Below are 54,785 nucleotides of genomic sequence, written 5' to 3'. Positions count from 1 at the left end.
TCATGGCCTCCGCGAACTCGTGCTGGTAGGTCGTCATGGAGCGCACGGTCCGCCGGTCCATCCGCGTCAGCACGATCTGCAGGGTGAACAGACCACCGGAGGCGGCCTCGTCCTCGTCGAACTCCGCGGAACTCAGGTAGCTGCGCATCGCCATGCCCTTGACCGGGTTGCGGTCGATCTGGCGCTCCAGCAGCCGCCGCTGGGACCGGGGCAGCTCCGCCAGCGACCGCTTGCGCAGGGCCGTGGCCTGCCGGCCGGACAGCTCGGTGTCCGAGCCGAACTCGTCCAGGTCCGGGCCCCGCCCGTACTGGTCGTCGCCGTAGGGCAGCAGCATGGCGCTCAGCCCCGTGTCCCCGGCCTTGGCCGGCTTGCCCGCGGAGGGCTTCGGCAGACGCCAGGTGGCCGCGCCCGGGTCCCGGTCGGCGCCGTGCACGGTGACCGCCGTCCAGCCGACGCCCGCGACGACGGCGAGCAGCAGCGCGGCACCACCGGCGACCAGGGCGGGACGGCGGCGGGCACGGCGCGGACGGGCCGGGAGAGGGGGCTCCGGCCCGTCCTGGGCCGCCGGCGTCTCGCATGCCGTCGTCTCGGACGCGGCAGTCACGGATGCTGCCGTCTCGGAGACCGCCGTCTCGGAGACCGCCGTCTCGGATGCTGCCGTCACGGATGCTCCCGTCACGGATGCTCCCGTCTCGGAGACCGCCGTCACGGATGCTGCCGTCACGGATGCTGCTGTCTCTGCCTCCGAGTGCTCCGGGTGCTCCGGGTGCTCGGTTCTTTCGGTCGTCACAGCCGCTCCATCTGCCGCTTCGCCAGGTCCAGGATCGTCTTCTTCCGGACCGGCCTGGTGTCGGTCACCCAGATCTCCATGGCCACGTCCCCGCGCCACGCGTGTGCCTCCGCCGTGTACATGGTCCTGCCGTACGCGGTCACGGGCGTGCGGTGCACGTAGGCCATGCCGTCGCCCGTGCCGGGAATCGCCCAGCTGTCGGCTTCGCCGTCGTCCGCGGCGTAGAAGTAGGCGTCCTCGGTCACGTGCTGGGCGCCGAGATACTCCTCCTGCCGGTACTGGATCAGCTGGATCCCGACGGTGCGGGTGCCGTCCTCGCGCCAGCCGACGGCGGCGGAGCGGCGGAACTCCGAAGCGAGCTGCCAGGCGTAGCCGCGGGCCGGGTCGTTGTAGCCCTCCGCCACCTGCTCCAGGCTCGCCCAGCCGTCCTTTCCGGAGCGGGTCGGTGTCTCGCGCGCGTCGCCCGGCTTCTTCAGCAGGAGCCTGCGCAGGTCGCCGTCGAACTTGACCTTGCGGTCCTGCGCGGCGGACAGCGGTTCCGGTGCCTTGCCGCCGGCCTGTGCCAGTTTCGGCTGCGACAGCGGGGGCAGCGCGGTGGGCTCGCGGTCGGCCTGCACGAGGTAACCGGCGCAGGTGCCGGAGATCAGGCCGAGCAGGGCGGCGCCGGCCAGGAGCACGGGCATACGGACCCGCCGCCGCACCGGCTCGGGCATCTCCTGGTCCGGCTCAGGTATCTCCTGGTCCGGCTCGGTCTTCTGCTCCGGCTCGGTTCTCTCCGGCTCCGGCTCGGTTCTCTCGGACGCTTCCAAGGGTCTCCTTCCAGGGAAGAGGAATCACGTCTTCCTCATTCGCGCTTTCACAGGAGACTCGTGGCATGTGCATGGAGTTGTGGGCAAGCGGATTACGATTCGGTCATGGCGAAAAAGCTCGTGATCAAGGTGACGGCCGGGGCGGACGCCCCCGAACGCTGTTCGCAGGCGTTCACGGTGGCGGCGGTGGCCGTGGCCAGCGGGGTCGAGGTCTCTTTGTGGCTCACCGGGGAGTCGTCCTGGTTCGCGCTGCCGGGGCGGGCCGCCGAGTTCGAGCTGCCGCACGCGGCCCCGCTGCCGGACCTGGTCGAGTCGGTCCTCGCCGCGGGCCGGATCACGCTGTGCACGCAGTGCGCGGCCCGCCGGGAGATCACCGAGAAGGACGTCATCGAGGGCGTACGGATCGCCGGCGCGCAGGTCTTCGTGCAGGAGGCCCTGGCGGACGACACGCAGGCCCTCGTCTACTGAGCCCCTGGCTCTACGGCCGCGGGCGCCGCTTCCCGTCCAGCTCGTCCCACCACTCGTCGGACTGCGGGTCCCCGGAGGGGTCGTCCCACCAACGGTCGTCCGGGCCCCGGCGGTTGGCGATCATCGCCGCGACCGGCGGGATGACCATGGCCACGACACACATGCCGACGGCCGCCGGCACGGACCACAGGCGCACGACCCCCCACGCCAGGACGAAGAGGCCGATGCAGGTCCCCATCATGGCGAAGTAGACGTGCCGCCGACGGGCGTACATACGTCAAGAGTAGGACGGCGGGCCCTGTCACAACTGATCCACAATTCACCTCCGGCCGGCCGCGGCAGAGTTACCGTGGCGTAGACGCACCGCATTCCGAACATCGCCACCCCCGGGGGAACCACCACATGCGCGCCCTGCGAATACTCCTGATCGTCGTCGTGATCCTGGGCGGGCTCTTCGTGATCGCGGACCGGGTCGCCGTGCACTTCGCGGAGGGCGAGGCCGCGGACAAGCTCAAGGCGACGGAGAACCTGGCCTCCACCCCGGACGTGGACATCAAGGGCTTCCCGTTCCTGACCCAGGTCGCGGGCGGCTCCCTGGACGACGTCGAGGTCGGCATCGAGGACTACGAGGCGGCCACCGGCAAGCCCGGCCAGACCATCCGGATCGACGACCTGAAGGCCGACATGAAGGGCGTCGAGTTCTCCGGCGACTACAGCTCCGCCACCGCGGCCAGCGCGACCGGCACCGCGACGGTCTCCTACGCCGAGCTGCTGAAGACCGCCAAGTCGGAGCCGACCGAGGTGGCCCCCGGGGTCACCGCCCGGGTCGTCGGCCTCTCCGACGGCGGCAACGGGAAGATCAAGGTGAAGGTGGAGGGCACCGTCTCGTCCCTCGGGATCAAGCAGACGGTGAACGTGCTCAGCTCGGTGACCGTGGTGAACAACAAGGTCGAGGTGCACGCGGACTCGCTGCCCAAGCTGGGCGCCGCCGCGATCGCCGAGAACCGCATCCGTCAGATCACCGACTTCCAGCAGGCCATCGACCAGCTGCCGGGCGGCATCAAGCTGGACAAGGTGCAGGCCGCACCGGACGGCGTGGAGATCTCGGTGAAGGGTTCGGACGTCAGGCTGGCGGGGTGAGGGAGCACCGGCCCGCCGACGGACACGGGAGTCCGACAGGCGAGACGGTGGAGTCCGCAGCGTAGAAACACCGACCTGCACAAGCGCCCGGAGGCCGCACGGCGGCCTCCGGGCGCTTCTCGTGTCCCGCCATGCGGACGATCGCGTCTCGTCATATGACACGCCGGTGACACGCCCGCCCGGACGTCCCTACGATCGACGTCATGAAGCGACAGGCGGATCTCACGAAGCGGCGGGCAGTGGACCTGTGCCGCGTTGCCGCCATGCTCTGTCGCCCCTTCTGAGCGAAAGTCCCCGACTTCCGCATCTCACCCCCGCCCTGCTGGAAGGGCACCCGTGCGCCGCTCGGCCGACGAGCGCGCACCCCTCTCTACTCGCACGCCCCGCCGCGACTGCCCCGGAGGAATGAGCATGAGCCGCAGCGACGTCCTGGTCGACGCCGACTGGCTCCAGGAGCACCTGGACGACCCGACCATCGCGATCGTCGAGGTGGACGAGGACACGTCCGCCTACGAGAAGAACCACATCAAGAACGCGATCCGCATCGACTGGACCAAGGACCTCCAGGACCCGGTCCGCCGTGACTTCATCGACCAGGAGGGCTTCGAGAAGCTCCTGTCGAAGAAGGGCATCGCCAACGACACGCTGGTGATCCTCTACGGCGGCAACAACAACTGGTTCGCGTCGTACGCCTACTGGTACTTCAAGCTGTACGGCCACGAGAACGTCAAGCTCCTCGACGGCGGCCGCAAGAAGTGGGAGCTGGACGCCCGCGAGCTGGTCGCCGGCGACGAGGTCCCCGAGCGCCCGGCCACCGACTACAAGGCCAAGGCGCAGGACACCACGATCCGCGCCTTCCGCGACGACGTCGTGGCCGCGATCGGCGCGCAGAACCTGGTCGACGTCCGCTCGCCCGACGAGTTCTCCGGCAAGCTGCTCGCCCCGGCCCACCTCCCGCAGGAGCAGTCGCAGCGCCCGGGCCACGTCCCGACCGCCCGCAACATCCCGTGGTCGAAGAACGCCAACGACGACGGCACGTTCAAGTCGGACGAGGAGCTGAAGGCCCTCTACGCCGAGGAGAGCGTCGACCTCGCCAAGGACACGATCGCCTACTGCCGCATCGGTGAGCGCTCGGCCCTGACCTGGTTCGTGCTGCACGAGCTGCTCGGCGTGGAGAACGTCAAGAACTACGACGGCTCCTGGACCGAGTACGGCTCCCTCGTCGGCGTGCCGATCGAGCTCGGCGCCAACAAGTAATCCATCCCGACCGACCTTCTGGTCAGACCCCTCTGGAGAGACAGCATGTGCGGAGCGAAGGCCGGCGGCCCGGACGCCTCGACGATCAAGCCCGGTGAGACCACGATCCAGGGCCAGGTGACCCGCGACGGCGAGCCGGTGACGGGCTACGTCCGACTCCTCGACTCGACCGGCGAGTTCACGGCGGAGGTCCCCACCTCCGCGACCGGTCAGTTCCGTTTCTACGCGGCCGAGGGCACGTGGACCGTCCGGGCGCTGGTGCCGGGCGGCACGGCCGACCGCACGGTCGTCGCCCAGCAGGGCGGCCTGGCCGAGGTCGCCATCGCGGTCTGACCGGACCGCATGAGCCACGAGGGCTCGGTGACGAGCTGAAGGGCCGTATCCCCTGGGTTGGACGCCAGTGGGGATGCGGCCCTTCGGCTGTTCGGTCGCCCGTGGGGACTGCCGGAGTCTTCCTTCCTCGACGGCACAGCCGGGGACCGGACGCAGCGGCCGGCTGTCCCTGCCACTCCACTCCACCGCCGACGGGACGCAGCATCACTTAGGGGCCGGCTCGGTCCCGGTACTCGCCGACCTTGCCCGTGGCGGAGTGAACTGGTCGAGGAAATCAGTTCAGTTGAGCTACTGCAACCGTGCGTACGGTGCAATGTGCGACTTGGCCCTGAACCCGGCCGAGTCCCGGAAGTTCGTCTTGCGGACGGTGGAGGAAGTGCCGTGCGAGCCATCGACGTCAGGGGTTGAGATCCAGTACGCGGACCGGTTCACCGATCCATCGGTCCGGTACGACGCTCACCGGGCTGCCGCTATGGCGGCGCGCCGGTCCCGGGCTTCCTCGGGGATACGGACGTCGGCGTCAGGCATTGTCGGGTTCCCCTCCGCACCTGAGGGTACGGGTACGTACCCGTACCCCGTCCGGATCCGTGAAATCGCCTCCGTGCTCCGTGTATCGCACCGCGGCTGGCCGACGGGAGCCCTAGCCCAGCGCCCGGCCCAGTACCCACACCACCGGTGCCGCCGCCGACAGGGGCAGGGCCACGCCGGCCGTGAAGTGGACGAAGCGGGACGGGTAGTCGTAGCTCGCCACCCGGTGGCCGATCAGGGCGCACGCCGCGGCGCCCGCGCCCAGGGCGGCGCCCTTGGCGCCGAGGCCGGTCATGCCGCCCACGGCGATGCCCGCGCCGGCGGCGGCCAGCAGCGCGACCACGACCGACGCCGGGGTCGGCAGGGGCAGGGCCCGGGCCAGGACCGCCACCGCGACCGCCGCGGCGCCGACGGAGACCGCGTGCGGGTCGGCGGCCAGGTACCCGGTGGCGAGGACCGCGAGCGCCGCCGAGGCGACCGTCGCCATCAGGCCGTACATCCGCTCGTCCGGCGAGGCGTGCGAGCGCAGCTGGAGGACGAGGGAGAGCAGGACCCAGATGCCGAGCGCGCCGAGGATGGCCACCAGGGCGTGGTCGCGGCCGGCGGCCAGGACCGCGGCATCGGCCGTCAGCGCGCCCGCGAAGGCCAGCGCGATGCCCTGCCGGGCGGGCCACATGCCGTTCAGCCGGAACCAGCCCGCGGCCGTCACGGCCTGGAGCAGCACCAGCGGCCCGGCGAGGGCGTACGAGGCGACGGGGGCTGTCGCGGCCAGCAGCAGGCCCAGCAGCGCGGTGAGCGCCGCCGGCTGCATGCCGGGCTCGATGATCGGCGAACGGCCCTCCAGACGGGCCCGCTGGGCGTCGGTGATACGCGCGTTGCCGCTGAGGGTCGCGGGACCGTAGGCCGGGCCGGCCTCGTCTTCAGCCGCCGCTTCCGGCGCCGCCGGTGCCGTTGTTGCCCCGGGTGCCGGTGCCGCTCCCGTCGTCCGTGCCGGTGCCGCCGTCTGTGCCGGTGCCGGTTCGGGCTGCGGTGCGGACGCGTACGGCTCCTCGAACTGCTGGCGCTGCTGGGGCTGCTGCTGGTACGACGCCGCCGCCTGCTGGTACTGCGACTCCTGGTACTGCGACTCCTGATACCGGGACTCGGGGTACGAGGAATCGGGGTACCGGGGCTCCGGGTACTGGGCTTCCCGGTAGTGAGACTCCTGATACACCGGCTGCTGATACGGCTGCTGCTGCTCCTGCCGGGGCAGGTACGCCGTCTCCGCCGCCTGCACCGGCGCGTGCGTCTGCGTCTCCCAGGTCTGGCCCTGCCACTGCTGGGTGAGCTGCGGGTCCTGGCCGGGCTGCTGCCCGTACTGCGGCTCGTGCCCGGGCCACTGCTGCTGGTAGGGGTCGTAGCCCTCGTAGGGGCCGCCCTGGTACGGCTGATCGGTCATCGCTCACCCTCCTGCGAACGGCGGGAGCACCTCGACCGTGCCGCCCTCGGCCAGCCGTACCGTCTCATGCGCGCGGGTCCCGACGGGGTCGCCGTCGACGAGGAAAGAGCATCGCAGCAGCACGCGCGTCAGCTCACCGGGGTGTCGCGCACGCACGGAGGCCAGCGCGTCGGCCAGCGTGTCCGCCTCGTACGGCTCCTCGGCGACCTGGGCCGCGGCCTTGGCGGCGGCCCAGTAGCGCACCGTGACCTTGGGCATCTGGATCCTCAATCGACGGCAGGAAACAAGAAAAGACTAAAGACAGTGTGAGTCAGGCTAGCCCGCCGCCGACACCGCCCAGTCCCCGATCCGGGCCACCAGGGCGTCGTCCGCCGCGTGCTCGGCGTGGCCCATGCCCGGTTCCACCCAGAGTTCGGCGTGTCCGCCGGCCGCCGCGGCGAGCATCCGGGGGTGGTCGAGCGGGAAGTAGCCGTCGCGGTCGCCGTGCACGATCAGCAGCGGAGTGGGCGCGATCTTCGGCACCGCTTCCGTCGGCGAGAGCGGGACCGGATCCCACTCGCGGTGGTGAATGCGGGTACGCAGGCCGTAGCGGCCGACCAGGCGGCCCTCGGGACGGGTGACCAGCCAGTGCAGGCGGCGCATGGGGGCGGTGCCCCGGTAGTACCAGCGGGCCGGGGCACTGACCGAGACCACCGCACAGGCCGTGCCGGGGTGCAGCGCCGCGTGCCGCAGCACCACCGAGCCGCCCATGGAGAAGCCGACGGTCACCACACGCGCGTGCCCGAAGCCGCGGGCCCACTCCACTGCCGCGGCGAGATCGAGCACCTCCTTGTCGCCGACCGTGGACCGGCCGCCGGAGCGTCCGTGACCGCGGAAGGAGAAGGTGACGACGGCGCCGTGACCGCGCAGGACGCCGGCCACCCGTCGTACGTGCGGCCGGTCGACGTCCCCGGTGAAGCCGTGTGCGATCACGAACACCAGGTCACGCGAGGGAGAAGAAGAGGCGTCCGGGAATGTTTCGTATACAGCCGGGCCCGGGTCGTATACAGACTCGACCGGAATTCCGTCGGCCGTGCGCAGAAACGTCCGGATAGGGCCCCGTCTGCCTGTCTCGGAATGCGGACGAACGATGGAACCTGCCACATGACCCGACGGACGGTTGCTCATGTGGGCTATTCTGCTGGGTAGAGGACTCGGGCAGCGTAGCCCCCGGGTCCTTTTGTGCTTTCGGAAGCGTTGTATACAAAGCGTGGAAGCCTCAGGTGACCGCGGGTGTACGGGGCCTTTCGGGATCGCAGAGCAGTTCCGTACCGCACACGTCCTCGCAGGGACCGAGGAGGAACCAGACGTATGAGTTCTCTGCTGCTCCTGACCAACGCCCTCCAGCCCTCCGCGGAGGTGCTGCCCGCCCTCGGCCTGCTCCTGCACAACGTGCGGGTGGCCCCGGCCGAGGGACCCGCTCTGGTCGACACCCCGGGTGCCGACGTCATCCTGGTCGACGGCCGCCGCGACCTGCCCCAGGTACGCAGCCTCTGCCAGCTGCTCCGCTCCACCGGCCCCGGCTGCCCCCTGCTCCTCGTCGTCACCGAGGGAGGCCTCGCCGCCGTCACCGCCGACTGGGGCATCGACGACGTCCTCCTCGACACCGCCGGTCCCGCGGAGGTCGAGGCCCGGCTGCGGCTCGCCATGGGCCGGCAGCAGATCGTGGCCGACGACTCGCCGATGGAGATCCGCAACGGCGACCTGTCGGTCGACGAGGCCACCTACTCCGCCAAGCTCAAGGGCCGGGTCCTGGACCTGACCTTCAAGGAGTTCGAGCTGCTCAAATACCTCGCGCAGCACCCGGGCCGGGTCTTCACCCGCGCCCAGCTGCTGCAGGAGGTGTGGGGCTACGACTACTTCGGCGGCACCCGGACGGTCGACGTGCACGTACGGCGGCTGCGGGCCAAGCTCGGCCCGGAGCACGAGTCGCTGATCGGAACCGTCCGGAACGTCGGTTATCGATTCGTTACGCCCGAGAAGGGCGAGCGGCCGGGCGAAGAAGCCAAGGCGAAGGCGGGCCGGGCAAAGCCGGAAGATGCGGACGCAACCGCCGCCCTGGACGGCACAGAGGTGCACGCCGACGCATAGCCGGTGCGCGAGGGGCGCCCGGCCGAAGCATTGCTGTTGCACAGCCGGCATGCGATACGCCCTGCCCGGAGAGGGTCAATCCGCGTAGACTCCGCGCGTGGCCAAGGTGACTCGGGACGATGTGGCACGGCTGGCGGGGACCTCCACCGCCGTCGTGAGCTATGTCATCAACAACGGACCCCGGCCGGTCGCCCCGGCCACGCGCGAGCGTGTCCTCGCCGCGATCAAGGAACTGGGGTACCGGCCCGACCGGGTCGCCCAGGCGATGGCCTCCCGGCGCACCGACCTGATAGGCCTCATCATCCCGGACGCCCGTCAGCCCTTCTTCGGCGAGATGGCGCATGCGGTCGAGCAGGCCGCCTCGGAGCGCGGAAAGATGGTCCTCGTCGGAAACACCGATTACATCGGTGAACGCGAGGTTCACTATCTGCGCGCCTTCCTCGGCATGCGGGTCTCCGGCCTGATCCTCGTCTCGCACGCCCTGAACGACTCGGCCGCCGCCGAGATCGACGCCTGGGACGCCCGGGTGGTGCTGCTGCACGAGCGCCCGGAGGCCATCGACGACGTGGCCGTGGTGACGGACGACCTGGGCGGCGCCCAGCTCGCCGTACGCCACCTGCTGGAGCACGGCTACGACTACGTCGCCTGTATGGGCGGCACGGCGGACACGCCGGCCGTCGGCGACCCGGTCTCCGACCACGTCGAGGGCTGGAAGCGGGCCATGGCCGAGGCGGGCCTGACCACCGAGGGCCGGCTGTTCGAGGCGCCGTACAACCGCTACGACGCCTACCGCGTGGCCCTGGACGTCCTGTCCGGCCCGCACCGGCCGCCCGCGATCTTCTGCTCCACCGACGACCAGGCGATCGGCTTGCTGCGGGCCGCGCGCGAGCTGCGCATCGACGTGCCCGGACAGCTGGCGGTGGCCGGGTTCGACGACATCAAGGAGGCCGCGCTCGCCGACCCGCCGCTGACCACGGTCGCCTCGGACCGCTCGGCGATGGCCCGGGCGGCGGTCGACCTGGTGCTGGACGACGGGCTGCGGGTTGCCGGGTCCCGGCGCGAGCGGCTGAAGACGTTCCCGTCACGGCTGGTACTGCGGACGAGCTGCGGCTGCGTGGGCTGACCACCCCGGCAGGGCCTTCCCTGCCGGGCTTTCCCGGCAGGGGCTTCCCGGCAGGGGCTCCGGTGGATGCTTCCCGGCAGGGCTTTCCCGGCAGGGGCTTCCCGGCAGGGGCTCCGGTGGATGCTTCCCGGCAGGGCTTTCCCGGTAGGGGCTTCCCGGTAGGGCTTTATATCGGGCAAACAAGGTTCTGCCGGGCTTCTCAGGGAGCCCTCAGGAAGCTCTCATGGTCGCGGGGAACTCTTCTTGTCATGACCGAGAGCCAGGGCACATACGAGCAGCCGCACTCCTACTCTGCCCCCGTGAACCCGGAGTGGCCGCCCCCGCCGCCGTACCAGCCGGCCGTGGAGCCCACCGCGCACAAGAAGAAGCGCACCAGCCGTCCCGTCGCCCTGCTCGCGGCGGTCGCGATCGTCGCGGCGGCGGTCGGCGGTGGCACGGCCTACGCCTTCCAGGAGCTGGCCGGCAAGGACACCGTCGCCAGTGCCGGCACCGGCACCCCGGTGGTGCCGGCCGGCAAGAAGGGCGACGTCGCCGCCATCGCCGCCGCAGTCACCCCGAGCGTGGTGGAGATCAACGCGACGCTCGCGACCGGATCCTCCACCGGCTCCGGCGTGATCATCACGTCCGACGGCGAGATCGTCACCAACAACCACGTCGTCTCGGGCGCCGACTCGATCAAGGTGCGCACGAGTGACGGCAAGAGCTACACCGCCGAGGTCGTCGGCACCGACAGCTCCAAGGACCTCGCCCTGATCAAGCTCACGGGTGCCTCCGGTCTGAAGCCGGCGGCCCTCGGTGACTCCGACAGCGTCCAGGTCGGGGACACGGTCGTCGCCATCGGCTCCCCCGAGGGCCTGACCGGCACCGTCACCAGCGGCATCGTCTCCGCCCTGGCCCGGGACGTCACCGTCTCCACCGACGAGGGCCAGGCGCAGGGCCGGGGCGGCGACGGGCAGTGGCCGTTCCAGTTCGGCGGCCGTGAGTTCAACGGCGACACCGGCTCGTCCACGACCACGTACAAGGCCATCCAGACCGACGCGTCCCTGAACCCCGGCAACTCCGGCGGAGCCCTGATCGACTCGAGCGGTCGCATCATCGGCATCAACTCCGCGATGTACTCGTCGGCCTCCCAGTCCTCCTCGTCCTCGGACGCGGGCAGCATCGGCCTCGGCTTCGCCATCCCCGTCGACACCGTCAAGTCCGACCTGGCCAAGCTCCGGGCGGGCTCCGGCAGCTAGCGGCCGGGAGCGGGACGGCACCCGGGCAGCGCCGAAGAGACAGACAGCACGGAAAGCACACCCACCCACCACACAGGCACAGCGCCGCAACACATGCAGCACAGACAGCAAGGAGCAGGTCATGATCAAGCACATCCCCCACCGCATGACCGAGCGCGGTCCGGCCGGTCTCACCCTGGCCCTGTCCATCGTGTCCGAGCTGCACGTGCCAGTGCCGGCGCCCCGTGCCCCCCGGCCGGCCGTAACACCGGTCCCCCAGCTGATGGGCCTGCGCACCTCCGCCGCCCGCCCGCACCGCCGCAAGGTGCCGCTGCACCGCCTGAACACGGTCCAGGCCTGACCGGGGTGCACACGGGCCAGGCCCGACCATGGTGAACACGGCCAGGCCCGACCGAGGTGAACACGGTCAGGGCCTGACCGGGGTGCACACGGGCCAGGCCCGACCATGGTGAACACGGCCAGGCCCGACCGAGGTGAACACGGTCAGGGCCTGACCGGGGTGACGGGACGGGGAGAGGGACGGCGGTCCGGGCCGCACCGGGCCGCGTGCCCCTCTCCGGCCGCGGGACGTGGCACGCTGAGAGGCGCCCCGACACCACCCCGCCCGCCCGTTCACCGCCCACCGACCGCCCCACACCGACCACCGACCACCGCACCCGACCACCGCACCCGACCACCGCCCACCGCACACCGAGGAATCGCGAGCGATGAGTCCCGCCGAAGGCGACCGTGACACCCAGCGCATCCTGATCGTCGACGACGAGCCGGCCGTACGCGAGGCACTGCAGCGCAGCCTCGCCTTCGAGGGGTACGACACCGAGGTCGCCGTCGACGGCGCGGACGCACTGGAGAAGGCCGCCGCCTATCAGCCGGACCTGGTCGTGCTGGACATCCAGATGCCGCGCATGGACGGCCTGACGGCGGCCCGCCGCATCCGGGGGGCGGGTGACACCCTCCCGATCCTCATGCTCACCGCGCGCGACACCGTCGGCGACCGGGTCACCGGTCTGGACGCGGGCGCCGACGACTATCTGGTCAAGCCCTTCGAACTCGATGAACTCTTCGCCCGCATCCGTGCGCTGCTGCGCCGCAGCTCCTACGCGGCGGCCGTGTCACCCGAGGCCCAGGAGGACGAGGCACTCACCTTCGCCGACCTGCGCATGGACCTCGCGACCCGCGAGGTCACCCGCGGCGGACGGCGGGTGGAGCTGACCCGCACGGAGTTCACCCTGCTGGAGATGTTCATGGCACATCCGCGCCAGGTGCTGACCCGCGAGCAGATCCTGAAGGCGGTGTGGGGCTTCGACTTCGAGCCGTCCTCCAACTCGCTGGACGTCTACGTCATGTACCTGCGCCGCAAGACCGAGGCCGGCGGGGAGCCGCGCCTGGTGCACACCGTGCGGGGCGTCGGGTACGTCCTGCGGCAGGGTGGCGCGGAGTGAAGAAGCTGGTGCGCCGGTACCGGGCGCTGCCGATCCGGGCGCGGCTGGCGGTGCTGGTGGCGGCCGCGGTGGCGTTCGCGGTCGCGGCGGTCTCGGTCACCTGCTGGTTCATCGTGGAACGGAAGCTGTACGACCAGGTCGACAAGGATCTGGAGAAGACGACGCAGCCGCAGCGGGAGGTGAACGTGTCGTCCGCGCTCGCCACCTGCCCGCAGGAGCCCAACGGGGCCGTCCTCGGCGGCCTGCACGCCCACGGCACCTACTATTACCTCCAGTTGGTGAAGCTGGACGGCACCGCCTGTGTGTCGGCCGACTCCGCGGGCCGGGTCAGGACCACCCCTTCCGACATCGCGGTCATCACCCGGGCGAACGCGAGCGACGAGCTGACGATCGACGGCATCCTGCGCGACGGCGTCGACTCCGAGGGCAACAGCGTGCGGGTGCTGACCCAGCCCCTGACCATCACCCAGGGCCCGGGCGTCCGGCCCCAGCTCTACCCGGACACGGCCCTGCAGGTCGCCATACCGCTGAAGGCCACGCACGACACCCTCAAGGACCTCGCCCTGATCCTGCTTCTCGTGTCGGGCATCGGGGTGGTCGGCGCCGGAGCGGCGGGGCTGGCGGTGGCCCGCGCGGGACTGCGGCCGGTCGACAAGCTCACGGAGGCCGTCGAGCACGTGGCGCGGACCGAGGACCTGGGCATCCGCATCCCCGTCGAGGACAGCGAGGACGAGGTGGCTCGTCTCTCGCGGTCCTTCAACTCGATGACCACCGCACTCGCCAGCTCCCGCGAACTGCAACAACAGCTGATCGCGGATGCGGGCCACGAACTCCGCACCCCCCTCACCTCCCTGCGTACCAACATCGAACTCCTCACCCGCAGCGAGGAGACGGGCCGGCCGCTCCCGCCGGCGGACCGCAAGGCGCTGCTCGCCTCGGTGAAGGCGCAGATGACCGAACTGTCCTCGCTCATCGGCGATCTGCAGGAGCTGTCCCGCTCGGAGGGGCAGCGCGGCGAGCGGGTGCAGGTGGTGGCGTTCCACGACACCGCGGAGGCGGCCCTGCGGCGGGCGCGCCTGCGCGGACCGGAGCTGACCATCACGGCGGACCTGGGGCCCTGGTTCGTCCGTGCGGAGCCCTCCGCGCTGGAGCGGGCGATCGTCAACATCCTCGACAACGCGGTGAAGTTCAGCCCCGGGAGCGGCACGGTCGAGGTACGGCTGAGCGCGGGCGTGCTCACGGTCCGCGACCACGGCCCCGGCATCCCCGAGGACGAACTCCCGCACGTCTTCGACCGCTTCTGGCGCTCGCCCGGCGCACGTGCCCTGCCCGGCTCGGGCCTCGGCCTGTCGATCGTGGCGCGTACGGTCCAGCAGGCGGGCGGAGAGGTCACCGTGGCCCCCGCGGAGGAGGGCGGCACGGTGGTGACGGTACGGCTGCCGGGCGCACCGACACCCCCACCGGAAGCACCCACCGGCTGAACCCGCCCCCTCGGCCGAGCGTGCGCACGGGCCTGCCCCTCGGCCAGGCTGGAGCACGGTAACGGGCCGCCCTCGGCCGGGCTCTAGCGTTGCGCCTGGCCCTCGACCGGGCACGGACGTCGAGGCCCGGCCCTCAGTCGGGCTTGGGCATGGTGCGCAGGCGCTCGATCTGGGTGTGGCTGAGGGCGCTCGCCCGGCGCATGTGCCGGATGATCGTCCTCAGCTCGGCGTCCGTGTGGTCCTCCAGGATGGCCTGCCAGCCCTGTCCGAGTTCGTCCCACACCGCGGCGACCCGGGCGACCCGCTCCGGGACCGGGGTGACCAGCACCCGGCGGCGGTCCTGCCGGTCGGGCGTGCGGGCGACGTAGCCCCCGCGTTCCAGCCGGTCCACGAGCCTGGTGGCCGACCCGGTCGTGAGACCGGTCATCTCCGCGATCTGCTTGACGGTGAGCGGCTCCGGCTCGGCCGTGAGCAGGCTCAGGCACTGCACGTCCGTCGGGTGCAGTCCGAGATGGTCGGCGACGGCCTGGTTGAACAGCACGTACGCGGCCAGGTGGCGCCGGGACTCGACGCCCAGTTCCTCGTACAGCCGGGCCCGGTCGGTGTCGGTCACGGCCTCCCCTTCCAGAAAATTGCTGCGCGACGCAGCGATCTATGGGTACTCTGCTGTGCGACGCAGCAAATGCGTCACGCAGCAATACTATCGACCCCGGGGAGACCCATGCTCACCATCGCTGTCACCGGCGCCACCGGCGCCCAGGGCGGAGCCACCGCCCGTGCCGCCCTGGCCGCCGGCCACCACGTCCGTGCCCTCACCCGCCACCCCGGCTCACTCGCCGCCGACGTCCTGCGCGGCCTGGGAGCCGAGGTCCGCCACGCCGACTTCGACGACCGCGCCTCACTCGACACGGCACTCGCCGGCGCCGACGCGCTCTTCGCGGTCACCACACCCTTCGGCACCGACATCGCCACCGAGGTCCGGCAGGGCAAGACCCTCGTCGACGCGGCGGCCGACGCCCGCATCGGCCATCTCGTGTTCACCTCCGCCGCCCACGCCGACCGTGGCACGGGCATCCCGCACTACGAGAGCAAGTGGGCGGTCGAGCAGCACCTGTACGCGTCCGGCCTGCCGTGGACGGTGATCGCCCCGGCGGCCTTCATGGACAACTACGCGAGCGGCTGGACCCTCGACGGACTGCGCGACGGCACCTTCGCCTGGCCCATGCCGGCCGACTGCCCGCTCACCCTGATCCCCGCCGCCGACATCGGCGCCTTCGCCGCGCTGGCCCTGCAGCGCCGGGACGACTTCAGCGGCCTCCGCATCGACATCGCCTCCGACGAGTGCACCCCCGCGCAGCAGGCGTCCGCACTCACCGCCGCCCTCGGCCGCCCGGTCACCCACCAGCAGGTCCCGCTCGAATACGTCCGCAAGCACTCCACCGACCTGGCGGCGATGTTCGCGTACTTCTCCGCAACCGGCCTCGACGTCGACGTGGCCGGCCTGCGTCTGGCCTACCCCGAGGTCGGCTGGCACACCTTCGGCGAGTGGGCCGCCCAGCAGGACTGGTCCGGGCTGCTGAGCCGGGACGCCGAGCGCGGCAGCCTCTCCGGCCGGGGGTGACGACTCCCCGGCAGTCCGCCCCGCAGGAAGGCAGCACCCTCGGCCGCACCTTCCTGACCTGGGCCGGTTCCGTAGGGTGGGCGTCATGCCCGACGATTCCCCTCTGATACACAGCCTGCGTACGGCAGTTGCCGCCGCTCCCGCCGACGTGCCGCTCCGACTGCACCTGGCCGAGCTGCTTCTGAACGCCGGTCAGCCCGAGGCAGCGGTCGCCGAAGTGGCCGTCGCCCTGCAGCACGCACCCGGCGACGCGCAGGCGCGGCAGCTCATGGCCCGGTCCATGGGGATGCCCCAGCAGGCACCGGTCCAGGAGCAGACTCCGGTCCAGCAGGCACCGGCCGGGCAGCAGGCGGCAGCTGGACCGCAGGCTTCCGCCGGGCAGCAGGCACCGGCCGGACCGCAGGCGGCAGCTCCCGGCGGTCGGGCCCGATTCGACTGGCAGGCGGCCGAGCAGCAGGTCGGGGACGTCGTACCGCCGCGGTTCGTCGAGGCGCCGATGCGAGGCGACGGCGGTGACGATCCCGGCGGCGCCGATGCCTGGGACGTGGAGCGGCCCGGGGCGTTGCGGCTCGCCGACGTCGGGGGGATGCAGGAGGTCAAGGACCGGCTGGAGGCCGCGTTCCTCGCGCCGTTGCGCAATCCCGAGCTGCGCCGGCTGTACGGGAAGAGCCTGCGGGGCGGGCTGCTGCTGTACGGACCGCCCGGGTGCGGCAAGACGTTCATCGCGCGGGCCGTCGCCGGGGAACTCGGCGCCTCCTTCCTGTCGGTGTCGGTCAACGACGTGCTCGACATGTGGGTGGGCAACTCCGAGCGCAACATGCACGAGATCTTCCGGACCGCCCGCCGGCAGGCCCCCTGCGTGGTCTTCCTGGACGAGCTGGACGCGCTCGGCGCCAAGCGCAGCCGTACCGCGCACAGCGGGATGCGCAACACCGTCAACCAGCTGCTCACCGAGCTGGACGGGATCGACTCGGCCGCCAACGACGGCGTGTTCGTGCTCGCCGCGACCAACGTGCCCTGGGACGTGGACAACGCGCTGCGGCGGCCGGGGCGGCTGGACCGCACCCTGCTCGTGCTGCCTCCCGACGCGCCCGCACGGGAGGCGATCCTCCGGTACCACCTGCGGGAGCGGCCCATCGAGAACGTCGACGTGGCCAAGCTCGCCAAGGTCACCGACGGGCTCTCGGGGGCCGACCTGGCGCATCTGTGCGAGGCCGCCGCCGAGCGCGCCCTGCTCGAGTCCGCCCGGACCGGCACGGTGCGCATGATCGGCATGACGGACCTGCTGGCCGCGGCCAAAGAGGTCGTCCCCTCCGCCGAGCCGTGGTTCGCCGCCGCCCGGAACGTGGCGATGTTCGCCAACGAGGGCGGCATGTACGACGACCTGATCACCTATCTGAAGAAGCGGCGGAAGCTGTGAGCACCGGACTGCACCCCGCCCTGGAGCGGGCGGACGCCCTGTACGAACTCCGGCGGTACGACGAGGCGAAGGCCGTGCTCGGACAGCTGCTCGCCGAGGATCCGCAGGACGTGGGCGCCTGGGTGCGGCTCGCCCGCTGCCATCTGGCCGCGGAGAACGAGGCGGACCAGGCACTGGAGGCGACCGAGCGGGCGCTGGCCCTGGACCCCGAGCACATCGGCGCCCTCGTCCAGCACGCCCGGGCGCTGCAGGCCGTCGACGGCCGGTTCCTGGAGACCGAGGACGTCTTGCGGGAGGTCATCCGCCTTGCCCCCGAGTACTGGTACGGGTACGCGCTGCTCGGCAACTGGCTGTTCCGCATCCGCTTCCTGCGCCTCACCCGGTCCGGCGGTGAAGCCACCCGCGAGGCGTTCCTGTCCTTCCTGCGGGAGTCGGACGAACTGGCCCGGGAGGCCGTCCGGCTGGCGCCCGAGGAGGTCTTCCCGTACGAGGTGCGGTGGCTGATCGCCGACCTGGCCGGCGACCGGGCGGTGGCCGACCAGATGGACCACGCCATCCTCCGGCTCGATCCGCAGCACCCGGCCGCCCTGGCCCGGCACACCGAGAAGGCCGCCGGCACCCCCGGCGTGAAGGCCGCCGAGGCCGCCGCCCTCTACGCCGACGCCCTCGCCGCCACCCCGGACTCCCCGGCGCTTCAGCAGGGCCTGGACCACGCCTCGTACCGGCTGTTGCGCGGGGTGCGCTGGATCGCGCTGCTCTCGCTGCTGCTCGCCGCCGTGATGCTCGACCTGTGGCCCGAGGACGGTGAGGCCCCGCGCCCGCTGCCCGTCCCGCTCGGGCAACGGCTCTGGTACTTCGTGCCCGTGGGCGCCCTCTGGGCCGTCGGCGCCCTGCTGCGCTACCGCCGGCTGCGCAAGGGCGTCCAGTACAACCTCCGCTCCCTGATCCGGCGCCGCCACTGGCCCCGCATCGTGCTCGGCCAGGCCGCCTGGGCCATGCTGTGCGTGCTGCTGCTCACCCAGGTGCCGTGGACCGAACGTACGATTCCACAGATCGTCTTCTGGGCGGGGCTGGCACCGACGGCGGCCACGATCTGGTTCGACCGGCGGAAGAAGAGCTGACGGAGGGGCAGGACGCGGTGACGGGCGAGGGCGGGGTCGAGCGGGAGTACCGCAGACGCAGGAGTGTGCCCCGTGGCATGTCCTTCGGCATGGGGTTCGTCGTGCTGAGCGGTGTCGTCCAGACGCTCCTGCACCGGGACTCCCTGCCCTGGTGGCTCCCGGTGGCTCTGTCGGCCTGCTATCTCCTGGCCCTCGGGCGCATGGTGCTTCTCCTGCGGCGCGGCTGCACACACGTCGGCTCCCGGGGCGTCACCGTGCGCCGGGCCTGACCGGACGCAGCGTGGCCTGGTCCGCGATCTACGGCATCCGGGCCGAGCCGGTGCCGAACGCCCCTGCGCGGTTTCCTGCTGTGGGTGGTGCTGATGTTCACCATGGCGCATCCGCCCACGCTGCTGCTGTTCCTGTGGCTGCCGCTGGGCGTCTTCGCGCTGCTGGCCGGCCTGCTGCACCGGCACTGGGAGTCCCAGGTGCCGCCGGCCCTGCGGCAGCCCTGAGGCCGCCCGGCCCTGCTGCACCGGCGCCGGAAGCCGCCTCGATGAAATACCCCTGGGACAGACTCCCAGGGGTATTCCGGAACCATCGGGCCGGTCACGCGGGCTTCACCGCGTGACCGTCATCGCACGGATCACTTCACGACCGTGATCCGGTCGGCCTTCGGCGGGGCGATCGGGTCGGCGGCCGACGAGTTCGCCGTCAGGTACTTCTCCAGAGCGCTCAGGTCGTCCGCGCCCACCAGGTCGCCCGTGCCCTGGCCCAGCGTCGGGAAGCCGTCGCCGCCGCCCGCGAGGAAGCTGTTGGTGGCGACGCGGTAGGTGGCCGCGGGGTCGACCGGGGCACCGTTCAGCCGGATGGAGTCGGTGACCACGCGGTCCGCGCCGGACTTGGTGAGGTCCAGGGTGTAGGTGAGGTTCGCGGACGGCTGGAGGATCTTCGGGGCCGCCGCGTTGGCGCCGCTGACCTGCTCCTTGAGCACCTGGATCAGCTGGGCACCGGTGAAGTCCTGGAGGTTCACGGTGTTGGCGAACGGCTGGACCGTGAAGCCCTCGGCGTAGGTGACCACGCCGTCGCCCTCGGCACCCTTGGCCGTGTAGGTCAGGCCGGCCCGGACCCCGCCCGGGTTCATCAGGGCCACGCTGGTCTTCGGGTCCAGTTCACGGCCGTAGGCGAGCTGCGCGTCGGCGATCAGGTCGCCCATCGGGGACTCGGTGCCGGTGTTGTTGATGTCGGCGGAGATGTAGCCGATGGGGCGGTTGCCGATCGGGGCGGCCAGGGTGTTCCACCTGGCGATCAGGTCGGTGATGTCCTGCGCCTTGGGCACGTCCCGGGTGACCACGCGGTTCGCGGACTTCACGGCCGTACGGGCGATGTCGCCGGTGTAGCGGTCGTAGGTCAGCGTGGTGTCGGTGTAGAGGCGGCCGAAGGAGGCGGCCGAGGTGACCATGCGGGGGCGGCCGGACGGGTCCGGGATGTCACAGACGTACGCGCTGTGGGTGTGGCCGGTGACGAGGGCGTCGACGGCCGGCGTGACGTTCTTCGCGATGTCCACGATCGGGCCGGAGACGCCGGAGCCGGCGCCCGCGGAGTCGCAGTCGTAGTTGTAGGAGCCGGAGGCCGGGAAGCCGCCCTCGTGGATCAGGGCCACGATCGACTTGACGCCCTGGCGCTGCAGCACCTTGGCGTACTTGTCGATCGTCTCGACCTCGTCCTTGAACTGCAGGCCCTTGACGCCGTCGGCGGAGACGACGCCTGGGGTGCCCTCGAGCGTGACGCCGATGAAGCCGATCTTGACGTCCTTCTTCTTCCAGACCCAGTACGGCTTCAGGATCGGCTTTCCGGTCTTCTCGTTCAGGACGTTCGCCGCGAGGTACGGGAAGTCGGCGCCCTTGAACTCCTTGTCCGTGTAGCAGCCGTCCGTCGGGTGGCAGCCGCCGTTCTGCAGACGGGCCAGCTCCCGCGCGCCTTCGTCGAACTCGTGGTTGCCGACCGAGGTGACGTCCAGGTCCAGCTCGTTGAGCGCCTCGATGGTGGGCTCGTCGTGGAACAGACCCGACAGCAGCGGAGAGGCGCCGACCATGTCACCGCCGGCCGCGGTGATCGAGTACGGGTGGCCCTGGCGGGCCTGGCGCAGATGGGTGGCGAGGTACTCGGCACCGCCCGCGTCGATCGTCTTGGTCGTGCCGTCCGGCTGCAGTTCGGTGACCCGGCCGGAAGAACCGGACGGGGGCTCCAGGTTGCCGTGCAGGTCGTTGAAGGAGAGCAGCTGGACGTCCTGGTAGCGGCCCGGACGGTGGTGGTCGCTCTCGTGCGCGTCCGCCGGGAGCGCGCTGGTCAGCGCCGCCGCGGTGGCGAGACCGGCGGCGGCGGAGAGAAGGCCGTACGTACGGCGTCTGGTGCGCCGGGACGCGGCTGACATGGGAACCCCCCTGTGGTTCGGCTGTGGTGGCTCGGCGCAGCCTAAAGTCAACGCGCGTAGCGCGACAGGGGGTTCAGGGTTACATCCTGGTTTCCCTTTACCCGTTGCACCGCCGGGCCGGATGCGGACCTCTGCGGCCGGTATGCCGGGACTTCACCCTGGCCGCCCCGTACCCTCGTACGCATGAGCAGCGACGACACCGTACGGGGCTTCCCCGCCCGCTCCATCGAGACCCACTCCGCGCTCACCCCGGACCGGGCCGAGGCCGTGCTGGGCCTGCTCGCCGAGGCCGCCCTGGCCGACGGGCAGCAGCCGGTGTCCGAGCAGGGCCGGCTGCAGCTGCGCGGGGGCAGCCGCGAGGGCGTCTCGCATCTGCTGCTGACCGTCGACGGAGAACTCGTCGGCTACGCCCAGCTGGAGGACACCGACCCGGTGGAGGCGCCGGCCGCCGAACTGGTCGTGCATCCCGGTCACCGCGGGCACGGGCACGGCCGGGCGCTCGGCTCGGCCCTGCTCGCCGCCTCCGGCAAGCGGCTGCGGGTGTGGGCGCACGGCGGGCACCCCGCCGCCCGGCACCTCGCCCAGGTGCTCGGCCTGACCCTGTTCCGCGAACTGCGCCAGATGCGGCGCCCGTTGGCGGGTCTGAAGCAGGCCGAGCCGGTGCTGCCGGAGGGCGTGGGCGTGCGCTCCTTCGTGCCCGGCAAGGACGACACGGCCTGGCTCGCGGTGAACGCCGCCGCCTTCGCCCACCACCCCGAGCAGGGCTCGCTGACCCAGCGGGACCTGGACGACCGCAAGGCCGAGCCGTGGTTCGACCCGGCCGGGTTCTTCCTCGCCGAGCGGCGCGGGGAGCTGATCGGCTTCCACTGGACCAAGGTGCACGCCGCCGAGGGGCTCGGCGAGGTGTACGTCCTCGGGGTGCGGCCCGGTGAGCAGGGCAGCGGGCTCGGCAAGGCGCTCACCACCATCGGGCTGCGCCATCTGGCCGCCCAGCAGCTGCCGACCGCGATGCTCTACGTCGACGCCGACAACAAGGCCGCGGTGTCGGTGTACGAGCGGCTGGGCTTCACGGTCCACGAGACGGACCTGATGTACCGCACCGAAACCTGACATCTGCACACGTGAGGGGCGGCCGGCTTGACGGCCGCCCCTCTCTTGCACCACCCTTTCACTACTCAATTAGTGAAAGGGTGGTTGTTGCGATGGTCGAGTACCGCATCGACCGGCACAGCGGCGTGGCCACCTATGTACAGATCGTCCAGCAGACCAAACAGGCCCTGCGGATGGGCCTGTTGGAGCCGGGGGACCGGCTGCCCACGGCACGCGAGGTGGTGGAGGCCACCGCCATCAACCCGAACACGGTCCTGAAGGCGTACCGCGAGCTGGAACGCGAGGGCCTGGTGGAGGCGCGGCGCGGGCTGGGCACCTTCGTCCGGCAGTCCTTGAGCACCGCCTCCGCCGACTCCCCGCTGCGCACGGAGCTGGAGGAGTGGGCGCAGCGCGCCCGCACCGCCGGTCTCCAGCGCGACGACGTGGCCGCACTCTTCACTGCCGTACTCGACCAGCACTTCCAGGGAGACCCGTCATGAGCAGCGACACGGCGTTGAGGGCCGACGCTCTGGGGAAACGGTTCGGCCGCCGACGGGGGGCGGGCTGGGCCCTGCGGGACTGCTCGTTCCGGCTGCCCGCCGGGCGCGTGTGCGCGGTCGTCGGCCCCAACGGCGCCGGCAAGTCCACCCTGCTGGCCCTGGCCGCCGGGCTCACGGCCCCCACCGAGGGCAGCATGACCGTCCTCGGCACCACCCCGGCCGAGGCCCGCCCGCACGTCGGCTTCGTCGCCCAGGACAAGCCGCTGTACCCGCAGCTCACCATCGCCGACACGCTCCGCATGGGAGCCGACCTCAACCCCGGGCGCTGGGAACCGGCCGTCGCCGAGCAGGTCGTCGCGGGCGGTGACCTCGACCCGAAGGCCCGTGTCCGCTCCCTCTCCGGCGGCCAGCGCACCCGGGTCGCGCTCGCCCTCGCCCTCGGCAAGCGGCCCGAACTGCTGCTCCTGGACGAGCCGATGGCCGACCTCGACCCACTGGCCCGGCACGAGCTGATGGGCACGCTGATGGTCCAGGCCGCCCGGTACGGCACCACCATCGTGATGTCCTCGCACGTCGTCGCCGAGCTGGAGGACTCCTGCGACCACCTGCTGCTGGTCGGCGGCGGCCGGATCCGGCTGGCCGGGGAGATCGACGAGCTGCGCGCCGCCCATCTGCGGGTGACCACCGCCGCCGGCGCCGGCCTCGGCACGCACACGGTGGTGGAGTCCCGGGTCACCGGCCGCCAGGTCACCGCACTGATCCGCCCGGCCGCGCCGGTCCCGGCGGACTGGCGCACCTCCGTGCCCTCACTGGAGGAACTGGTCCTCGCCCACCTGCGCAACCCGGGCGCGCCGAGCCTGCCCGAGGAGAGCGCCGCGTGACCGCCACCCCGACCACCCCGACCACCCCGGCCGCCGGGACCGCCCCGGCCGCCGGCCGGCCCCGCACGGTCCGCTGGCTGCTGCGCGTGCACCGCCCCGCGCTGTACGGCTGGGCCGGCCTCGTCGTCGCCCTGGCCGCCACGCTGCTGTGGCTGCGCGGCCCGCTCACCGACGCCGCCGCCGCGGCCTGGCAGCAGTACGACGCGACCTGCGCACAGGGCGACCCGTGCCGGTACGACCAGGACGCGATCCTGCGCTACAAGGACGTCTACCAGTACACGACCCTCGCCGTCGTGGCGGTGCCGTTCCTGGCCGCCGGCTGGGCAGCGGCCGCCCTGACCGGCCGGGAGCTGGAGACCCGCACGGCATGGCTCGCCTGGTCCCAGGGGGTCTCGCCGCTGCGCCGGCTGGCCGCCCAGCTCACCGTGCCGGCCACCCTGATCGGCGCCGGTACGGGCCTGCTGGTGCTGCTGCACCGTCTGGCATGGTCGGCGGGCGACGGCCGCATCGACACCGCCAAGGACTGGTACGACCCCGCCACCTTCTACACCAACGGCCCGCTGCCCGTCGGTCTGGCGCTGGCCGGTCTCGCCCTCGGCGCCCTCATCGGGCTGCTCCTGGGCCGCTCGCTGCTCGCGCTGTGCACCGCCGTGGTCGCCGAGGCCGTGCTGTGGATCGCCGTCCACATGGCCCTGCCGCACCTGTGGCCGGTCGCCACCAGCGTCACCGGCCGCGAAGGCTTCCCGCACTACACCGGCATCAAGGTCGAGGAGGGCATCGTCACCTCCTACGGCGCCCACCTGCCCACCACGACATGCCTGAGCGACACCGGCGATCTCTGCCTGGCCCTCAACGACAGACGCGGCGCCGTGGGCTTCTACATCGACCACCACCCCCTCTCCCACTACTGGCCGCTCCAGCTGACCGCGACCGGCCTGCTCCTCGCCCTCGCCGCCCTGCTGTCCGCGTCGGCCTTCTGGCTGCTGCGGCACCGGACCACCACCGGGGCCCGTGTCCGCCCCAGGACCGCCGGCTCCCCGCCGGCCACGGCCCGCACCGGAGCCGCCGTATGACCGCCCTCGCCCCCGTCCGCCCGGCCACCCGCCGCACCCTGCTGCGGCTGCACCGCCCGGCCCTGCTCGTCTGGACCGCGTTCGTGCTCCTCGCCGTCGGCGAGCTGCTCTGGGTCCACTACTCCGGCGCACCCCGGGACCGGGCCTGCCTGCGGCCCGGCGGCTGGTGCACCTACACCGCGTTCACCGACACCAACAACGTCATGAACGCCCTCGGCGAGGCCCTCACCTACGCACCCGCCGCGGTGGCCGCCTGGGCCGGGGCCGCGCTGACCGGGCGCGAGCTGGAGTCCGGCACTGCCCGGCTGGCCTGGACCCAGGCCGTCAGCCCGGTCCGCTGGCTGACCGCGAAGCTGACCACGGCCGCGCTGCCACTGCTCACCGGCGGTGCGCTGCTCGCCCTCGTCCACGGCTGGGTCTGGTCCGCCGACCGGGACGTCCTGGTCACCCACTGGACCTGGGACCGCGTCTTCGTCCCGCGCGGCCCGCTGCTGCCCGCGCTCATGCTGTTCGCGCTGGTCACGGGCGCCCTCGCCGGCCTGGCCCTGCGCCGGGCGCTGCCCGCGCTCGCCGTCGCCTGCGCAGTAGCCCTGGCCGTGCGGCTGTGGCTGCGCGAGCTGTGGAAGCCGCTGCGCGGCCCGCTGACCGGCTTCTGGCCGCTGCACCTGGCCGCCACCGGCATGGTCCTCGCCCTGACCGCCCTCTGCGCGGTCGCCGCCTACGCGGTGCTGCGCCGCCGGGCCGCCTGAGGCCCGGACCCCGCCGGCCTGGTTCGTCCCTCCACGGGGGGAGGGACGAACCAGGCCGGCGTTCCCGCTTCCGGAAACCCCCTTCGGGCCGCTCCCCGCTATCCCATACGTCATGTCGCCGTAACCATTGATTCAGCCGGACTTGCGACGCTCACCCAATGAAGCCCGCCGTGCCAGAGCCTTCGCCGCCCCCCGAGGGGCCCGCGGGGAACGGGGCAGTGAAGCTCCCGCCCGCACGTTCCGACGCGCCTGTGTCGCCCGTGGCGCGGAAGAATGGGTTTATGAGTCAGCAAGACACCCAGGCCGAGGTTCAGCACCCCCAGCCCTCCGTGGGCTCCATAGCCGCGCACCGCACGCACACCGTGGCCGCCGCCGTCTCCGATCTCGAACCCGACCTCGACGCGGATCTCGACGCGTACGAGGAGTCCCGGGTCGACGGCATCCCGCTGCCCCAGGGCCGTTTCCTCGACCGGGAGCGCAGCTGGCTCGCCTTCAACGAGCGCGTCCTGGAGCTGGCCGAGGACCCCGACACGCCCCTCCTGGAGCGCGCCAACTTCCTGGCGATCTTCGCCAGCAACCTGGACGAGTTCTTCATGGTCCGGGTGGCCGGCCTGAAGCGCCGGATCGCCACCGGCGTGGCCACCCGCTCCGCCTCCGGCCTGCAGCCGCGCGAGGTCCTGGAGATGATCTGGGCCCGCTCCCGCGAGCTGATGGCCCGGCACGCCGCCTGCTACCACGAGGACGTCGCCCCCGCACTCGCGGAGGAGGGCATCCATCTGGTCCGCTGGAACGAGCTGGCCGAGAAGGAGCAGGCACGGCTCTTCACGCTCTTCCGGCACCAGATCTTCCCGGTCCTCACCCCGCTGGCCGTCGACCCCGCGCACCCCTTCCCGTACATCTCCGGCCTGTCCCTGAACCTGGCCGTCGTCGTACGCAACCCGGTCAGCGGTCACAAGCACTTCGCGCGCGTGAAGGTGCCGCCGCTGCTGTCCCGCTTCCTGGAGAGCAGCCCCGGCCGGTACGTCCCCGTCGAGGACGTCATCGCCGCGCACCTGGAAGAGCTGTTCCCGGGCATGGAGGTGCTCGAGCACCACGCCTTCCGGCTCACCCGCAACGAGGACCTGGAGGTCGAGGAGGACGACGCCGAGAACCTCCTGCAGGCCCTGGAGAAGGAACTCATGCGGCGCCGCTTCGGCCCGCCGGTGCGCCTGGAGGTCGAGGAGTCCATCGACCGCGAGGTGCTGGACCTGCTGGTCCGCGAGCTGAAGATCTCCGAGGCCGAGGTGTACCCGCTGCCGGGCCCGCTCGACCTCACCGGTCTCTTCCGCATCCACAGCCTCGACCGGCAGGAGCTGAAGTACCCGAAGTTCATCGCCGGCACCCACCGTGACCTCGCCGAGGTCGAGTCGGCGTCCGCCCCCGACATCTTCGCGGCCCTGCGCGCCCGGGACGTGCTGCTGCACCACCCGTACGACAGCTTCTCCACCTCCGTGCAGGCCTTCCTGGAGCAGGCGGCGGCCGACCCGGACGTCCTCGCGATCAAGCAGACCCTGTACCGCACCTCCGGCGACTCCCCCATAGTCGACGCGCTCATCGACGCCGCCGAGTCCGGCAAGCAGGTCCTCGTCCTGGTCGAGATCAAGGCCCGCTTCGACGAGCACGCCAACATCAAGTGGGCGCGCAAGCTGGAGGAGGCCGGCTGCCACGTCGTCTACGGCCTGGTCGGCCTGAAGACACACTGCAAGCTGTCCCTGGTGGTCCGCCAGGAGGGCGAGACCCTCCGCCGTTACAGCCACGTCGGCACCGGCAACTACCACCCGAAGACGGCCCGCCTGTACGAGGACCTCGGCCTGCTCACCGCCGACCCCCAGGTCGGCGCGGACCTCTCCGACCTGTTCAACCGCCTGTCCGGCTACTCGCGCCGCGAGACGTACCGCCGGCTGCTCGTCGCCCCCAAGTCCCTGCGGGACGGCCTGGTCGCGCGGATCAACAAGGAGGCCCAGCACCACCGTGCGGGCCGCCCGGCGTTCGTCCGCATCAAGGTCAACTCCATGGTGGACGAGGCGGTCATCGACGCGCTCTACCGGGCCTCCCAGGCCGGCGTGCCGGTCGACATCTGGGTGCGCGGCATCTGCGCCGTCCGCCCGGGGGTCGCGGGCCTGTCGGAGAACATCCGGGTCCGCTCCATCCTCGGCCGCTTCCTCGAGCACTCCCGGGTGTTCGCCTTCGGCAACGGCGGCGAGCCCGAGGTGTGGATCGGCAGTGCCGACATGATGCACCGCAACCTCGACCGACGGATAGAAGCCCTGGTCCGGGTCGTCGACCCAGGCCACCGCGCAGCCCTCAACCGGCTGCTGGACACCGGTATGTCCGACACCACCTCCTCCTGGCACCTCGGCCCCGACGGCGAGTGGACCCGGCACGCGACCGACACCGACGGACAGCCCCTGCGGAACGTCCAGGAGATGCTCATAGACGCCCGGAGGCGCCGGCGTGGCACAGCAACACCTTGACCCGACGGACCCGACGGCCCAGGAGGTGACCGGGGACGCTCTCGCGCGCTACCTGCGCACCCAGGCGACGGAGTTCCTGCGCGCCCTGCGCCTGCACCGGGAGACCGGCGGCAACGGCGGGGGCGCCGCCGCGCGCGGCTACGCGGGCGGCGCGGGGGACAACGGCGTGGAGGAGTCCCTCGACGCGGCCCGTGCCCTGCGCCGCTCGGCCCGCCGCATCAGCGGCAGCCTGCACACGTTCCGCCCCCTCCTCGACTCCGACTGGTCCGAGGAGATGCGCCCCGAACTGGCCTGGCTCTCCGGCACGCTGGGCCTGGAGCACGCGTACGAGGGGCGCCTGGAACGACTGCTGCTGGCGCTGTACCGGCTGTCCGGGGCCGCGGTGCTCCCGGCCCAGACGGTCGGTGCCGTGGCCGCGGGCAGCCGGGCCGGCGCAGCGGCGGCCGTCCCGGTGAAAGCGGCACCCGGGAACTCCGGTGGCCCGTCCCGCGCCGCGGCGACACCGGAACGCGGCAACCTCACCGTGGGCGCGGCCAAGGCAGGCGCCCTGCTCGAACGCCAGTTGACGCTGGCCCGGACCCGCGCCCACTCCACGGCGCTGCAGGCCCTCGGCTCCTCCCGCTTCCACGCCGTGGCCGACAAGGTCGCCGTACTCGCCAGCGAGGTGCCGCTCACCGCCGCCGCCTCCACGACCGCCCTCCGCCCGCTCGCCGGCGCGGCCGAGGAGCGCCTCACGGACGCCGTCGCCGCGCTGCCCCTGGTCGTCGCCGGCAGCCCCTACAACGCGGAGGCCCTGGTCCACGGCCTGTCCCCGGACCCGTCCCCGCACCCCCAGGACGGTCCCTGGCACCAGGTCCGCCTGCTGCTGCGCCTGCACCGGTACGCCCGGGAGGTGCTGCACGGTGAAACACCCGTGGACGCACGGCTGCTGACGGCGGGCCAGGCGCTGAACCGGCACCGGGACGCCTCCGAGGCGGCAGCGGCCGCGGCACAGGCGGCACGCACCCCCCGGATCGCCCCGGCGACGGCGTACGCGCTCGGCGTGCTCCACGCCGACCAGCGGCACGAGGTGGAGGCGGCCAGGTTCGCGTTCCAGCAGGCCTGGCAGAAGCAGACCGTCAACGCGCCCTGAACCCACGAGGAGGCCATGTGAACGACACCGTGGTCCAGGCGGCCGGCTGCGTGCTGTGGCGCCGCTCGCCGGTCGCCGGTGCCCTGGAGATCTGCCTGGTCCACCGGCCGAAGTACGACGACTGGTCCCACCCCAAGGGCAAGCTCAAGCGGGGTGAGGACGCGCTCGCCGGTGCGCTGCGCGAGGTCGCCGAGGAGACCGGCTACACGGCCGAGCCCGGCGGCGAGCTGCCGACGGTGCGCTATTCGGCCAATGGCCGCCCGAAGCAGGTGCGTTACTGGGCGGCACGGGCGGTTTCCGGCCACTTCACGCCGAACGCCGAGGTGGACCGCATCCTGTGGCTCTCCCCCGGAGCGGCCCGTGCCCGTCTCACCCAGCTCCGCGACCGGGAGCTGGTGGACGCCCTGGGCCGGCCGGCCGACCGCATGGAGCGGCAGGGCTGACCGGCGGGGCCGAGCCCCTCAGGGGGCCGCCCTGTGTCCTTCCGCGTCCGTGCGGGCCTGACTGCGGGCCCGCCGTGCGGGCCCGCGCCAGCCGCAGCTGCAGCGGGCCACACAGAAGCGGCCCTGCTCATCGGTCGTCGTGAGATGTTCCTGTCCGGCCCTGTCGGCTTCCCGCCCGGCTCTGTCGTGATGCTGCCCGGCCGTTCCGTGATGCTGCCCGGCCCTGCCAGGCTCCGGCCCGTCCTGCTCCGCCGCGGTGACTGCCACGCGACAACGTTACCCAGCCCCCCGCCGAAGCGTTTCGCCGGCTCCCGCCCGCTCCAGCGGCGCGTGACGGCACCTCCTACCCGTCGTTAACCGGACGACGGGGGCCCGTGACGGACACACCGGCTGGGGGTAGGCAGGCGATGGAGCGGTGGCAGCACAGGCGCGCGGGCGGAACGATCGTCGCGATGGGCATCCTGCTCGGCCTCGGGACGGGCGCCACGGGCTGTTCCGGCGGTGGCGCCGCCGCCGAGGACGTCAAGGGCGGGGGTGACCCCGTCGCCGCCCTGCACCGGGCCGCCGACACGCTGCGCGGCGCGGGCACCTCCAAGGCAGGCACGTCGATGGAGATGGCCACCGGCGGCACCCGGGTCACCATCCGCGGCAGGGGCGTCTACGACTACCGGCGCCGTCTCGGCCGGCTCACCGTGATGCTGCCCGAGGACCCGACCGGCACCTCCGAGCACCGGCCCATCACCGAACTCCTCGCCCCCGGCGCCCTGTACATGAAGAACCGCGGCGCGGGCGTGCCCGCCGACAAATGGGTGCGGGTGGACACCGCCACGCTGTCCGACGGCAATCTGGTCACGGGCGGCGCGACCGACCCGTACGCGGCGGCCGAGGTGCTGCGCGGGACACGGGAGGCGACCTTCGTCGGCCGCACCGAGGTCGCCGGGACGCCCGTCCGGCACTACCGGGGCACGGCCGACCTGACCCGTGCGGCCCGGTACGCCTCGGCCGGCGACAAGGAGTCCCTGGCCGCGGCGGCGAAAGGGTTCGCCACGGCCGAGGTGCCGTTCGACGCCTACCTGGACGACCAGGGCCGCATCCGCAAGCTCCGGCAGCGCTTCAGCTTCGTCAACGGCCGCCAGAAAGCCACCGTGGCCGTCGCCTCGACCATGCTGCTGTACGACTTCGGCATCCCCGCCGACGTGCGGCTGCCGGCTCCCGCGGACATCTACGCGGGCCGGATCGCCGGGGACGACACCGCCGACGACACCGGAAACCGGCCAGAGCACTAGTCCGGGACGCCACCCCGTAAGTAGCCCGTCCGTGCCATGCGCGGCGTGTAGACCGCTCCCTACTCTAGGGAGTGGGTGACGGCAGAGAAGAGGTGAGGCGGGTGGCTCCGGTCGGCGGTACGGCGGTGCAGGACCACGTGGCCCTCGCCGAGATCGAGCTGTGCGGAGAGCTGATCATCGCGGCCTCCGCCGCCGAGGACCGGCTCAGCCTGGAGAGCATCGACGAGGTTCTGCGGGTGGCGAAGGAACGCGATCCGGCCTGACCCCGGCCGGGCCCGTCACCGGAAGCCGCAGGGCCCGGGTACGACTCGGTACCGGACAGACCGGGCACCGCTCGATACCGGACATGCCGGGTACGGCTCGGCGCCTGACAGCTCGGGTCCGGCTCAGGTGCGGAGCAGGCGGCCGATCGCCTTCGTCGCCTCGTCCACCTTCGCATCGATCTCGTCGCCGCCCTTGAGGGCCGCGTCCGCGACGCAGTGCCGCAGATGCTCCTCCAGCAGCTGCAGCGCGAACGACTGCAGGGCCTTGGTGGAGGCGGAGACCTGCGTGAGTATGTCGATGCAGTAGGTGTCTTCCTCGACCATCCGCTGCAGCCCGCGGATCTGCCCCTCGATCCGGCGCAGTCGCTTGAGGTGCTCGTCCTTCTGCTTGTGGTAGCCGTGCGTGGCGCCGGCCTCGGTCGTCGTCATCGCGGGCCTCCGTCGTGGGACGAGCTGTGGACACAATCCGGGATACATACCCCTGGTGGGTATATGGTAACCAACTTCGCGGGGTAAGGAGCCCTTGGTACGCCCCCGTGCTGATCACTCTGCACGATGGGCGACACTGGGATGCGGCCCGATAGCCGTGGCCGGATGATGCGCCTAGCATCAGCCTGACCGAAACCGAAGCACCCCGAGGACCCCACGTGCGCTTTCGTCTGACCCCCAGGGAGACGAGCTTCTACGACATGTTCGCCGCATCCGCGGACAACATCGTCACCGGCTCGAAACTCCTGATGGAACTGCTCGGGGCGGACGCGTCTGCCCGGGCCGAGATCGCAGAGCGTATGCGGGCCGCGGAACACGCAGGTGACGACGCCACGCACGCGATCTTCCACCAGCTGAACTCCTCGTTCATCACGCCGTTCGACCGCGAGGACATCTACTCCCTCGCCAGTTCCCTCGACGACATCATGGACTTCATGGAAGAGGCCGTCGACCTGGTCGTCCTCTACAACGTCGAGGAACTGCCGAAGGGCGTCGAGCAGCAGATCGAGGTGCTGGCGAGGGCGGCCGAGCTGACCGCGGAGGCCATGCCGCACCTGCGCACCCTGGACAACCTCACCGAGTACTGGATCGAGGTCAACCGGCTGGAGAACCAGGCGGACCAGATCCACCGCAAGCTGCTGGCCCACCTCTTCAACGGCAAGTACGACGCGATCGAGGTGCTCAAGCTCAAGCAGATCGTGGACGTCCTCGAAGAGGCGGCGGACGCGTTCGAACACGTGGCGAACACGGTGGAGACCATCGCCGTCAAGGAGTCCTGAGGCGTCGATGGACACCTTCGCCCTGGTCGTGACCATCGCGGTCGCGCTCTTCTTCACGTACACGAACGGTTTCCACGACTCGGCGAACGCCATCGCGACGTCGGTGTCGACACGGGCGCTGACCCCGCGGGCGGCCCTCGCCATGGCCGCGGTGATGAACCTGGCCGGTGCCTTCCTGGGCTCCGGGGTCGCCAAGACGGTCAGCGAGGGTCTGATCGAGACGCCCAAGGGCTCCGCGGGCATGGGCATCCTGTTCGCGGCGCTGGTCGGCGCGATCGTCTGGAACCTGGTCACCTGGTACTTCGGCCTGCCGTCCTCCTCCTCCCACGCCCTGTTCGGCGGCTTGGTGGGCGCGGCGATGGCGGGCGGCACGAACGTGCTCTGGCACGGGGTCATCGAGAAGGTCATCATCCCGATGTTCGTGTCCCCGGTCGTGGGCCTGATCGTCGGCTACCTCGTCATGACGGCGATCATGTGGCTGTTCCGCCGGTCCAACCCGCACAAGGCCAAGCGCGGCTTCCGCATCGCCCAGACCGTCTCGGCCGCCGGCATGGCGCTGGGCCACGGTCTCCAGGACGCCCAGAAGACGATGGGTGTCGTGGTCCTGGCCCTGGTCATCTCCGGCCATGAGACCTTCGGCGACCCGATCCCGGTCTGGGTCAAGATCGTCTGCGCGGTGATGCTGTCCCTGGGCACGTACGCCGGTGGCTGGCGGATCATGCGCACCCTGGGCCGCAAGATCATCGAGCTTGACCCGCCGCAGGGGTTCGCGGCGGAGGCGACCGGCGCGTCGATCATGTTCACGACCGCGTTCATCTTCAAGGCGCCGATCTCCACGACCCACGTCATCACCTCGGCGATCATGGGCGTGGGCGCCACCAAGCGGGTCAACGCCGTCCGCTGGGGCGTCGCCAAGAACATCGTCCTCGGCTGGTTCATCACGATGCCGGCCGCAGCACTGGTGGCGGCGGCAGCCTTCGGCGTGGTCCACCTCGTGGCTCTCTAGACACCCCGCCGCCCCCTCACGCCCACCCTCTCCGCCGGCCACAGAGCCGACAGGGGGTGGGCGTACGTGCAGCCGGACGTCACCGCACCCCGCTTCCCCGCCGCAACGGGCGCTCGGCCGCCGCGACGGCGTACGGCGGCACCGGAGCAACCGCACCTCCCCCGCACCCCCGCCGGCACCTCCCCCGCACCGCCACCCCCGCCGGCACCTCACCCGGACCTCGCCTCCCGGCGGACCGGGCCGTGGGGTGCACGGGGCCTTCCTGCCGGCCGGCCGAGCCGGGTGGACGGGCGGGCGGGTGGGCGGCACGACCGCCGAAGCAGAACGCAGTGGGCCCGCCCCCGGGAGCCAGGGGCGGGCCCTCTTGCATCCTCGCGGTGGCACCGCCATGCAGCACCGCGAGGGGTCCTATGAGACCGGCGTCGGCTCAGCCGAAGCGGCCGGAGATGTAGTCCTCCGTGGCCTGGACGGACGGGTTGGAGAAGATCCGCTCGGTGTCGTCGATCTCGATCAGCCGGCCCGGCTGGCCGACGGCGGCCAGGTTGAAGAAGGCCGTACGGTCCGAGACACGCGCCGCCTGCTGCATGTTGTGCGTCACGATGACGATCGTGAAGCGCTCCTTCAGCTCACCGATCAGGTCCTCGATGGCGAGGGTGGAGATCGGGTCCAGGGCGGAGCAGGGCTCGTCCATGAGGAGCACCTTGGGCTCGACCGCGATCGCCCGGGCGATGCACAGACGCTGCTGCTGACCGCCCGAGAGGCCGGATCCCGGCTTGTTGAGGCGGTCCTTGACCTCGTTCCAGAGGTTCGCGCCCTTGAGCGACTTCTCGACGATGTCGTTCAGCTCGCCCTTGCGGTAGTTGCCGTTCAGGCGCAGGCCCGCCGCCACGTTGTCGAAGATCGACATCGTGGGGAACGGGTTCGGGCGCTGGAAGACCATGCCGACCTCGCGGCGGACGGACACCGGGTCGACCCCGGCCCCGTACAGGTCCTCGTCGTCCAGGAGCACCTTGCCCTCGACGCGGCCACCGGGGGTGACCTCGTGCATGCGGTTCAGCGTGCGCAGGAACGTCGACTTGCCGCAGCCGGACGGGCCGATGAACGCCGTCACCGAGCGCGGCTCGACGGTCATCGAGATGTCCTCGATCGCCTTGTGGGAGCCGTAGTAGGCGGTCAGACCGCTTACGTCGATTCGCTTGGCCATGTCTACTTCACTTCCAGAAATTCAAGCTCGGTCGCTATGGGGGCCGCCACGCGGCGGTAGCCGCTAATCAATGCTCTAGCGACCGGTCTTCGGGGCCTTCCAGCGGGCGATGCCGCGGGCCACGAGGTTGAGGATCATCACGAAGGCGATCAGCGTGAGGGACGCCGCCCATGCGCGGTCGTACGCCGCACCGGAGCCCGCACTGTTGGCGAACTGCTGGTAGATGTACAGCGGCAGCGAGGCCTGCGCGCCCTCGAACGGGTTGTTGTTGATGAACGGGTTGCCGAACACCAGCAGCAGCACCGGCGCTGTCTCACCGGCGATACGCGCGACCGCCAGCATGATGCCCGTGGTGATACCGCCGATGGAGGTCGGCAGGACCACCTTCAGGATGGTCCGCCACTTCGGCACACCGAGCGCCAGGGACGCCTCGCGCAGCTCGTTCGGGACGAGCTTGAGCATCTCCTCGGTGGAGCGGACGACGACCGGCATCATCAGGATGGCCAGGGCCAGCGACCCGGCGAAGCCGAACGGCTGCATCTCGAAGATGAGCATCAGGCTGAGGATGAACAGACCCGCGACGATCGACGGGATGCCCGTCATCACGTCGACGAAGAACGTGACGGCCTTGGCGAGCCGGCCGCGGCCGTACTCGACCAGGTAGATCGCGGTGAGCACACCGATCGGGGCGCCGATGAGGGTGGCGAGGCCGACCTGCTCCAGGCTGCCGATGATGGCGTGGTAGATGCCACCGCCGGCTTCGGTGTCCGCGACGACGCCCATCGAGTGGGTCAGGAAGTAGATGTCGAGGACCTTCACGCCGCGCGCGATGGTCACCCAGATCAGCGAGACCAGCGGGATCACGGCGACCAGGAAGGCGACCCAGACGAGGCTGGTCGCGACGCGGTCCTTGGCCTGACGGCGGCCCTCGACGCGGGCGGCGATGCCGTATGTGCCGAGGACGAACAGGACCGCGGCGATCAGACCCCACTGGATCTTGCTGCCCAGGCCGGCGGCGGCACTGATGCCGATGCCGAGGGCGAGGGAGCCGGCGGCGATCGCCCACGGCGTCCACTTGGGCAGGCTGGCCGCGCGCAGGGTGCTGGGGCGCTTGTCGGTGACGGCTGCGGTGCTCATGCGTTGGCCCCCGAGTACTCCGCGCGACGGGCGATGATCAGCCGGGCCGCGCCGTTGACCACCAGGGTGATGACGAACAGGACCAGACCGGAGGCGATCAGCGCGTCACGGCCGAACTCGTTCGCCTCGCTGAACTTGCTGGCGATGTTCTGGGCGAAGGTGCCGCCGCCCGGGTTGAGCAGGCTCGCCTGGACGTCGAAGGAGGGGGAGAGGACGGTGGCCACGGCCATCGTCTCGCCGAGCGCACGGCCGAGGCCGAGCATGGAGGCGGAGATCACGCCGGAGCGGCCGAAGGGCAGCACCGACATGCGGATGACCTCCCAGCGCGTGGCGCCGAGGGCCAGGGCGGCCTCCTCGTGCATCTGCGGGACCTGGCGGAAGACCTCGCGGCTCACGTTGGTGATGATCGGCAGGATCATGATCGCGAGCAGGATTCCGACGGTCAGCATCGAGCGCGGCGCGCCCTCGTCCCAGGAGAAGAGCCCGGTCCAGCCGAAGAAGTCGTTGAGCCAGCCGAACAGGCCGTTCATGTGCGGTACGAGAACGAGCGCGCCCCACAGGCCGTACACGATGGACGGCACGGCGGCGAGCAGGTCGACCACGTAGGCGACCGGGCCGGACATCCGGCGCGGCGCGTAGTGCGTGATGAACAGCGCGATCGCGACCGCGACCGGGACCGCGATGACCATGGCGATGACCGAGGAGACGATCGTGCCGAAGGCCAGCACCGCGATGCCGAAGGTCGGCGGCAGGATGTTGGTGTTCCACTCGAAGGTGGTGAGGAAGTTGCCGTGGTCCTTGCTGATGGCAAGGGTGGCACGGTAGGTGAGGAAGGCCGCGATCGCGGCCATGACCACCAGCAGCAGGATGCCGGAACCGCGGGTCAGGCCCAGGAAGATGCGGTCACCGGGGCGGGTCGCACCGCGGGCGTTGCGCTTCCGCTGGGCGACCGTGGGCCGTGGTGTGGGGGGAGGAACGTCTGTCGTCGTCGATATGTCCATCGGGATCTCCGGTCTGCGGAGCCGTGGCCCCCGAAGGGGCCGGGCTCGTGGCGGCGGTGCACCGGACGGTGCGGCCCGGTGCCGTGGAGATACCGGGCCGCACTTACGGATCAGGTCAGCTCAGGCCGTCGATGGTCGTGCGAACCTTGGCGATGATCTCGGCGGGCACGGGCGCGTAGCCGATGCCCGGGAGGACCTTCTGGCCGTCCTCGCTGGCGATGTAGCGCAGGAAGGCCTTGGTGGCGGGCAGGGTGTCCGCCTTGTTGCCCTTGTCACACACGATCTCGTAGGTGACCAGGGTGATCGGGTAGGCGCCCTCGGCCTTGGTCTTGTAGTCCAGCTTCAGGGTCAGGTCCTTGCCGGTGCCGACGACCTGCGCGGCGGCGATGTCGGCGGTGGCGCTCTCGGAGCTGGGGGCGACCGGCTTGCTGGCACCGGTGTCGATGGACACGGCCTTGATGCCGTCCTTGACGTAGGACAGCTCGAAGTAGCCGATGGCACCGGAGGTCTGCTTGACCTGCTGGGCCACACCGGCGGACTGCGGAGCGGACTGGCCGCCCTTGGCCTGCCAGGCCTTGCCGCCCTCGTACTTCCAGTTGTCCGGGGTGGTGGCGATCAGGTACTTGGTGAAGTTGTCCGTGGTGCCGGACTCGTCCGAGCGGTGGAACGCCTGGATCTTGAGGTCGGGCAGCTTGACGCCCTTGTTCAGCTTGGCGATCGCCGGGTCGTTCCACTTGGTGATCTTGCTGTCGAAGATCTTCGCAAGGGTCGGGGCGTCCAGGACCAGGTTGTCGACACCCGGGACGTTGTAACCGAGGGCGATCGGGCCGCCGACCATCGGGAGGTCGATGCCCTGGCCGCCGTTGCAGACCTTCTTGGAGGCGGTGACCTCTTCCGGCTTCAGCGCGGAGTCGGAACCGGCGAACGCGACCTGGCCCTGCGTGAACGCCGTCACACCGGCGCCGGAGCCGCCACCCTTGTAGTTGATCTGCACACCACAGGCCTTGGAGAACTCCTTGACCCAGGCGTCGATCGCGTTCTTCTGCGCGGAGGAGCCGTCGGCGAGCAGCTGGCCCTTGGCGTCGTCGCACTTGATCGAGCCCGCGCTCGCACCGTTCGACGGCTTGCCCGTGGCGTTGCTGTCGCCGTTGTCGTCCGAGCCGCACGCCGTCAGGGCCAGGGCGCCGGAGACGGCGACAGCACCGAGAGAGAGGGCGCGCAGCCGGTTCTTGCGCTGAAGCTTCACTTTCGGAAGTTCCTTCCAGGAGCCGCCGCTGTCGGCGGCGTGCGAGGTAAGTGGCGGCGCGAGCGCATCCATGACCGCACTCCGCACCGGGTACGGCCGAAATTAGGCAGAACAGGTGAAGCCACCGATGGTCGGAAGTGAACGAGGGGTGAACCCCTGCCGTCAGCCCGGTGAGGTCACGGAATGCTTACGGGGAGAACACATGGAGGTTCCGACAAGCGGTTCACAGAAGCGTGTGTTCGATGTTTGTCACCCGAACGGGGGAACCCCCGGATGCGGGCCGTCGTCTCGTTCCACGAGAGCCGAGGAAAGGCGACGGACATGGAACGGCGTACGTTCATCTCGGGCGGCGCGGCCGCTCTGGCGACGACCGCATTGACCGCGTGCGGTGCGGGCGGAGGTTCGTCCGCCCCTGCTGCGGCGCACAGCGGTACGCCGTCGGGCTCATCCTCCCTTACGTCCCTGAAGACCACCAGCGCGGGCGCCGCCGCGAACTGGGCGGCCCTCGACCGTGATCTCGACGGCACCCTGCTGCGGCCCGGTGACGCCTCCTGGAAGACCGCCCACCAGCTGTACAACACGCGCTTCGACGGCCTGAAGCCCGCCGCGGTGGCCTACGTCGCGCACGCCGCCGACATCCGTACGACCCTGGCGTACGCCCGCGCCCACCACGTCAAGGTGTCCATACGCAACGGCGGCCACTCCTACGCCGGCTACTCCTCGGGCGACAACCGCCTGATCATCGACGTGTCGAAGCTGAACCGGGTCCGGGTGAGCGGCGGGCAGGCGGTGGTCGGCGCCGGCTCCAAGCTGATCGACGTCTACCGCGCGCTGGCCGCGAAGGGCGTGACCATCCCCGCCGGCTCCTGCCCCACCGTCGGCGTCTCCGGCCTGGTCCTCGGCGGCGGCCACGGCGTCGCCTCCCGCGCCTACGGCCTGACCTGCGACAGCCTCACCCAGGCCACCCTGATCACGGCGGACGGCACCCAGGTCACCGCCGACGCGAGCCACCACTCCGACCTCTTCTGGGCGCTGCGCGGCGCCGGCAACGGCAACTTCGGTGTCGTCACCGAACTGCACTTCAAGACCCATGCCGCCCCGCAGGCCGTCACCGCCTACCTGACCTGGCCGTGGGCCAAGGCGGCCAAGGTGCTCAAGGCCTGGCAGGAGTGGGGCCCGAGCCAGCCCGACGAGATCTGGTCCTCACTGCACCTGGCCTGCTCCCCGGGCCGCACCCCGACCGTCTCCGTGGCCTGCTTCTCCCTCGGCACCTACGGCGAACTGCAGAACGCCGTGGACCGCCTGGCCCACCTGGCCGGCGCGAACGCCTCCTCGGTCACCCTGCGCCGCCGCGGCTACGAGGAGGCCATGGAGATCTACGCCGGCTGCTCCTCCTTCTCCACCGACGCCCAGTGCCATCTGCCCGGCTCCACCCCGGGCCGCTCCCCGCAGGGCAAGCTCGGCCGCGAGACGTACGCGGCCCGCTCCGACTTCTTCGACCGCTCGCTGTCCGCGGCCGGCATCCAGACCGTGCTCAAGCAGATCGCCTCGGTGCGCGGCGGCGGGGGCAGCATCGCGTTCACCGCGCTCGGCGGCGCGGTCAACCGGGTCTCGCCGACCGCGACGGCCTTCGTCCACCGCCGCTCGCGCATGCTGGCCCAGTACATCGCCTCCTGGGGCGCCGGGTCCTCCGGCAGCACCGCGCAGTCCTGGCTGACCTCGGCGCACAACGCGATGAAGCCGTACGCCTCCGGTGCCGCCTACCAGAACTACACGGACCCGACGCTGAAGGACTGGAAGAAGGCGTACTACGGGGACGCGGTGACCCGGCTGGCCAAGGTGAAGAAGAGTTACGACCCGCAGCGCTTCTTCTCCTACGCGCAGGGCCTGTAGCCGTCAGCAGTGGCGGAGCACGTCGTCCACGACGGTGTCCGGGCCGGGGTGCTCCGACTGCTCACCGGCCCGCTCCCGTAGCCGTCGGCGCCGGCATGTCGTACGGCACCATGGCCACGGCTGTCGCACCCGGCGGGCCGGCTGGGCGGCAGGCCCGCCGTGGCGGAGAGCCTGGTCATGCGCGGCAGCGTGGGCTATGCCGCCAGGTCGCGCTCCTCGGTTTCCAGGGACGTGCGGGCACCGGGCGGCAGGACGTCCCGGCCGCTGTCCGCCGACGGCCGGCGCCGGACGATCCGGCCCGCCCGGGGCGAGCGCTCCACGGCCCGCACCAGCGGGGTGAGCAGCGCCATGGCCATCGGGGACAGCAGCAGCACGACCGCCGTACCGAGGGCGAAGCCGCCGACCACGTCCGTCGGGTAGTGCACGCCCATGTAGACCCGGCAGAAGCCCTCCAGCAGGGCCAGGCCGATGCCGGCGAGGCCGAACCTCCGGTTGGCGACGAAGAGGCCGGCACCGAGGGCCATGGTGATCGTCGCGTGGTCGCTGACGAAGGAGAAGTCGGTCTTTCCGGAGACGAGGACGTCCAGGCCCTGGTGATCCACGAAGGGGCGGGGGCGCTGAACGAAGCCGCGGATCGGAACGTTCACCAGCACCGCGAGGCCGGCCGCGAGCGGGGCCCACACCAGCGCGGCCACCGAGGGCGCCGCGTCCTCGCCGCCCCGGCGGCGCACGGACCACCAGCACCACAGGACCAGCAGCACCATGGCGACCAGCAGGCCGTACTCACCGACGAACTCCATGACCCGGTCGAACCAGCCGGGGGCGTCCTTGGCCAGGCCGTTGATGTCGTAGAGCAGGTCGACGTCGGGGTTCGATCCGGATTCGGCGAGTACAGCCATGGTGCTGCGGCCCCTTCGTCGTTGGTCCGGACGCACCGGGTGTGCGTCGCTCCTGCCCCCCGTGGTTCGTAGATCCGCTTCCGCTGCACTGCCGCACTGACGTCCGCTCGGCTACGTCAACAGGAACGCACAGCCACCTTCAATACGTTCCACTCTCCACTGAATGATCACGCAGACGTTATCGAAGAGAGACTCATCGCTGCAGCTCAGGGGCCGGGTTCACGCATGGTTCACACCGTGGTGGGGAGCGCTTTTGCGCCATCTTCCGTTACCCGGGTCGCGCCGAAGTAGTCCGGGGTGTCGACGGGGTCGAACCGGATCACGGCCCCGCTCCGCGGCGCGTCGATCATGTACCCGCCGCCGACGTAGATGCCGACGTGCCGGATGGCCCGCGAGTCGGTGAGGTCGTCCGAGAAGAACACCAGGTCACCGGGGAGCAGCTGGTCCCGCGAGGGGTGCGGGCCGGCGTTGTACTGATCGTTGGCCACGCGCGGCAGGCTGATCCCGACCTTCTCGTACGCGGCCTTGGTCAGGCCCGAGCAGTCGAAGCGTCCGCCCTGGCCGGCGGTGCCGTCGCCGCCCCACAGGTAGGGGGTGCCGAGCTTGCTCTGCGCGAAGGCGATGGCGCCGGCGGCCTGCCGGGTGGGGTCCAGCCGGGAGACCGGAGCGGCGAAGCTCTTCTCCAGGCTGCGGATGCGCTGGACGTAGTTCTGCGTCTCGCTGATGGCCGGCACGCCACCCGACCGGATGACGCGGTAGGCACCCGCGTTGTAGGCGGCGAGCATGTTGTCGGAGACGTCACCGGGAACGTCCTTGACGTACTTGGCGAGTTCACAGTCGTACGAAGCGGCCGACGGAATCGCGTCCTTCGGATCCCAGATGTCCCGCTTCCCGTCCCCGTTCCCGTCGATGCCGTGGGTCGCCCAGGTGCTCGGGATGAACTGCGCGATCCCTCGGGCGTCGGCCGGGCTGACGACGGTCGGGTTCCAGCCGCTCTCCTGGTACAGCTGAGCGGCGAGCAACGCGGGGCTGAGCGCGGGACACAGATTGCCCCACTGCTGCACGAGGCCCTTGTAGGCGGCCGGCACGGCACCCTTGGCGAGCCCCCGGCTGCCCGAGGTCACCCCGTTGACCAGGTTCCCGGCCACGATGTACACCCCCACGACGAGCAGCATGACGAACCCCATGCCGAGCCCGACGGCCGCCCCACCGATCACCCATACCTTCCGCACGGTTCAACTTTCCCCCATGCCGAAGCGGTTCAAGGCGCCTTTTGCGTGATGTGGCGTCATTTCACAGTGAAACCGGAGCACATGATGCTGCGGTAGTCACCGGGCGTGCGGATGTGGTGCCACTCCACGGTCCAGTCCCCTGGATCGTTCGTGATCGGGATGGCGGGGTGGGCCTTGCCCCTCACCCACTGCCGGAAGTCGTCCGGGTAGGTGACGTCCCTCCAGTCACCCTGGTCGGCGCCGCCGTAGAGATCGATGGGTCTGCTGGTGTAGCCGGACGTCGCGTTGGTCACCAGGAGTCCGTCCACGGGCTTGCCGGTGTCGGGATCGATGTCGTGCGGCGGTTTGACGCTCACCGTCACGTAGTACGGCTCCTTCTTGCCGAAGGCGTACTTGTCGCGGAACCCGATCTCCACCCTGTGGCCGGGCCTGAGGACCCGCTCGTGTTCACCCGGCTCGTCCGGGTCGGTGAGCGACATCATCAAGCCGTCGGACCCACGCTCCTCCACGGGCAGTTGACACCCACCGGTGGCCGAGTCGAACTGTGCGCGGTCCAGCTTCATCTCGGCGTAGGCCGGGGCGCCCTTGCCGCCCGCCGCGCGAGAAGCCGCTCCCTTCGGTCCCGACGACACCTCGTTCTGCGTCCCGCGGGCCGGGGTGTCCCTGCCGCCGCCCTGCTGGGTGAGCACCACCGCGACGGCCGCCGAGACGCCCACCACGAGCCCCGCCGCCACGGCCGCCAACCACTTCCTGCCCGGGCGCCGGCCCGGCCGGGCGAGCTGGGTGGGCGTGTAACCGGATGGGCTGTACGGTGCCGGCCCCACCGTCGGCAGGTCATGCGGCCCCACCGGCGGCAGGTCATGCGGCTCCACCGGCGGCAGGTCATGCGGCTCCACCGGCGGCACCGTCGCCGGCCGTACCGGAATCGGCGGCGCCGTGGCCTCTCCCGATGCGGTGAAGCCGGCGTAGACCGGGTCCTCCACGAGCGCGGTGCGCACCCCGCAGCGCGCGATCACCTCGGCGAGCCCCGGCCGGGCCGCGGCGTCCTTGGACACACACGCCTCGATCAGGGAAGCCAGCTCCGGTGCCACGCCGGCCAGGCCGATCGGCTCGTGGACGGCTCTGTAGCTGACCCCGTTCGGGTCACCGCTGCCGAACGGGGCCCGGCCGGTCGCCGCGTACGCGAGGGTGGCGCCCAGGGCGAACACGTCGGCCGACGGTCCCACCTCGTTGCGCAGCAGCACCTCGGGTGCGGTGTAACCGGGCGTGCCCGGCGCGAACCCGGCCTCGGTGAGTGCCGCGTGTCCCGCCTGGCGGGCGATGCCGAAGTCGATGAGCTGTGGGCCCTGCGCAGCGAGAATGACGTTCTGCGGCTTGAGGTCCCGGTGGGTGACGCCGTGTGCGTGCACGGCGGCGAGCCCTTCGGCGAGCGCGGCGAACAGCCCGCGACAGGTCGCGGCGGGCAGCGGTCCGTGTTCCGTGACGGCACGGGCGAGGGTGGGCCCGGCGACGTACTCGGTGGCCAGCCAGTAGGGCGCGGTGTCCAGCGAGGCATCGATCAGGTTGGCGGTGTACGCGCTCCGTACCGCGCGGGCCGTCTCCACTTCGCGCCGGAAGCGGGCCAGCGCCTCGGGATGGTCGGTGATCTCGTCCCGGATCACCTTGATGGCGACGAGCCGCCCACCCGGCGAACGGCCTAGGTAGACCTGCCCCATCCCGCCCGCTCCGAGCCGGGCGAGCAGCGTGTGGGTGCCTATGTGCGTGGGGTCCTGAGCCCTGAGTGCGTCCACGGGCACAGACCCTGCCACAAAGATCACTCGATCGTCACAGGCGCCGATGACCCGTCAGGCCCCTTGCGCAGCCCGCTCGTACAGCTCCGCCGCCCCGTCGCCCAGCACCACGCTGTAGGAGACGTCGGCCGTCGTACCGCCCTGCTCGTACCCGCCGAGGACGCCGACGACCTGGCCGTCGCCGTCGACCCAGGGGCTGCCGCTGGTGCCACCGGTGAAGCCGGGGCAGTCGATGCGCTGTTGCGTGCGGCTGTGCAGGGCCGGCCTGTTGGTGCAGCTGATGGGCACCTCGCCGGAGTCGGGATAGCCGGTGACGGTGACCGCCGTGGCGCCGGTGGCCACCCCGGTCGCGAACCGGTTGGCCCCGACGACGTCCTCCAGCCGATCGCCGTCCCGTGCGGCGACGGCGGCGAAGGCGAGGTCGCTGTCCTCGTCCTGCACCCCGGTCCACCCCGCGGGCAGGAACCGCCGCGTCACCTTCCACACCCCGTAGGGCGCCCGTCCGTCCCGGTAGCCCGGCACGAACACCAGGTCGTCGTCGGCACCGCCCACGCAGTGCGCGGCGGTCACGACGAGATCGCCCTGTGGACTGTGCACCACGGAGGCGGTACAGAAGTGCCCGCCGCCCGGCCGGGCCGCCTGGTCCGCACCGAACAGAGCACCCACCCGCGCGCTCTGCCGGCTCGCGACGGCATCCGCGGTGACCCCGAGGAGCCCCGGCCCGTCGTCGGCGGCAGCCACGGAGGCCGAGGTCAGCGCGAGCAGCACCGCAGCGCCGAGCACCGCGGGCCGCGAGGGAACCGAGATGCGTGAGTTGCGCTTCATCAGGCCTCACTCTGCGCCAGGAAGGCGGCAAACCCGCTCCGACTCCACCCGGATTCCCCGAGAAACCTCCAGAAATCCGGTGCGCCCACGCTACTGGCCACCCTCCCTTCCCGCCTCCGCACGGCCGGCCACCGACTCCGTCGAGGACGACCACGTCTTCAGGATCGTGCACCCCGGATCGGTGTACGGCGTCTCCGAGGGCGATCCGAAGGCGGGCTGCCCGCGAGCCCCAAGGGCACGGGCCTCGGCACCCGGTACTGACCGAGCGCGGCCGTTCCGGTTACCGCACCGCCGCCGGGAGCGGCCACTGCACGCCCGTCAGCTCCTCCGACAGCGTCCACAGCTTCCGGGCCGCCTCCGGGTCGCTCGCCGCCGCGCTGCGGCCGACCAGGGTCGGGGTGCCGCGCATCTCGGCCGGGCCGTCGGGGCCGACGTAGGCCGCGCCGGGGAGGTCCTGGGTCGCCGCGTACAGGGTGGGCAGGGCGCCGGCCTTGTCGTCCTGGGCGAGGAACCTGTTGCCGACCTGCATGAACACCCGGGCCAGCGGGCTGGCGGCGTGGCTCTGCAGGTTGGTCGCGGACCAGCCGGGATGGGCGGCCAGTGCGCGCACGGGCGAACCGGCCTCGGCCAGGCGGCGCTGGAGTTCCAGGGTGAACAGCAGGTTGGCCAGCTTGGACTGGGCGTAGGCGCGGGTGGGGCTGTAGGTGCCGCGCAGGTTCACGTCGTCGAAGTGGATCACCGCGCCGCCCCAGCGGTGCGCTCCCGACGACACGGTCACCACCCGGCCGGTCACGTGCGGCAGCAGCAGGTTGGTCAGCGCGAAGTGGCCGAGGTGGTTCGTGCCGAACTGCATCTCGAAGCCCTGCTTCGTCCGCTGCTCCGGCAGCATCATCACGCCCGCGTTGTTGATCAGCAGATCCAGCGGGCGGTCCCAGCCGGCGGCGAACTCGCGCACCGAGTCCAGGTCCGCCAGATCCAGCCGGCGCACCTCGGTGCTGCCGCCCGCCTTCGCCGCGGCGGCCCCGCCCCGTGCCAGGTCCCGTACGGCGAACACCACATGCGCCCCCGCCCGGACCAGTGCCTGGGCGGCGGCGAAGCCGATTCCGCTGTTCGCGCCGGTGACCACGGCGGTTCGGCCGTTCAGGTCAGGAAGGTGGGTTGCATTCCACTTGTTGCGCGCACCGCGCGCTTCGCTCTTCTCAGCCATGCCTCGAATGTAGGCATCGCCAACAATGCTGTCAATGACAACAATGCTGGCGTCGCCAACATGCCGATACGATGGTCCGCATGCCGCGCCCGTCCCCGTCCCCGTCGTCGCCGTCCCCGTCGTCGCCCCCGCCCTCGCCGAACCGCCGCTACCACCACGGTGACCTGCGCGCCGCCCTCCTGGAGAGCGCCGAGCGCACCCTGCGCGAGAGGGGCGTCGGCGCGCTCTCGCTGCGCGAACTGGCCCGGGACATCGGCGTGAGCCACGCCGCCCCCGGCCGGCACTTCAAGGACAAACAAGCCCTGCTCGACGCACTGGCACTGGACGGGTACGAGCGGCTGAACCAAGCCCTGACCGCCGCCACCGCCAGTCCGGCCCAGACCTTCGAGGAGCGGATGACAGCCCTCGCGCGTGCCTACCTCGGCTTCGCCGTCGAGAATCCCGAGCTCCTGGAGCTGATGTTCGCGCGCAAGCACGACCCCGGCAATTCCGCCCAGCTCGCCGCCGCCGTCGAACGCTCCCTCGGCTCCTTCACCGGCATGATCGCGCAGGCTCAGGAGCGGGGCGAGATCGTCCAGGGCGATCCCGAGCGCATCACCACCGTCGCCGCGGCGAGCCTGCACGGCCTGGCCGCCCTCATCGCCGGCTGCACACTCGACGCGGAGGAGACCCTGGCCGGCCTGGACGAACACGTCCACCTGCTGCTGCACGGCCTGCGCCCACGCTGACCCGCACGCCGACCCGCCGCCGCACGGCCCGCATCCCCCGCCGACCCGCACGCCCGCCGACCCGCACACCCACGGGACGCCGCACGTCAACTCCCCCGCCCCGCACACGGCCTGGACGGCGGGGGACTTTGTCCACTTCCCGACCCCGCACATGAGAACATCGACGCGACGCCTCACCCGACCGGCCGTCAGACACCCGCGCCCGGCCGTGAAGAGGCACAACGACAGAACCACACGCCAGGTTCCGGTCGGACCTCGTTGCCCGGCGTGACCTGCCGTGATACACAGAGTGACCGTACGAGCTATTCGTACGAAACCCGCCAGTCAATGACGTCAAGTCGACATACGTTGGCGACGTTGTCGGCGACAATGAGGCCTGACCTCTGCGCACCGCAGAGGCGCTCGCGGAACTACCCACCAGGGGCGGTGACTTACATGCTCTTTGCGGCCGACAAGGGAGACATCAACACCATCATCGGCGGGATCGCTCCGGACTGGGGCCCCTTCGGCAGCCTGGGCAACGAGGCCAAGGTGATGATCGAGGTGGTCATGGCCGTGGCCATCCTCCTCTGCCTCGGCATCGCCGTCTGGGGCGCTGCCAAGCAGCGCATCGGCGCCACGGCCCTGCGGGACACCTTCAGCGCGGAACAGGGCAAGGGCCTGATCATCGCCGGCCTCACGGGAGTCTTCATCATCGGCTCCCTCGGCACCCTGTTCACCATCGTCTACGGCATGGCGGTGTAGCCACCTCCTCCCGGGCACGCCCGGCTGCGGCTGTCCCCTCCACCCCACCCACCCGTCGTGCCCACCGGCTGAGGTTGCGTTTCCCTGATGTCGAGTCACCACACCGCGCCCGCGCGGGAACCAGCACGGCTACCGTCGTATGTCTACGAGGTGGAGGGGGCGTACGCGGCATGAGTCCCGGAGACGAGCAGGGCTACGACGACTATGGCGACACGGGGCACACCCGGACCCGCCTACCGGACACGGACCCCTACGGCGGCGCCCCCCGCCGCCCCCACCGCTCCTCCTCCAGAAGCCTGGTCACGGTGGTGGGCGTGGTGGTCCTCCTGATCGCCGCGATCGCCTTCGCCAACCGGGGAGACGATTCGTCTGCCGACGGCTCGCCGAAGAAGGACGACCAGCCGAAGTCCGCGTCGACCGCCGCAAGCGGCACCAAGCCGGTGCAGACGAAAACCGGCGGTATCCCTTCCGGGTTCCCCCGCACAGAACAGGGGGCGCAGAGCGCGGCCGCGAACTATGCCGATGCCCTGGGCTCTGATGGCATGTTCAATACCGCCCGACGGCACGAAATCGTGCAGAGGATCGCCGATCCCAGCACAATGACCAACCTCCAGGCAGGATTCGACGCCGATTATTCGCCCTCCTTCTTGAAGAAGGTCGGCCTGAACATCGACGGCAGCGCGCCCAAGGGCAGCACGTTCGTGAACCGCACGGTGCCCGTCGGCACCAAGGTCACGTCATTCAGCGAGGACACGGCCACTATCGAGGTCTGGTGCAATGGTCTCTTCGGCCTGGCCAGCGACAGTTCGACCAATCCGGTAACCAGCAGTTGGTTCACCGTGACCATGAAATTGAGCTGGAACAGCGACGACTGGAAGGTCCTGGAATCCAGCCAGAAGACCGGTCCCACTCCCGTGACTGGTGACAACCCTGTGTCCGGTGCCGATGAGATCAGCAAGGCGGTCCAGGAGTTCGGAGGCTTCACCTATGCCCGGTAGCCAGCACCGCACTCTGAAGCTCGCCGGCCTGGTGGCCGCTGCCCAGACAGCTGTCGTACTCCTGTCCGCGCAAGCTGTCGCAGCTCCCACGCCAACCCCCTCCAAGAGCGACGATCCCTGTTCACTGATCGCCGGCCCCGCCAAGAAGTACTGCGAGAACGGCAGCAACGGATCCGGCGGCTCCTCCGGCGTAAGCCCCAGCAACCCCCTCGCCGACACCCTCGACCCCCTTTCCTCCCTCGCCAAGGGCTGTGCCGACGCCGCCTCCTGGACCATCGGGAAGCTCAGTGACGCCGTGAAGGAGACCGCCAGTGTCGACTTCACCAATCAGGCGTTTCTCAAGCAGTACGCCATCGTCTTCGCCGCCTCCACGATCCTCACCCTCCTGCTGTGGCTCCTGGCCGTGGCCAAGCGGGCCGTGCGCGGTGTCCCCCTCACCACCGCCATCTCGGAAGCCGTCGGCTTCCTCTGGCTCACCGTGCTGGCCTCCGCCTTCACCCCGCTGATCCTGTACACGGTCGTGTCGGCGACGGACGGCGTCACGGACGTCCTCGCCAAGGCCACCGGCGACCAGGCCGACACCTTCTTCGGCACCTTCTCCGGCGCCCTGAAGAAGGGCAACGACATCGGCGGCGGCCCCATCATGCTGATCGTCGTCTCCCTGGTCAGCATCCTCGCCGCCGGCATCCTCTGGCTGGAACTGGTCATCCGCGCCGCCCTGCTCTACGTCGGCGCCCTCCTCGGCACCGTCGTCTACGCGGGCCTGGTCGACAAGAACCTGTGGGGGCACGTACGGCGCTGGGCGGGGATCATGATCGCCGTCATCCTCGTCAAGCCCGTCATCGTCATCGTCCTCGGGCTCGCCGGAGCCCTGTCCGGCGACAACGGCCCCGACGCCTTCTCCGCCGTCGTCTCCGGCCTCGCCATCATCCTGCTCGCCATCTTCGCCAGCGCGATGATCTACCGCTTCGTCCCCGGCTTCGGCGACGAGATCGCCGGCTCCCGCAACAACCGCATCATGCAGGGCGCCGAGAGCAAGGCCGCCGCCGTCATCAGCTCCCCCGCCTCCCTCGTCGCCCAGGGCATCAAGACCCACAGCACCCGCGCCGACAGCGCAGGAGCGGGCGGACAGACCAGCAGCACCCCGCGCCCGGCCAACCCCGCCACCGGCGGTGTCGCCGCCCACAGCAGCCGTACCCCCACCGGGGGCACCGGCGGAGCCGTCCCCTCCGCCACGCCCGCGCCCCGCGCGCCCAGCCCGGTCAACACCCCGCACGCCAGCAACACCCGTAACCATCGCCCGGGAGGTGAAGGGCGTTGACGACCGAGTCCCACCTGTCCCATCCGGTCACGCCCCGCCGTACGTATCTCATCGGCCGCGCCCGGCCGAACGCGATCGTCGGCCGGAACCGCGAGTCCGGCGAGATCGCGCTGATCGTCGCCGGCGCGTTCCTCGGCATGATGTGCGGCCTCCTCGTCCCGGTCCTGTCCCTGCGGATCGTGCTGCTCACCGGCTTCCCGCTGCTCGCGCTGGCCGCGGTCTACGTGCCGTACAAACGCCGCACCTTCTACAAGTGGTTCGAGATCAACCGGTCGTACAAGCGCACCCTCAAGCGCGGGGCCGCATACCGCTCCGGTGCCATGGAGGCCGGTACCCGCCTCGACGGACGCGAGGTCGAGATCGGGCCGCCGCCCGGGATCGGACGCATCACCTGGCTCGCCGCACCCTTCGGGCCCGACGAGATCGCCGTACTGCTGCACGCCGACCGGAAGACGGTCACCGCCGCCATCGAGATCGAAGGCCCCGGCGTCGGCCTGCGCGACTCCGAGGACCAGGAGGCCCTGGTCGACCGCTTCGGCACGCTGCTCAAGCACGTCGCCAACGGCGACGGCTTCGTGACGCGGCTGCAGATGCTCGCCCGTACCCTCCCCGCCGACCCGGACGCCCACGCCAAGGACGTCACGCTGCGCGGCGACGAGCGGTCCCCGGACTGGCTCCAGCAGTCGTACGACCAGCTGCAGTCCATGGTGTCCACCAGCAGCGAGCAGCACCGCGCCTACCTCGTCGCCTGCATGCACTACACCCGCGAACTGGCCGCCGAGGCACACGCCATGGCCCGGGCCGTCCGCGCCCGCGGCAGCAAGGTCGACCGGGACGCGGGCCTCGCCGTCGTCATGGCCCGCGAGCTGACCGACATCTGCTCGCGGCTGCAGGAGGCCGACATCCGTGTACGGCAGCCGCTGGGGCAAGGACGGCTGGCGTCCCTCATCCACTCCATGTACGACCCCGACCACCCCATCGACCACATCCAGGCGATGAGCAGGCGCAACGCCTGGCCGGCCGAGCTGGACGCCATGGAGCCCACCTACCTCCAGGCCAAGACCCGCGAGTCCGGCACCCGGGCCCCCTGGTGCCATGCGACGGCATGGGTGAAGGAGTGGCCCATGACCCCGGTGGGCGTGAACTTCCTGGCACCCCTCCTCGTCCACACCCCGGACGTCATCCGAACGGTCGCCGTGACGATGGATCTCGAACCCACCGAGGTAGCCATCGAACGCATGCTGACCGAGAAGACCAACGACGAGGCCGAGGCCTCCCGCGCCGCCAAGATGAACCGGACCGTCGACCCCCGGGACATCGCCGCCCACAACCGCCTCGACCAGCGGGGCGAAGACCTCGCCAGCGGCGCGGCCGGCGTCAACCTCGTCGGCTACATCACCGTCTCCTCGCGTTCCCCCGAGTCCCTCGCCCGCGACAAGCGCACGATAAGAGCCTCCGCCGGCAAGTCGTACCTCAAGCTGGAGTGGTGCGACCGAGAGCACCACCGCGCCTTCGTGAACACACTTCCCTTCGCCACCGGCATCCGAAGGTAGGGGCTGATTCACCGATGCGGGATCCGCTGTCCGTCCTGACCGACGCCTTCACCTCCTTCCTCTTCGGGAAGGTCGAGACGACCCGGCTGCCGGTACGCACCTCCACGGGCCAGGCCCAGGCCGTCTACCTGCCCACGGCCGCGCCCGGCCTCGGCGACTCCGGCGTCATCATCGGCCGCGAGGTGTACTCGGGAAAGGGCTACATCTACGACCCGTTCCAGCTGTACGGCCAGCAACTCCCAGCACCCCACTGGCTGGTCCTCGGCGAGTCCGGCAACGGGAAGTCTGCGCTGGAGAAGACGTACGTCCTGCGCCAGCTGCGCTTCAAGGACCGCCAGGTCGTCGTCCTGGACGCGCAGGGCGAGGACGGGGTCGGCGAGTGGAACCTCATCGCGCAGGAGCTGGGGATAACTCCCATCCGGCTGGACCCGACGGCCGCCCTGAACCACGGGATCCGGCTCAACCCCCTGGACCCGGCGATCACGACCACCGGCCAGCTCGCGCTGCTGCGGACCATCATCGAGGTCGCGATGGGGCACGGCCTGGACGAACGCTCCGGCTTCGCCCTGAAGGTCGCGCACTCGTACGTCAACGAGACCATCGTCGACCGCCAACCGGTCCTGTCCGACATCGTCGAGCAGCTACGGCACCCCGAGCCGGAGTCGGCGGAGGCGATGAACGTCGCCATAGACGACGTACGCGCCTGGGGCCTGGACGTCGCCCTGGTGCTGGACCGGCTGGTCGACGGTGACCTGCGCGGCATGTTCGACGGCCCGACGACGGTCGGCATCGACCTCGACGCGCCCCTCATCGTCTTCGACCTGTCCCACATCGACCGCAACTCCATCGCCATGCCCATCCTCATGGCGATCGTCGGCGTATGGCTGGAGCACACCTGGATCCGCCCCGACCGGAAGAAGCGCATCTTCCTGGTCGAGGAGGCCTGGCACATCATCAACAGCCCCTTCGTGGCCCAGCTGTTCCAGCGCCTGCTGAAGTTCGGCCGGCGGCTCGGCCTGTCCTTCGTGGCCGTCGTCCACCATCTGTCCGACGTGGTCGACGGAGCCGCGGCGAAGGAGGCGGCGGCCATCCTGAAGATGGCGTCGACCAGGACCATCTACGCCCAGAAGGCCGACGAGGCACGGGCGACCGGACGGGTGCTGGGTCTGCCGAGGTGGGCGGTGGAGATCATCCCCACGCTGACGCCCGGTATCGCGGTCTGGGATGTCAACGGCAACGTCCAGGTGGTCAAACACCTGGTCACGGAGACGGAACGGCCGCTGGTCTTCACCGACCGCGCGATGACCGAGTCCTCCAGCGACCTGGCGGCCGAGGACGCCCTGCACGCGGCCGAGCTGGAGGCGGAGCAGCGGGCGGCGGCCTTCGTGGAGCAGCACCTGGGCGACTCCGAGTCGACGGTGGCGTAAGGGGAGGAACGGGTGAGACCGGACGCACGTGATCACCGTGAGGCCGGCCGTGGCAGCCAGGCCGGCATCCCCGACGGGCTGCTGATCGGCATACTCGCCTTCCTCCTCGGCATGACCGTGCTGGTCTGGACGGCCACGGGTCTGGCGGGCCTCTTCGCCGAGGGCGCCTGGCCCGAGGGCGTCACCTTCACCCGCACCCCCCTGGCCATGCGCCACCTCATCGGCAAGCCGCACGACGTCACCGGCGCCTGGCCCGACACCCCACCCGCCCAGCTGTCCGGCTGGGGCCTGTTCTGGGGTCTGTTCATCGGCCAGCTGATGATCATGATCGTGCTCGCCTTGTTCGTGCTGGGGGTCGTCGCGCGGTGGCGGGCGGGCAAGGCACGGCTGAGAGCGGACCGGGCCGCCGGGAAGGCGGTACCGGGCTCCGCCCCGCAGGCGGCCAGTCCCCAGCCCGTGCACGAGGTGCCGGCGCCGCGCAGCGAACAGCATCCGCAGCCGGCGGAACACTTCCAGGCAGCGGTACAGGTCCCCGCGAGCACCCTCCCGGCCGACGGCGAACGGGCGGGCGGCAGCACACGGGAACCACGGCCGACGGAGCACTTCCAGGACGCGGCGGTCCAGAGCCCCGGGGGCACCCTCCCGCCCGACGGGCAACGGCCGGGCGGACAGGAGAGAGTCTTCGTCGCCCCCAGGGAGAGCCGTCAAGCGGCCGCAACCCGGGCCGTACGCGACGCGGAAGGCGCCATCCTCCTCGTCACCTCGAACCCCGCCCTCTGGGCGGAGACCAAGGACACCCGGGCCAAACTGGGCCCCGCTCTCCTCTACGACCCCAGCCACCTGTGCGACACCCCGGCCCGCCTCCACTGGTCCCCCACCAGCGGCTGCGAGGACAAGCAGACGGCACTGCACCGGGCGACGGCCCTCCTCGCCCCCGTACAGCCCACCGCCAAGATCGACCAGGCGGTGGCCGACACGGCGACCACCCTGCTGCGCAGCTATCTGCACGCCGCCGCCCTGGAGAACCGCACCATCCGTCATGTCCACCGCTGGGCCCAGGGCACCCAGGTCCAGGACGCCGTACGCACCCTGCGTACCCACCCCAAGGCCGCGCCCGGCGCCGCCGGCGAACTCGAGGCGGCGCTCACCGCGCACCCCGAACGCCGGGACATCGCGCAGGAGCTGACGAGCAGGGCACTCTCCGCCCTGTTCACCGTCAACATCCGCGAAGCCTGCACTCCCAACCGAACAGATGCGCTGGCCTTGGATTCCTTCGTCCACGAAGGGGGCACGCTTTATGTGGTCGGTGAATCCATCGAGGATCCGAGGAGCAACCCGGGCGCGATGCCGCTCCTGACGGCCCTCGTCTCCAGCGTGGTCGAGCGCGGCCGGCGCATGGCCGAACGGTCATCCTCCGGTCGGCTCGACCCACCACTCACCCTGGTCCTGGACGACATCGCGGCCGTCGCCCCGTTCCCCGGGCTGCCGTCACTGCTGGCCACCGGAGCGGACCAGGGCCTGCCGGCATTCGCCCTGCTCCGCTCCCGGGAACAGGCCCGCTCCCGCTGGCCACACCAGGAACTGCCGGTCTGACGGCCCGCCCTCACCGCTCCAGGACGAACTCCATCTCCTTCTCCGCGGCGTCCTTGGAGAACGACACGACGACCCCGCTGGGCACGAACCCCGCCTTCCGGTAGGCGCCCTGCGCCCGCGTGTTGTCCTCGTGCACGACCAGCCGCACGCGCTCGGCCCCCTGCCGCCAGGCCCATTCGACCCCGGCGTCGAACAGCGCCTCGATGAGCCCGTTCCCGCGGTGCTCCGGCCGGACGAACACCCCGACGACATGTCCCTGCCGCCGCTCGACCGGAAAGCCGGCCCAGTCCTGCGTCCCGGCCTCCTCCATCAGCACGGTGATGCTGCCGGCCCACGTGCCGTCCGGCGCCTCGGCGATGAACTGGCGGCTGGTCCGCGATTCCGCGCCGGACGTCGTGGCCCGGTCCTGCCAGAAGGAGTCGGGTCTGGCCGCGGCCTCCTCGTAGGTCTCCAGGAAGGCGAGGTCGGCGACGGGATCCCGCAGCGCGTCGAGCCTCAGCTCCTTCACGGCGGCCCACTCGTCGGGACGTATGGCGCGGACGAGGTAGTCGTCGCTGGTCAGGCTGGTCATATGGCCACCGTAGACCACCCGTTGTCGGTGCCACCGGCTAATTTCGCAGCCATGACGACACTGCCCGACCGCCCGAACACAGCACTGATCATCATCGACGTCCAGAACGGCGTCATGGCCGCGGCCCACCACCGCGACGGCGTCATCGCCAACATCAACACCCTGCTCGGCGCCGCCCGCGCGGCCGGCGCCCCCGTGATCTGGGAACGGAGGACCTGAGCGCGTACGGCGCGCCCGCCCCGGAGCAGGTGATCGCCTACGACACCCTGTGCATATCAGCGGCGTGCCCGTAAGAGTCCGGTCGGTGCCGGCGCCGTGAACGCGAAAAAGCCCCAACTCTCGGGTACCTACCCGGAGTTGGAGCTCTTTCTCAAAATTTGTTCGGCGGCGTCCTACTCTCCCACAGGGTCCCCCCTGCAGTACCATCGGCGCTGTGAGGCTTAGCTTCCGGGTTCGGAATG

56 protein-coding genes, 1 rRNA gene and 1 pseudogene (1 of these 58 running past the window's edge) are annotated in these 54,785 nt (G+C 71.1%); 38 read left to right on the top strand and 20 right to left on the bottom strand.

Annotated features, from left to right (window positions below; all coding sequences use genetic code 11):
• Positions 1-664, bottom strand: partial view of a hypothetical protein gene (locus ACZ4SF_RS18035; RefSeq protein WP_468385010.1) — the 5' portion only. 227 nt of this gene lie to the left of the window's left edge; 664 of the gene's 891 nt are visible here — the first part of the coding sequence; it begins with the start codon at positions 662-664; its stop codon lies beyond the left edge, outside the window.
• Between the two features lie 122 nt (positions 665-786).
• A complete protein-coding gene (locus ACZ4SF_RS18030; protein ID WP_468385007.1) occupies positions 787-1,599 on the bottom strand; it encodes a hypothetical protein in 813 nt (270 codons plus the stop codon).
• A 105-nt stretch (positions 1,600-1,704) separates the two neighbouring features.
• Between ACZ4SF_RS18030 and ACZ4SF_RS18025 the strand changes: the two genes are divergently transcribed.
• On the top strand, positions 1,705-2,067 hold the full coding sequence (locus tag ACZ4SF_RS18025; RefSeq protein ID WP_468385005.1) for a DsrE family protein: 363 nt from the start codon (positions 1,705-1,707) through the stop codon (positions 2,065-2,067).
• A gap of 10 nt (positions 2,068-2,077) precedes the next feature.
• Here the strand turns inward: ACZ4SF_RS18025 and ACZ4SF_RS18020 are convergent, their stop codons facing one another.
• Positions 2,078-2,341, bottom strand: a complete 264-nt coding sequence (locus ACZ4SF_RS18020; RefSeq protein WP_468385002.1) for a DUF3099 domain-containing protein — start codon at positions 2,339-2,341, stop codon at positions 2,078-2,080.
• A 128-nt stretch (positions 2,342-2,469) separates the two neighbouring features.
• On the opposite strand from ACZ4SF_RS18020, the gene ACZ4SF_RS18015 reads away from it, so the two are divergent.
• The 5 genes and pseudogenes from ACZ4SF_RS18015 to ACZ4SF_RS17995 all read left to right on the top strand — a co-directional run.
• Positions 2,470-3,207, top strand: coding sequence for an LmeA family phospholipid-binding protein (locus ACZ4SF_RS18015; protein WP_468384999.1), 738 nt, complete (start codon positions 2,470-2,472; stop codon positions 3,205-3,207).
• A 203-nt stretch (positions 3,208-3,410) separates the two neighbouring features.
• Positions 3,411-3,491, top strand: a complete 81-nt coding sequence (locus ACZ4SF_RS18010) for an Ms5788A family Cys-rich leader peptide (RefSeq protein ID WP_350751515.1) — start codon at positions 3,411-3,413, stop codon at positions 3,489-3,491.
• A gap of 127 nt (positions 3,492-3,618) precedes the next feature.
• Positions 3,619-4,464: a sulfurtransferase gene (locus tag ACZ4SF_RS18005; RefSeq protein ID WP_468384996.1), complete on the top strand. Its 846-nt coding sequence runs from the start codon at positions 3,619-3,621 to the stop codon at positions 4,462-4,464.
• 45 nt (positions 4,465-4,509) lie between these two features.
• Complete coding sequence (locus ACZ4SF_RS18000) at positions 4,510-4,797, top strand: DUF1416 domain-containing protein (RefSeq protein WP_004986406.1); 288 nt, start codon at positions 4,510-4,512, stop codon at positions 4,795-4,797.
• A gap of 252 nt (positions 4,798-5,049) precedes the next feature.
• Positions 5,050-5,194: pseudogene (locus tag ACZ4SF_RS17995) on the top strand (XRE family transcriptional regulator); the annotation flags it as partial.
• Between the two features lie 243 nt (positions 5,195-5,437).
• Here ACZ4SF_RS17995 and ACZ4SF_RS17990 read toward each other — a convergent pair.
• The 3 genes from ACZ4SF_RS17990 to ACZ4SF_RS17980 are packed head-to-tail and all read right to left on the bottom strand — an operon-like array spanning position 5,438 to position 7,930.
• Entirely contained in the window at positions 5,438-6,763 is a 1,326-nt protein-coding gene (locus ACZ4SF_RS17990; RefSeq protein WP_468384994.1) for a hypothetical protein, read from the bottom strand.
• A 3-nt stretch (positions 6,764-6,766) separates the two neighbouring features.
• Complete coding sequence (locus ACZ4SF_RS17985) at positions 6,767-7,021, bottom strand: MoaD/ThiS family protein (protein WP_468384991.1); 255 nt, start codon at positions 7,019-7,021, stop codon at positions 6,767-6,769.
• A 57-nt stretch (positions 7,022-7,078) separates the two neighbouring features.
• A complete protein-coding gene (locus ACZ4SF_RS17980; protein ID WP_468384989.1) occupies positions 7,079-7,930 on the bottom strand; it encodes an alpha/beta hydrolase in 852 nt (283 codons plus the stop codon).
• 183 nt (positions 7,931-8,113) lie between these two features.
• On the opposite strand from ACZ4SF_RS17980, the gene ACZ4SF_RS17975 reads away from it, so the two are divergent.
• From ACZ4SF_RS17975 to ACZ4SF_RS17950, 6 genes are all read left to right on the top strand, one after another.
• Entirely contained in the window at positions 8,114-8,893 is a 780-nt protein-coding gene (locus ACZ4SF_RS17975; protein WP_468384986.1) for a winged helix-turn-helix transcriptional regulator, read from the top strand.
• Positions 8,894-8,990: 97 nt separating this feature from the next.
• Positions 8,991-10,016, top strand: a complete 1,026-nt coding sequence (locus ACZ4SF_RS17970; RefSeq protein ID WP_468384984.1) for a LacI family DNA-binding transcriptional regulator — start codon at positions 8,991-8,993, stop codon at positions 10,014-10,016.
• Positions 10,017-10,264: 248 nt separating this feature from the next.
• On the top strand, positions 10,265-11,254 hold the full coding sequence (locus tag ACZ4SF_RS17965) for a S1C family serine protease (protein ID WP_468384981.1): 990 nt from the start codon (positions 10,265-10,267) through the stop codon (positions 11,252-11,254).
• A gap of 121 nt (positions 11,255-11,375) precedes the next feature.
• Complete coding sequence (locus ACZ4SF_RS17960) at positions 11,376-11,594, top strand: hypothetical protein (protein ID WP_468384978.1); 219 nt, start codon at positions 11,376-11,378, stop codon at positions 11,592-11,594.
• A 367-nt stretch (positions 11,595-11,961) separates the two neighbouring features.
• Positions 11,962-12,696, top strand: coding sequence for a response regulator transcription factor (locus ACZ4SF_RS17955; RefSeq protein ID WP_468384975.1), 735 nt, complete (start codon positions 11,962-11,964; stop codon positions 12,694-12,696).
• Entirely contained in the window at positions 12,693-14,177 is a 1,485-nt protein-coding gene (locus ACZ4SF_RS17950; protein WP_468384972.1) for a sensor histidine kinase, read from the top strand. The genes ACZ4SF_RS17955 and ACZ4SF_RS17950 overlap by 4 nt, the downstream gene beginning before the upstream one ends.
• 133 nt (positions 14,178-14,310) lie before the next feature.
• On the opposite strand, the gene ACZ4SF_RS17945 is transcribed toward ACZ4SF_RS17950, so the two are convergent.
• Complete coding sequence (locus ACZ4SF_RS17945) at positions 14,311-14,790, bottom strand: MarR family winged helix-turn-helix transcriptional regulator (protein ID WP_468384969.1); 480 nt, start codon at positions 14,788-14,790, stop codon at positions 14,311-14,313.
• A 108-nt stretch (positions 14,791-14,898) separates the two neighbouring features.
• Here ACZ4SF_RS17945 and ACZ4SF_RS17940 point away from each other — a divergent pair, with 108 nt between their 5' ends.
• The 5 genes from ACZ4SF_RS17940 to ACZ4SF_RS17920 all read left to right on the top strand — a co-directional run bounded on the left by ACZ4SF_RS17940 (position 14,899) and on the right by ACZ4SF_RS17920 (position 18,833).
• Complete coding sequence (locus ACZ4SF_RS17940) at positions 14,899-15,798, top strand: NmrA/HSCARG family protein (RefSeq protein WP_468384967.1); 900 nt, start codon at positions 14,899-14,901, stop codon at positions 15,796-15,798.
• A gap of 85 nt (positions 15,799-15,883) precedes the next feature.
• A complete protein-coding gene (locus ACZ4SF_RS17935) occupies positions 15,884-17,218 on the top strand; it encodes an ATP-binding protein (RefSeq protein WP_468384964.1) in 1,335 nt (444 codons plus the stop codon).
• Positions 17,215-18,339 (top strand): tetratricopeptide repeat protein, encoded by a 1,125-nt coding sequence (locus tag ACZ4SF_RS17930; RefSeq protein WP_468384961.1) that lies wholly within the window; start codon positions 17,215-17,217, stop codon positions 18,337-18,339. The genes ACZ4SF_RS17935 and ACZ4SF_RS17930 overlap by 4 nt, the downstream gene beginning before the upstream one ends.
• A gap of 77 nt (positions 18,340-18,416) precedes the next feature.
• The gene (locus ACZ4SF_RS17925) at positions 18,417-18,608 is read left to right on the top strand and encodes a hypothetical protein (protein WP_468384958.1); all 192 of its coding nucleotides are present in this window, start codon (positions 18,417-18,419) and stop codon (positions 18,606-18,608) included.
• An 84-nt stretch (positions 18,609-18,692) separates the two neighbouring features.
• Positions 18,693-18,833 (top strand): hypothetical protein, encoded by a 141-nt coding sequence (locus ACZ4SF_RS17920; RefSeq protein WP_468384956.1) that lies wholly within the window; start codon positions 18,693-18,695, stop codon positions 18,831-18,833.
• 131 nt (positions 18,834-18,964) lie between these two features.
• Here ACZ4SF_RS17920 and ACZ4SF_RS17915 read toward each other — a convergent pair whose 3' ends face one another.
• Positions 18,965-20,752 (bottom strand): bifunctional metallophosphatase/5'-nucleotidase, encoded by a 1,788-nt coding sequence (locus ACZ4SF_RS17915; RefSeq protein WP_468384954.1) that lies wholly within the window; start codon positions 20,750-20,752, stop codon positions 18,965-18,967.
• A 183-nt stretch (positions 20,753-20,935) separates the two neighbouring features.
• Between ACZ4SF_RS17915 and mshD the strand changes: the two genes are divergently transcribed.
• The 10 genes from mshD to ACZ4SF_RS17865 all read left to right on the top strand — a co-directional run bounded on the left by mshD (position 20,936) and on the right by ACZ4SF_RS17865 (position 30,681).
• Positions 20,936-21,862, top strand: a complete 927-nt coding sequence (gene mshD / locus ACZ4SF_RS17910; protein WP_468384951.1) for a mycothiol synthase — start codon at positions 20,936-20,938, stop codon at positions 21,860-21,862.
• Positions 21,863-21,954: 92 nt separating this feature from the next.
• Positions 21,955-22,341 carry a GntR family transcriptional regulator gene (locus ACZ4SF_RS17905; RefSeq protein WP_468384948.1) on the top strand — a complete coding sequence of 129 codons (387 nt, stop codon included), beginning with the start codon at positions 21,955-21,957 and terminating at the stop codon, positions 22,339-22,341.
• Complete coding sequence (locus ACZ4SF_RS17900; RefSeq protein WP_468384945.1) at positions 22,338-23,222, top strand: ABC transporter ATP-binding protein; 885 nt, start codon at positions 22,338-22,340, stop codon at positions 23,220-23,222. Before ACZ4SF_RS17905 ends, ACZ4SF_RS17900 begins: the two co-directional genes overlap by 4 nt.
• On the top strand, positions 23,219-24,295 hold the full coding sequence (locus ACZ4SF_RS17895; RefSeq protein WP_468384942.1) for an ABC transporter permease: 1,077 nt from the start codon (positions 23,219-23,221) through the stop codon (positions 24,293-24,295). The genes ACZ4SF_RS17900 and ACZ4SF_RS17895 overlap by 4 nt, the downstream gene beginning before the upstream one ends.
• Complete coding sequence (locus ACZ4SF_RS17890; protein ID WP_468384939.1) at positions 24,292-25,044, top strand: hypothetical protein; 753 nt, start codon at positions 24,292-24,294, stop codon at positions 25,042-25,044. Before ACZ4SF_RS17895 ends, ACZ4SF_RS17890 begins: the two co-directional genes overlap by 4 nt.
• 158 nt (positions 25,045-25,202) lie before the next feature.
• Positions 25,203-27,557, top strand: coding sequence for an RNA degradosome polyphosphate kinase (locus ACZ4SF_RS17885; protein WP_468384937.1), 2,355 nt, complete (start codon positions 25,203-25,205; stop codon positions 27,555-27,557).
• Entirely contained in the window at positions 27,538-28,689 is a 1,152-nt protein-coding gene (locus tag ACZ4SF_RS17880) for a CHAD domain-containing protein (protein ID WP_468384934.1), read from the top strand. The genes ACZ4SF_RS17885 and ACZ4SF_RS17880 overlap by 20 nt, the downstream gene beginning before the upstream one ends.
• A gap of 17 nt (positions 28,690-28,706) precedes the next feature.
• A complete protein-coding gene (locus ACZ4SF_RS17875; protein WP_468384932.1) occupies positions 28,707-29,132 on the top strand; it encodes an NUDIX hydrolase in 426 nt (141 codons plus the stop codon).
• A gap of 407 nt (positions 29,133-29,539) precedes the next feature.
• The gene (locus ACZ4SF_RS17870) at positions 29,540-30,418 is read left to right on the top strand and encodes an SCO4651 family lipoprotein (protein ID WP_468384931.1); all 879 of its coding nucleotides are present in this window, start codon (positions 29,540-29,542) and stop codon (positions 30,416-30,418) included.
• Between the two features lie 101 nt (positions 30,419-30,519).
• Positions 30,520-30,681, top strand: a complete 162-nt coding sequence (locus tag ACZ4SF_RS17865; protein ID WP_356818184.1) for a hypothetical protein — start codon at positions 30,520-30,522, stop codon at positions 30,679-30,681.
• Between the two features lie 123 nt (positions 30,682-30,804).
• On the opposite strand, the gene ACZ4SF_RS17860 is transcribed toward ACZ4SF_RS17865, so the two are convergent.
• Positions 30,805-31,110, bottom strand: coding sequence for a metal-sensitive transcriptional regulator (locus tag ACZ4SF_RS17860; RefSeq protein WP_073901267.1), 306 nt, complete (start codon positions 31,108-31,110; stop codon positions 30,805-30,807).
• A 218-nt stretch (positions 31,111-31,328) separates the two neighbouring features.
• Here ACZ4SF_RS17860 and ACZ4SF_RS17855 point away from each other — a divergent pair, with 218 nt between their 5' ends.
• A complete protein-coding gene (locus tag ACZ4SF_RS17855; protein WP_053759661.1) occupies positions 31,329-31,949 on the top strand; it encodes a DUF47 domain-containing protein in 621 nt (206 codons plus the stop codon).
• A gap of 7 nt (positions 31,950-31,956) precedes the next feature.
• Positions 31,957-32,955, top strand: coding sequence for an inorganic phosphate transporter (locus ACZ4SF_RS17850; protein ID WP_468384927.1), 999 nt, complete (start codon positions 31,957-31,959; stop codon positions 32,953-32,955).
• A 427-nt stretch (positions 32,956-33,382) separates the two neighbouring features.
• Here the strand turns inward: ACZ4SF_RS17850 and pstB are convergent, their stop codons facing one another.
• The 4 genes from pstB to pstS all read right to left on the bottom strand — a co-directional run bounded on the left by pstB (position 33,383) and on the right by pstS (position 37,543).
• The gene (pstB, locus tag ACZ4SF_RS17845; protein ID WP_468384925.1) at positions 33,383-34,159 is read right to left on the bottom strand and encodes a phosphate ABC transporter ATP-binding protein PstB; all 777 of its coding nucleotides are present in this window, start codon (positions 34,157-34,159) and stop codon (positions 33,383-33,385) included.
• A gap of 75 nt (positions 34,160-34,234) precedes the next feature.
• Positions 34,235-35,296: a phosphate ABC transporter permease PstA gene (gene pstA / locus ACZ4SF_RS17840; protein WP_468384923.1), complete on the bottom strand. Its 1,062-nt coding sequence runs from the start codon at positions 35,294-35,296 to the stop codon at positions 34,235-34,237.
• The gene (gene pstC / locus ACZ4SF_RS17835) at positions 35,293-36,297 is read right to left on the bottom strand and encodes a phosphate ABC transporter permease subunit PstC (RefSeq protein ID WP_468384922.1); all 1,005 of its coding nucleotides are present in this window, start codon (positions 36,295-36,297) and stop codon (positions 35,293-35,295) included. Before pstC ends, pstA begins: the two co-directional genes overlap by 4 nt.
• Before the next feature lie 115 nt (positions 36,298-36,412).
• On the bottom strand, positions 36,413-37,543 hold the full coding sequence (gene pstS / locus ACZ4SF_RS17830) for a phosphate ABC transporter substrate-binding protein PstS (protein ID WP_468384920.1): 1,131 nt from the start codon (positions 37,541-37,543) through the stop codon (positions 36,413-36,415).
• Positions 37,544-37,864: 321 nt separating this feature from the next.
• On the opposite strand from pstS, the gene ACZ4SF_RS17825 reads away from it, so the two are divergent.
• Positions 37,865-39,436, top strand: a complete 1,572-nt coding sequence (locus ACZ4SF_RS17825) for an FAD-binding oxidoreductase (RefSeq protein WP_468384917.1) — start codon at positions 37,865-37,867, stop codon at positions 39,434-39,436.
• 194 nt (positions 39,437-39,630) lie between these two features.
• Here ACZ4SF_RS17825 and ACZ4SF_RS17820 read toward each other — a convergent pair whose 3' ends face one another.
• The 5 genes from ACZ4SF_RS17820 to ACZ4SF_RS17800 all read right to left on the bottom strand — a co-directional run bounded on the left by ACZ4SF_RS17820 (position 39,631) and on the right by ACZ4SF_RS17800 (position 45,389).
• Entirely contained in the window at positions 39,631-40,335 is a 705-nt protein-coding gene (locus tag ACZ4SF_RS17820) for a phosphatase PAP2 family protein (protein ID WP_468384915.1), read from the bottom strand.
• 230 nt (positions 40,336-40,565) lie between these two features.
• Positions 40,566-41,567: a C40 family peptidase gene (locus ACZ4SF_RS17815; protein ID WP_468384913.1), complete on the bottom strand. Its 1,002-nt coding sequence runs from the start codon at positions 41,565-41,567 to the stop codon at positions 40,566-40,568.
• A gap of 56 nt (positions 41,568-41,623) precedes the next feature.
• Entirely contained in the window at positions 41,624-43,357 is a 1,734-nt protein-coding gene (locus tag ACZ4SF_RS17810) for a serine/threonine-protein kinase (protein WP_468384911.1), read from the bottom strand.
• A 54-nt stretch (positions 43,358-43,411) separates the two neighbouring features.
• Complete coding sequence (locus ACZ4SF_RS17805; protein WP_468384908.1) at positions 43,412-44,182, bottom strand: trypsin-like serine peptidase; 771 nt, start codon at positions 44,180-44,182, stop codon at positions 43,412-43,414.
• Between the two features lie 280 nt (positions 44,183-44,462).
• Positions 44,463-45,389, bottom strand: coding sequence for an oxidoreductase (locus ACZ4SF_RS17800; protein ID WP_468384906.1), 927 nt, complete (start codon positions 45,387-45,389; stop codon positions 44,463-44,465).
• An 80-nt stretch (positions 45,390-45,469) separates the two neighbouring features.
• On the opposite strand from ACZ4SF_RS17800, the gene ACZ4SF_RS17795 reads away from it, so the two are divergent.
• From ACZ4SF_RS17795 to ACZ4SF_RS17765, 7 genes are all read left to right on the top strand, one after another.
• Entirely contained in the window at positions 45,470-46,117 is a 648-nt protein-coding gene (locus ACZ4SF_RS17795) for a TetR/AcrR family transcriptional regulator (protein ID WP_468384903.1), read from the top strand.
• Between the two features lie 435 nt (positions 46,118-46,552).
• Positions 46,553-46,861 carry a hypothetical protein gene (locus ACZ4SF_RS17790; protein ID WP_014673544.1) on the top strand — a complete coding sequence of 103 codons (309 nt, stop codon included), beginning with the start codon at positions 46,553-46,555 and terminating at the stop codon, positions 46,859-46,861.
• A gap of 170 nt (positions 46,862-47,031) precedes the next feature.
• On the top strand, positions 47,032-47,859 hold the full coding sequence (locus ACZ4SF_RS17785; RefSeq protein WP_468384900.1) for a DUF8175 domain-containg protein: 828 nt from the start codon (positions 47,032-47,034) through the stop codon (positions 47,857-47,859).
• Complete coding sequence (locus ACZ4SF_RS17780) at positions 47,849-49,180, top strand: hypothetical protein (protein ID WP_468384897.1); 1,332 nt, start codon at positions 47,849-47,851, stop codon at positions 49,178-49,180. Before ACZ4SF_RS17785 ends, ACZ4SF_RS17780 begins: the two co-directional genes overlap by 11 nt.
• A complete protein-coding gene (locus tag ACZ4SF_RS17775; protein WP_468384895.1) occupies positions 49,177-50,733 on the top strand; it encodes an SCO6880 family protein in 1,557 nt (518 codons plus the stop codon). Before ACZ4SF_RS17780 ends, ACZ4SF_RS17775 begins: the two co-directional genes overlap by 4 nt.
• A gap of 14 nt (positions 50,734-50,747) precedes the next feature.
• Positions 50,748-52,160, top strand: coding sequence for an ATP-binding protein (locus ACZ4SF_RS17770; RefSeq protein WP_468384892.1), 1,413 nt, complete (start codon positions 50,748-50,750; stop codon positions 52,158-52,160).
• A 12-nt stretch (positions 52,161-52,172) separates the two neighbouring features.
• Positions 52,173-53,753 carry a type VI secretion protein gene (locus ACZ4SF_RS17765; protein ID WP_468384890.1) on the top strand — a complete coding sequence of 527 codons (1,581 nt, stop codon included), beginning with the start codon at positions 52,173-52,175 and terminating at the stop codon, positions 53,751-53,753.
• A 10-nt stretch (positions 53,754-53,763) separates the two neighbouring features.
• Here ACZ4SF_RS17765 and ACZ4SF_RS17760 read toward each other — a convergent pair whose 3' ends face one another.
• Complete coding sequence (locus ACZ4SF_RS17760; RefSeq protein ID WP_468384888.1) at positions 53,764-54,324, bottom strand: GNAT family N-acetyltransferase; 561 nt, start codon at positions 54,322-54,324, stop codon at positions 53,764-53,766.
• 51 nt (positions 54,325-54,375) lie between these two features.
• Between ACZ4SF_RS17760 and ACZ4SF_RS17755 the strand changes: the two genes are divergently transcribed.
• Positions 54,376-54,543, top strand: coding sequence for an isochorismatase family protein (locus ACZ4SF_RS17755; RefSeq protein WP_468384885.1), 168 nt, complete (start codon positions 54,376-54,378; stop codon positions 54,541-54,543).
• 160 nt (positions 54,544-54,703) lie between these two features.
• Here ACZ4SF_RS17755 and rrf read toward each other — a convergent pair.
• Positions 54,704-54,785, bottom strand: a 5S ribosomal RNA gene (rrf, locus tag ACZ4SF_RS17750); the annotation flags it as partial.

The organism is Streptomyces sp. NPDC027663 (assembly GCF_055566415.1).
The sequence above is the reverse complement of the archived record's forward strand: the minus strand, read 5'-3'. Positions and strand labels throughout refer to the sequence as shown.

What these genes read in the sequence shown, in the direction of transcription:
- ACZ4SF_RS18025 (WP_468385005.1), top strand. Translation starts at nt 1,705, where the DNA reads ATGGCGAAAAAGCTCGTGATCAAGGTGACGGCCGGGGCGGACGCCCCC.
- ACZ4SF_RS18020 (WP_468385002.1), bottom strand. Translation starts at nt 2,341, where the DNA reads ATGTACGCCCGTCGGCGGCACGTCTACTTCGCCATGATGGGGACCTGC.
- ACZ4SF_RS18015 (WP_468384999.1), top strand. Translation starts at nt 2,470, where the DNA reads ATGCGCGCCCTGCGAATACTCCTGATCGTCGTCGTGATCCTGGGCGGG.
- ACZ4SF_RS18010 (WP_350751515.1), top strand. Translation starts at nt 3,411, where the DNA reads ATGAAGCGACAGGCGGATCTCACGAAGCGGCGGGCAGTGGACCTGTGC.
- ACZ4SF_RS18005 (WP_468384996.1), top strand. Translation starts at nt 3,619, where the DNA reads ATGAGCCGCAGCGACGTCCTGGTCGACGCCGACTGGCTCCAGGAGCAC.
- ACZ4SF_RS18000 (WP_004986406.1), top strand. Translation starts at nt 4,510, where the DNA reads ATGTGCGGAGCGAAGGCCGGCGGCCCGGACGCCTCGACGATCAAGCCC.
- ACZ4SF_RS17990 (WP_468384994.1), bottom strand. Translation starts at nt 6,763, where the DNA reads ATGACCGATCAGCCGTACCAGGGCGGCCCCTACGAGGGCTACGACCCC.
- ACZ4SF_RS17985 (WP_468384991.1), bottom strand. Translation starts at nt 7,021, where the DNA reads ATGCCCAAGGTCACGGTGCGCTACTGGGCCGCCGCCAAGGCCGCGGCC.
- ACZ4SF_RS17980 (WP_468384989.1), bottom strand. Translation starts at nt 7,930, where the DNA reads ATGAGCAACCGTCCGTCGGGTCATGTGGCAGGTTCCATCGTTCGTCCG.
- ACZ4SF_RS17975 (WP_468384986.1), top strand. Translation starts at nt 8,114, where the DNA reads ATGAGTTCTCTGCTGCTCCTGACCAACGCCCTCCAGCCCTCCGCGGAG.
- ACZ4SF_RS17965 (WP_468384981.1), top strand. Translation starts at nt 10,265, where the DNA reads ATGACCGAGAGCCAGGGCACATACGAGCAGCCGCACTCCTACTCTGCC.
- ACZ4SF_RS17960 (WP_468384978.1), top strand. Translation starts at nt 11,376, where the DNA reads ATGATCAAGCACATCCCCCACCGCATGACCGAGCGCGGTCCGGCCGGT.
- ACZ4SF_RS17955 (WP_468384975.1), top strand. Translation starts at nt 11,962, where the DNA reads ATGAGTCCCGCCGAAGGCGACCGTGACACCCAGCGCATCCTGATCGTC.
- ACZ4SF_RS17940 (WP_468384967.1), top strand. Translation starts at nt 14,899, where the DNA reads ATGCTCACCATCGCTGTCACCGGCGCCACCGGCGCCCAGGGCGGAGCC.
- ACZ4SF_RS17935 (WP_468384964.1), top strand. Translation starts at nt 15,884, where the DNA reads ATGCCCGACGATTCCCCTCTGATACACAGCCTGCGTACGGCAGTTGCC.
- ACZ4SF_RS17925 (WP_468384958.1), top strand. Translation starts at nt 18,417, where the DNA reads ATGTCCTTCGGCATGGGGTTCGTCGTGCTGAGCGGTGTCGTCCAGACG.
- ACZ4SF_RS17915 (WP_468384954.1), bottom strand. Translation starts at nt 20,752, where the DNA reads ATGTCAGCCGCGTCCCGGCGCACCAGACGCCGTACGTACGGCCTTCTC.
- mshD (WP_468384951.1), top strand. Translation starts at nt 20,936, where the DNA reads ATGAGCAGCGACGACACCGTACGGGGCTTCCCCGCCCGCTCCATCGAG.
- ACZ4SF_RS17905 (WP_468384948.1), top strand. Translation starts at nt 21,955, where the DNA reads ATGGTCGAGTACCGCATCGACCGGCACAGCGGCGTGGCCACCTATGTA.
- ACZ4SF_RS17900 (WP_468384945.1), top strand. Translation starts at nt 22,338, where the DNA reads ATGAGCAGCGACACGGCGTTGAGGGCCGACGCTCTGGGGAAACGGTTC.
- ACZ4SF_RS17890 (WP_468384939.1), top strand. Translation starts at nt 24,292, where the DNA reads ATGACCGCCCTCGCCCCCGTCCGCCCGGCCACCCGCCGCACCCTGCTG.
- ACZ4SF_RS17885 (WP_468384937.1), top strand. Translation starts at nt 25,203, where the DNA reads ATGAAGCCCGCCGTGCCAGAGCCTTCGCCGCCCCCCGAGGGGCCCGCG.
- ACZ4SF_RS17870 (WP_468384931.1), top strand. Translation starts at nt 29,540, where the DNA reads ATGGAGCGGTGGCAGCACAGGCGCGCGGGCGGAACGATCGTCGCGATG.
- ACZ4SF_RS17860 (WP_073901267.1), bottom strand. Translation starts at nt 31,110, where the DNA reads ATGACGACGACCGAGGCCGGCGCCACGCACGGCTACCACAAGCAGAAG.
- ACZ4SF_RS17850 (WP_468384927.1), top strand. Translation starts at nt 31,957, where the DNA reads ATGGACACCTTCGCCCTGGTCGTGACCATCGCGGTCGCGCTCTTCTTC.
- pstB (WP_468384925.1), bottom strand. Translation starts at nt 34,159, where the DNA reads ATGGCCAAGCGAATCGACGTAAGCGGTCTGACCGCCTACTACGGCTCC.
- pstA (WP_468384923.1), bottom strand. Translation starts at nt 35,296, where the DNA reads ATGAGCACCGCAGCCGTCACCGACAAGCGCCCCAGCACCCTGCGCGCG.
- pstC (WP_468384922.1), bottom strand. Translation starts at nt 36,297, where the DNA reads ATGGACATATCGACGACGACAGACGTTCCTCCCCCCACACCACGGCCC.
- ACZ4SF_RS17825 (WP_468384917.1), top strand. Translation starts at nt 37,865, where the DNA reads ATGGAACGGCGTACGTTCATCTCGGGCGGCGCGGCCGCTCTGGCGACG.
- ACZ4SF_RS17820 (WP_468384915.1), bottom strand. Translation starts at nt 40,335, where the DNA reads ATGGCTGTACTCGCCGAATCCGGATCGAACCCCGACGTCGACCTGCTC.
- ACZ4SF_RS17805 (WP_468384908.1), bottom strand. Translation starts at nt 44,182, where the DNA reads ATGAAGCGCAACTCACGCATCTCGGTTCCCTCGCGGCCCGCGGTGCTC.
- ACZ4SF_RS17800 (WP_468384906.1), bottom strand. Translation starts at nt 45,389, where the DNA reads ATGGCTGAGAAGAGCGAAGCGCGCGGTGCGCGCAACAAGTGGAATGCA.
- ACZ4SF_RS17795 (WP_468384903.1), top strand. Translation starts at nt 45,470, where the DNA reads ATGCCGCGCCCGTCCCCGTCCCCGTCGTCGCCGTCCCCGTCGTCGCCC.
- ACZ4SF_RS17790 (WP_014673544.1), top strand. Translation starts at nt 46,553, where the DNA reads ATGCTCTTTGCGGCCGACAAGGGAGACATCAACACCATCATCGGCGGG.
- ACZ4SF_RS17785 (WP_468384900.1), top strand. Translation starts at nt 47,032, where the DNA reads ATGAGTCCCGGAGACGAGCAGGGCTACGACGACTATGGCGACACGGGG.
- ACZ4SF_RS17780 (WP_468384897.1), top strand. Translation starts at nt 47,849, where the DNA reads ATGCCCGGTAGCCAGCACCGCACTCTGAAGCTCGCCGGCCTGGTGGCC.
- ACZ4SF_RS17770 (WP_468384892.1), top strand. Translation starts at nt 50,748, where the DNA reads ATGCGGGATCCGCTGTCCGTCCTGACCGACGCCTTCACCTCCTTCCTC.
- ACZ4SF_RS17760 (WP_468384888.1), bottom strand. Translation starts at nt 54,324, where the DNA reads ATGACCAGCCTGACCAGCGACGACTACCTCGTCCGCGCCATACGTCCC.
- ACZ4SF_RS17755 (WP_468384885.1), top strand. Translation starts at nt 54,376, where the DNA reads ATGACGACACTGCCCGACCGCCCGAACACAGCACTGATCATCATCGAC.